Source organism: Mycobacterium sp. ZZG (genome assembly GCF_054786995.1).
This window is the reverse complement of the sequence record NZ_JBTBFV010000029.1, coordinates 1-57,533: the sequence shown is the minus strand read 5'-3', so window position 1 is coordinate 57,533 and position 57,533 is coordinate 1. Positions and strand designations below refer to the sequence as shown.

Here is a 57,533-nt window from a genome sequence, read left to right as displayed (position 1 = left end):
GCCCGCTGTGCAGCACGCCGAGCCGCTGCGTGGCGCGGGTCAGCGCGACGTAGAGGTCGGCAGCCCCGCGCGGCCCCTCGGCAAGGATCCGTTCCGGGTAGACGACCAGCACGGCGTCGAATTCCAGGCCCTTGGTCTGCGTGGGTGTCACGGTGCCGGGCACACCCGCAGGCCCGATCACCACACTCGTGCCTTCGCGGCCGGCTTCTACGGTGACGAAATCGGCGATGGCGCCGGCGAGTTCGTCGTCGGAGACGCGACGTGACCACGGCGCCACACCGGTGGAGCGCACCGACTCCGGTGGCGCGGCCGACGGGGCGAACTCGCCGAGAACCGAAGCGGCGACGGCCATGATCTCGGCCGGCGTGCGGTAGTTCACCGTCAAAGTCCGGTACACCCAGCGGTCCGGGACGTACCGGTTCAGCATCGCGTCCCACGACGTCGCGCCCGCCGGCGACCGGCGCTGCGCCAGATCACCGACCATCGTGAACGACCGGCTCGGGCACCTCCGCATCAGCACCCGCCAGTCCATCGCGGACAGCTCCTGGGCCTCGTCGACGACGACGTGCCCGTACGTCCAGTCCCGGTCGGCGGCCGCCCGTTCGGCGAGATCGCGGGTGTCGCGCTCGAGGAAGCGTTCGGCCAGGTCCTCGGCGCCGATGACATCGCGGGCCAGCAGCAGGTCCTCGTCGTCCATCAGGTCCTCGCGGTCGACCATCAGGTCCAGCACGCCGGCGGCGTAGGCGGCTTCTTCCCGGCGTTCCCGCTCGGCGGTCTCCTCGCCCGACCGGTCCCGTCCGAGCAGGTCGACGAGTTCGTCGAGCAGGGGCACATCCGACACCGTCCAGGCATGGCCGTCGGCGCGATGCAGCGCGGGGTCGGCACCGGCGGCACGCAGCCGCTCAGGAGACGAATACAGTTCTGCAAGAAGGGTTTCCGGAGTCAGTACCGGCCAGAGGCGATCGAGGGCGGCGCGGAACGCGGCGTTGTCCTCCAGCTCGTCGAGGAGGTCGGCGCGCAGATGCTCCCACGCCGCGCGGTCCTCCCGGGTCAACCACCCCCGGCCGATCTTGGCGATCGCCCGTTCGGTCAGCGCCCACGTGACGACGTCGACGAACACTGCCCGGGCGTCGTTGTGCGGCTGTTCACTCGCGCGGGCTTCCTGGATCGCCCATCCGGCGATGTCGGCGCCGATGCTGACCGAGACGTCGGACAGGTCGATCGGGATGGGGTCCGCCGGGACCTGCTGACGGTCGGCGACCGCGGCCCTGAGCACCTCCAGCATCGCCAGCGAGCCCTTCGCCGTGGCGGCCGCAGGGGTGTCTTCGGCGCTGACGTGCAGGCCGGGCACCAGATCGCCGACGGTCATGAACACCACGTTGGTCTCGCCCAGCGAGGGCAGTACGCGCCCGATGTGCCGCAGGAACGCCTCGTTCGGACCGACGACGAGCACGCCGTGGCTCTCCATGCGCTTGCGCTGGGTGTACAGCAGATAGGCCACCCGGTGCAGGGCCACCACCGTTTTTCCGGTGCCGGGGCCGCCCTCGATGACCAGCACTCCCGGGTGATCCAGTCGGATGATCGCGTCCTGCTCGGCCTGGATGGTGGCGACGATGTCGCGCATGCCCTCGCCTCGGGGCGCGTTCACCGCCGCCAGCAGCGCCACGTCGCTGGAACTTCCGGGCTGGTCGCCGGCCTCCTCGGCGGCGGGTCGGCCGAACACCTCGTCGGTGAAGTCGAGCAGGCGCCGCCCCAGGCTGTGGAACTGCCTGCGCCGGCGCATGTTCTCCGGGTGGGCGCCCGTCGCGACGTAGAACGGGCGGGCCGCCGGGGCGCGCCAGTCCAGCAGCAGTGGTTCGTGCTCGTCGTCGAGGATGCCGATGCGGCCGATGTAGAGCCGCTCACCGGAGACGCTGTCGAGCCTGCCGAAGCACAGGCCCTGGTCGGCCACGTTGAGCCGGTCCATCTGCGCTGCCGTCGCGCGCACCTCGGCGTCGCGGGCCACCAGGGTCGCGCCGCTCTGCTTGTCGACCGGGCTACGCAGCGCCGCCGCGTACCTGTCTTTGATCCGTGCGCGCTCGGCGTCCAGCCGGGCGTAGAGCCCGTCGACGTACCCGCGCTCCGACCGCAGTTCGTCCTCGTAGTGAGTTGACATGTGCCCCTTAGATTTCTGAGCTGAGTATGCGATTCTGCGCCATCACCCCGGCCTTGCCGCAAGCCCCCGTCCCGGCGGTATGGTGGACGGGCAGGCGCCGGTCACTTGACACCCCATCGAACATGTGTTCGCATGAGGTATGCGCTGGGCCGGTCAGGGAGTCGCCGTCGACGACGGCGCGTTGCCCGGCCTGCAGCGTATGGGCCTCATCCGCAGCGTGCGTACCCCGCAATTCGACGGAATCACCTTCCACGAGGTGCTGTGCAAGTCGGCGCTGAACAAGGTGCCCGACGGCAGCGCTCATCTTCCGTTCCGGTACACGGTCAACGGCTACCGGGGATGCTCGCACGCGTGTCGCTACTGCTTCGCCCGGCCCACGCATGAGTACCTGGACTTCGACAGCGGTCGGGATTTCGACACCCAGGTGGTGGTCAAGACCAACGTCGCCGAGGTGTTGCGCAGGGAACTGCGCCGCCCTTCGTGGACGCGGGAAACCGTGGCACTGGGCACGAACACCGATCCGTACCAGCGCGCCGAGGGGCGCTATGCGCTGATGCCCGGGATCATCGGCGCGCTCGCCGAATCCGGGACGCCGTTGTCCATCCTCACCAAGGGCACGCTGTTGCGCCGCGACCTCCCGATGCTCGCCGACGTCGCGGGCTCTGTGGACGTCAGCGTCGCGGTGTCACTGGCGGTAGGTGATCCCGAGCTGCACAGCCAGGTCGAGCCCGGTACGCCGACTCCCGAGGCCCGCCTCGATCTGATCTCGGCGATCCGGGCGGCGGGGCTGCGCTGCCACGTGATGGTGGCCCCCGTGCTGCCCGGGCTGACCGACTCGCGGGAGCACCTCGACGATCTCCTGCGCCGGATCGCCGCCGCGGGCGGCACCAGCGTGACGGTCTTCGGTCTGCACCTGCGGGGCAGCACCCGAGGCTGGTTCATGGACTGGTTGGCGCGCGCCCATCCCGGGTTGGTCGGGGAGTACCGGCGGCTGTACCGGCGCGGGGCGTACCTGCCCGCCGAGTACCGGGCGGAGCTGGCGCGCCGGTCCGCGCCGCTGATGGCCAAGCACGGACTGACCAATGGGTCGCGGATGAGCGCACCCGCCGCACCCGCCGCGGCGCCGGCCGCCGTCGCGCCGATTCAGCAGGCGCTGTTCTGAGGCGACGACTGACGCGCCGGCGCGGCGTCAGCTCTTGTTGCGCTTGACCTGATTGAACGGCAGGCCCTTGTCGGCGGCGAACTCACGGGGGAATCCGAGGATGCGCTCACCGATGACGTTGCGCGCCATCTCGGAGGAACCTCCGCCGAGCGATCCGGTTTGACGCGACAGGTAGCGCACCCCGACGTCGAGCAGCCCGGCCAGTTCCGGGGCATCCGCGGTGCCCTCGTCGACCACACCGGCCGTGCCTGTGATGGCGAGCGCGGTGTCGACCTCCAGCTCGGTGGTCTCGGCGTGGAACAGCCGGATCAGCGTGCCAGCGTTCGGCGGAAGCGAGCCGTCACCGATGCTGCGGAACACGTGGTCGATGAGCTGTTCTTTGACGATGCGGCGCACCAGGGCCCGGCCGGCGAGGTCCTGAACGCGGGGATCGTCACCCTGGCCGGTGGCCTCGGCCAACCCGACGTGGTCGGGCGGCATCTCGCTGGCGTTCTCCGCGGCGGTGCCGCTGGCGAACTCCGAGCCGCCGCCGACGGCGCGCCGCTCATGGTGCAGCTGGCGGGTCGCGACCTCCCAGCCCTTGTTCACCTCGCCCACCACGGCGTCGTCGCCGAGCTCGAGGCCGTCGAAGAACTCCTCGCAGAACTCCTCGTTACCGTTGACCTCCTTGATGCGGCGCATGGTGATGCCGGGTGCGTTCAGCGGCACCAGGAACATCGTCAGACCCTCGTGCTTGGGCACGGTCCAGTCGGTGCGAGCCAGTAGCAGCCCGTAGTCGGCGGCGAAGGCGCTGGTGCTCCAGGTTTTGGCGCCGTTGATGATCCACGAGTCGCCCTGCTTCTCGGCGCGGGTGATCACCCCGGCGAGGTCTGACCCGCCGCTGGGTTCGGACAGCAACTGGCACAGGATCTCGTCACCTCGAATCGCGGCCGAGATGCGGTCCCGCTTCTGGGCTTCGCTGCCCATGTCCAGAAGGGTCGCCGCGCAGATGGTGAACGTCGGCACGTTGAGGATCAGCGGCATCTCATAGCTGCGGCACTCGGCGTTGAACGCCTTCTGGTAGGCGTAGTCCAGTCCGAGGCCGCCGTACTCGCGCGGGAAACAAATCCCCGCGAAACCCCCCTCGTGCAGCCGCCTCTGCAGGTCCTTGGCCCGGTCCCAGGAGGACTGCTCGGCGCGGACCGAGAACGGCGGGTTGTCGGGATCGATGCGTGGCATGTTCTCGGCCAGCCACGCCCGTGCGCGGGCGGCGAACTCGTCGACCGTCTCAACGGTGCCGGTGGAGCCGGTCGATGCCATGGTCTCGGTCATGCCGTCGCCTCCGTCGTGCTGCTCAGCGCGTACACCGCGCGGTGGTGATCCTCCGGGGAGCCGAACATGGCCCGGTACAGCGCCACCCGACGCAGGTAGAGGTGCAGATCGTGTTCCCAGGTGACACCGATTCCGCCGTGCAGTTGCACACAGTCCTGCAGCATCACCGGGGCACGCTCAGCCACATAGGCTTTCGCGACGCTCACCAGCATCTCGGCGTCGGGGGTCCGCTGCGCGACCGCGCGGACGGCGCCCGCGGTGGTCGCGCGCGCCGCCTCGAACCACATCTTCATGTCGGCGGCCCGATGCTTGAGCGCCTGATAGGAGGCCAGCGGCCGGCCGAAGCTGTGCCGGTCGAACAGCCACTGGTTGGTCATCGTCAGCACCGCGTCGAGAACGCCGACGATCTCCGCGCACTGCAGAACCAGCGCGATCTGGCGCTGTCGCTCGATGATCGCCGCGGTCTGCTCGGCGGTGCCCACGACGGCGGAGTCGTCGACCTCGACCCCGTCGAACTGCACACGCGCATAACGCTTCACCAGATCCACCGAGTTCTGCGGGGTTACGGTGACGCCGACGGTGTCCGTCGGCACCAGGAACTGCCGGACAGCGCCGTCCAACTCGGCGACCGCCAGCACCGCACCGCTCTCGGCGCCGGCCTCCACCCGGTCCTTGACACCGTCGAGGCGGTAGCCGCTCGCGGTGCGGGTGGCTGTCGTCGCGGCCTGCAGCGGGGCGAAAGGACGACGCGGTTCGTACACCGCCCAGGACGCGACCAGCTCACCGGAGATCAGCGCCTCGATGGTCTGCTCGTGCCCGGTCGGTGCCTCCACGAGCCCTGCCAACACGACGCTGACCGGGTGCAGCGGACCGGGCGCGACGGTGTGGCCGATCTGCTCGGCGACCATGGCCAGATCGGCGACCCCGTCGCCGGAGACGCTGCCGCCCCCGAGTTCCTCGGGCACCAGCAGGCCGGCCCACCCCAGTTCGGCGGCACGCTGCCACCATTCGGGCTGAAACGACACCTCCGACGCATGCAGCCCGCGCACATGGGTCAGAGACGCCTGCTTCTCCAGAAAGGTCTGGGTGGTAGACGCGAACAGCAGCTGTTCCGGGTTGGCGGTTGTCATGAAACAGGCTCAGCCTCTTCGGTTTTCGGGGATGTCAGGTGAGGACGAGGGCCGGCACGTCGGGTTTGTAAACGACCTTGTTGTCGACTTTGAACAGATCGATCATGTTCTTGCCCATGACCTTTCGGACACCTTCAGCGTCCAGGCCGTGCGCTTCCAGGTCGGCGACGAGGTTCAGCGGATCGGCCAGACCTTCGGGGTGCGGCCAGTCGGACCCGAAGATCACCCGGTCGATGCCGCACAGGTCGGCCATCTTCTTGAAGTCGTCCTCCCAGAACGGCGCCACGTACACGCAGCGCTTGAAGGCCTCAACCGGGTCCTCCGGAAACTCCTGCGGCATCTTCGAGAAGACGTCCTTGAACTGGTAGAACAGGTACGGCACCCAGGAGGCGCCGTTCTCGATCGACAGGATCCGCAGATCGGGGTTTCGCGTGAACGCGCCGTGGCACACCAGCGCGGCCATGGTGTCCTCGATCGGGCGCTTGCCCATCGCCACCATCCGGAACGCCGTGGGGCGGAACGGCAGGAACTCGTCGGCAGGCTCCCAGTCGTTGAGGTATTGCGCGTAGCCGCTGTCCGAAGCGTGCATCGCCACCGGGATTCCGGCCTTGACGCACGCCTGCCAGAAGGGGTCGAACTCCTCGGTGCCGAACGATCGGGTGCCGCGGTATCCCGGGACCGGCGCGGGCCGCACCAGCACGGTCTTGGCGCCGCGCTCCAGACACCATTCGAGTTCCTCGAGCGCGCGGTCGACGATCGGAAGCGTGATCACCGGGGTCGAGAAGATCCGGTCCTGGTAGTTGAACTGCCAAGTCTCGTACATCCATTCGTTGAGCGCATGGATGATGTCGTGGATCAGTTCCGGATCGTCCTTGAGTCGTTCCTCGACCAGCGACGCCAGCGTCGGGAACATCAGGGTGTAGTCCAGGCCTAGACCGTCCATCACCTCGAGGCGGGCCTGCGGGTTGCGGAACGCGGGGATCGCCTTCATCGGCTTGCCCATGATCTCGCGGAAACTCTTGCCTCCGCTGCCGTGCCGGAAGTACTCCTCCTGGGCGCCGGGGCGCGCGACCACCTCGAAGGTCGGGTTCGGGATGTAGTCGCTGATGTGGTTGCGCACCATGATCTTGGTGCGGCCGTGCACGTCGATGTAGTCGATGACGCCCTTGCGCTTGTCCGGGAGGAACTTGGTGAGCGCCTCCTTGGGCTCGTAGAAGTGGTTGTCAGCGTCGAACACCGGATAGTCGAGGATGCGTGACGGCATGATGTGGGCTCCTCACATGACGTATTTGCACACAGTGGTAATCGCATTACCGTTCGATGGTAACGACATTACCACGCAGGTATGTAACGGCGCCAGAGCGCTCGTTGTCGGTGTTTGGGCAGTTCAGGGCGCTATCGGAGCAGGCTGCGGATGCAGAACGCGTGGACGTGAGCCCCGACTATCGGCACCCCGTTGAGCTCGGCGCCCAGGTCGCGCAGGCGGAGCGCGCCGAGGACCGTCTGCATCAGGATCGCGGCGTCGGTGTCGACGTCGAGGTCGGTGCGGAAGGACCCTTCCGCGATGCCGCGGTGCAGGATGTCGGCCACCAGTCGGTGCAGCGGGGCCAGCACCGTGGCGAATTCCTTGGGTCTGGTCTCCAGCAGGTGGTCGTTGTAGTACGTCAGGCCCCGGTTGATGCTGTCCTGGGTGCTGGACTCCGCCGGGGCGCTGATCCGATCGATGAGCCGGCGCAACGCCTCGCCGCCGTCGAGCGCGTCCGTCTCGGCGCGCCACCGTTCGGTCGCGTCGGCCATGATCTTCTCCACCAACGCCAGCAGCAGTTCGTCCTTGGTGGCGAAATGCTGATAGAAGGCGCGCAGCGAGGTCTTGGATCGCTCGACGACCTCAAGGACGGTGAAATCCGTCCTTCCCGTCTCGCCGAGGATCGCCAGCGCCGAGCGCATGAAGCGGCTCGCGCGGGATTCGGGCCCGTCCTGCTGCACGGTCGGATCCGGGTGCGCCTTCGCGGACATGGTAATGACGTTACCGCTTTCGGGAAACCTCGGTTACTGTTCCCTGCGACAGTCACCGAGTGGAAGCGATGGCACATGACAACCGATTCGGCGCAAACCCCGTGGACGGTCCAGGGTCTGCTCGACCTGTTCGACGCGCAGCCGTGCGGGCAGGACGTCTTCACCGCGGAGACCGGCCTGGCCGCGGCGGATGAGCGGCAGGTGGTGGAGGGCACGCAGGTGCTCGCCCAGTCGATCGTGGCAGCGGCCAAGCGCTTTCCGGACAAATCGGTGCGGTCGGTGTACTCGGTGTTCGCTCGTGCGGTGATGGTGAGCGCGGGGCCGGTCGAGTTGGAGATCGACGTGGTCAGCGAGGGGCGTTCGACCGCGACTGCGGTCATCACCGCAAAGCAGAACGGCAAGCGGTGCATCACCACCACGGTATTGGCCGACGTGCCGACCGATGACGTCATCCGGCACCACCTGCCCAAGCCCGACGTCACGCCGCCCGCCCAGGCGAACGTGTCTGCCATGCCGATGACGGGACGGGAACTGCGCCTGGTCGACGTCGTCGACGTCAACAGCCCCGACGAGGTCGGCCCGCCGGAGTTGTACGCTTGGCTGCACTACGACCCGATCCCGGCCCGCGACGATCTGGCAAAGGCGCTCGTCGCGTATTTCACCGGCCACCTTGGTATTTCGACGACGATGCGCGCCCACGAGGGCATCGGCACCAGCCAGGCCCACCTCACCGTCTCGACCGCCCCGATGACCGTGTCGGTGAGCTTTCATGAACCGGTGCGCTGGGACGGATGGCTGCTGTACACCCACGAGAGCACCCAGGTCGGAGCCGGGATGTCGTACGTGCGCGGGGCGGTGCACACCGAGGATGGCGAATTGATCGCGTCCTTCGCCCAGGACGCGCTGATCCGGCCGCTGCGCACCACCGACACCGCGATCAAGGAGCAGTCGCGCCTCTAGTCAGAGCGCGGCAAGCACAGCCGAGCGCAGCACCTCCAGCGGCAGACCGCCCAGGTCCAGCGCTCGGCTGTGGAACTCCTTGAGCGACACACCGCGCGCGACCGCGTCGTCGCGCAACTGCTGCCAGATACGCTGCCCGATCGCATAGGACGGCGCCTGTCCGGGCCAGCCGAGGTAGCGGTCGAGTTCGAACCGCAGATTCTCCTCGGCCATTGCGCTATGGCTCTGCAGGAACGTCCACGCGCGATTGGCGTCCCAGATACCGCCGTCCGGAGCCGTGAGGCCGCAGTGGACGCCGATGTCGATGACTACCCGTGCGGCCCGGAAGCGTTGCGCGTCAAGCATTCCCATCCGGTTTCCGGCATCCTCGAGCCAACCCAGTTCGGCCATCAGCCGTTCGGCGTACAGTGCCCACCCCTCGCCGTGGCCGGACACCCAGCACCCGAGCCGGCGCCACCGGTTGAGCTGATCGGCCAGCACCACCGCCCGGCCGATCTGCAGATGGTGTCCGGGCACCCCCTCATGAAAGACGGTCGTGGTCTCCTGCCAGGTGTGGAAGGTGTCGACGCCGGGCGGCACCGACCACCACATCCGGCCCGGGCGGGACAGGTCCTCCGACGGGCCGGTGTAGTAGATCCCCCCGGTCTGCGTCGGTGCGATCCGGCATTCCAGGTTGCGCAGCGCAGGGTCGACGTCGAAATGGTTGCCGCTCAACGCATCCACCACCCGGTCGGACAACTCCTGCATCCAGCGTTGCAGAGCGTCGGTGCCGTGCACGAGGTAGCGCGATTCGCCGTCGAGTCGGCGCAGTGCCTCGGCCGCGGACGCTCCGGGGTAGAGCCGGTCGGCGATCGTGTCCTGCTCGGCCACGATGCTCGTGAGCAGATCCAGACCCCACTCGTAGGCTTCGTCGAAATCGACTGCGGCGCCGAGGAAGAAGCGAGACATCACGGTGTACACATCCCGTCCGCAGCCGTCGCTGTCGCGGGCGTGCGGGCCGATGTCGTCCCTGAGCACCCTGGCCAGCGACGCGTAGGCGTTGGCCGCTTCCTCGGCATGGCCGCGTAGCTGGGGCGCCAGCGTGGGATGGTCCGCCTCGGCGACCATCGCGACGAACAGCTCGGCGTTCTGGGTCGCCTGCTGGATGCCCCGCCGCACCTGCCGGGCCGCCGGGGCCCGCCCGTCACGGGCCGACGCACGCAGCGCCTCGGCGTAGCCGTCGACGCGCACCGGGATCTGGGTCAGCCGCCGGTCGATGGTGGCCCAGTCGTCCTCGGTGTCGGTGGGCATCAGGTCGAACACGTCGCGCATCGTCTGCAGCGGTGAGGCGATGACGTTGGGTTCGCCGAGATCGAGTCCGGCGTCATGCATCTCGAGCAGTACGCCGAGGCGTTCGCGCATCGCGGCGACGGTGACGGCGTCGACGCCGTCGGACGGCTCGACGCTGTCCAGTTCGCGCAGAGCGGCGCGGGCGGCGTCGGCGCGGGCCGCCACCCCGGCAGGGGAGTAATCGGTGATCTGGTCGTCGTGTCCCGCGATGCCGGCCTCGGTGGCGGCACACGGGTCCAGGGCCGCGAGGGTGTCGAGATAGCGCTCGGCGACCGCGTCGACGGCCGTGGTGGGCCTAGCCAAGGTTGTTCGTCGCGAAGGTGTCGCACTGCGCCGGGTCACCGGTCCGGTAACCGGTGGTAAACCATTTCTGCCGCTGCTCCGAGGAGCCGTGCGTCCAGGATTCCGGGCTGACCCGGCCGGTGGCCGCCTCCTGGATGCGGTCGTCGCCGACGGCCGCCGCTGCCGACAGCGCGTCGGCGATGTCCTTGTCGGTCAACGGTTCCAGGAACGGAACGTCGGTGCCTTCCTGCTTGGTGATCGCCGCGTAGTGCGCCCACACGCCGGCGTAGCAGTCGGCCTGCAGCTCGGTGCGCACCCCTGCGCCCGTGGGGCCGGTGGGGTCCTGCTGGGCGCGGCCGAGCACGCCCTGCAGGTTCTGCACGTGGTGACCGAACTCGTGGGCCACCACGTACTCCTGGGCGAACGGGCCACCGCTGGCGCCGAACTGGTTCTGCAGGACGTCGAAGAAACCGACGTCGAAGTACGCAGTCTTGTCGACAGGGCAGTAGAAGGGTCCGACGTCGCTGCTGGCGAAACCGCATCCGTCGGTATCGACGCCGTTGGTGAACAGTTCGATCTGCGGCCGGGTGTAGCCGGGCATCAGCTGCGCCCATACGCCGTCGAGCGAGTTGCCGGTCGCCACCACCCGGCACTGGGGGATGTCGTTGGCGTCCCTGCCGGTCCGGCATTGGCTCAGATCGAAGCCCTGCGCCTGCGCGCCCTGGGTGTCCATCGGGGTCTGGTTCGGCAGCACCGTGCCCGGGTCCACGCCCAGGAACAGCGCCACCACCACGATCAGCAGACCGCCCAGACCGCCGCCCACCGCGATGCCGCGGCCGGGTCCGCGGCCGCCGCCACTGCTCGTCGAGGTGGTGCTGGTGTCGATCCGCATACCCTCGTTGAAGGTCATGTCGCTACCCCCAATCTGCCGTCCGCCGCTGGGCGGGGCTGCCTGACACCGCTGTCGGTCCAGCTTCGCACACTACGATTTGCCGCGTGTCTGTCGTGGCGGGAGTACCCAGCGTGCTGAGCACTCCGTCGGGCGACCTGCAGGGCGAGGTCGAGGGTGGGATCGGTGTGTGGCGCGGTGTGCCGTATGCCGAGCAGCCGGTCGGGCCGCGCCGGTTCCTGGCGCCCGAACCTCGCAAGCCCTGGACCGGGGTGCGCGACGCGCGTGAACACGGGCCGTTGCCCCCGCAGACGAAGTCGTTCGTCGGGGGCGGTCGCGACGACCCGAAGGCGCGCGACGAAGCGTGCCTGACGCTGACGGTGTGGTCGCCCGACACCACGGCCTCGCTGCCGGTGATGGTATGGATCCCGGGCGGGGCCTTCGTCTACGGCGCGGGCCAGTTCCAGCTGTACAACGGGTCGCGGCTGGCGGCCAACGGCAACGTCGTCGTCGTCAACGTCACCTACCGCATCGGGGTGTTCGGCGGCTTCGAGCTCGGCGATCTGGGGCACGGATTCGACGACAACCTCGCGCTGCGCGACCAGATCGCCGCGCTGCAGTGGGTGCGTGACAACATCGCCGCGTTCGGCGGGAACCCCGACCGGATCACGGTGTTCGGCGAGTCGGCGGGGGCGACGTCGGTGCTGGCGTTGATGGCCGCACCGCAGGCGGGCGGACTGTTCCAGCGGGCCATCGCGCAGAGCCCGGCGTTGCCGCTGATCGCCGACCGGGAGTTCCGCGCCGCCAACGCGCACGAGTTCCTGCGCCGCCTTGGGGTGAGCGCCGCTCAGGTGAAGGACCTGCCGCAGAGGCAACTGCGCCGCGCCGCCGGTGTGCTGCAGCTCAAGAGCGCCGCGACCACCCCGACGCTGGCCTACGGGCTGACCCACGGCACCGAGTTGTTGCCTCAGCACCCGGTGCAGGCCGCGCGGGAGGGCCGCATGTCGGCGGTGCCGCTGATCGTCGGCACCAACAGCCATGAGGCCTCGATGTTCGCGTGGACCAAGCCGCCGATGCTGCCCACCACCAAGGCGTCGGTCGACGCGTACTTCGCGCGGGTGGCGCCGGACGCCAAACAGACGGTGCTGCAAGCATATCCGTCATACCCGCGGCGCAGCGCCCTGGTCGCGCTGGGTGCCGACGCGATGTTCGGTGGACCGACCTGGGCGCTGGCCGATGCCTACAGCGCGCATGCGCCGACACGGGTGTACCGCTTCGACCACTTCGGGTGGAGCCTGCGCATGCTCGGTCTGGGTGCGACGCACGGCAGCGAGATCGTGCACATCCATCACAGTTACGAGTCGTTCGTCGGGCGAAAGCTGCACCCGTTGGGCCGGCGTATCCAGCCCGGTGTCGGACGGCGGATGCAGCGGGCCTGGCTGGACTTCGCCCGCACCACCGAGGACGGCGAGGACGAGCACTGGCCGTGCTACGAGACCGGGCAGCGGCTGACCCGGCTGATCACCTCCACCCGCGACGTCATGGCGCCCGACCCGGACCGGGACCGGCGACGAGCCTGGGCGGCGGTGTACTAGGGGACTGGTGCGGTCGACGGGATATCAGCGGCCGCGCCACCGCGGCGCACGCTTCTCCCGCCACGCCTGGATGCCCTCGGCCACGTCATCTGTCGCGGCGGCGACCTTGCGCATGGTCTCCCCGAACCGCACGGATTCGATCCAGCCCATCTTCGCCGTCCGCCACGCGACCTCCTTGGTGGCGCGCTGCGCCAGCGGCGCTGCCTCGGTGAGCGTTCGCGCCCACGACTGCGCTTCGGCGAGCAGACGATCCGGTTCGACAAGCCGCCACACCAGGCCGATCTCCTTGGCGCGCTGGGCCGTGACCGGTTTGCCCGTCAGCAGCAACTCCATGGCATCGGCCCACCGCACCCGCTCCGGCAGTCGGATCGCGCCGACGATGGTGGGCACTCCGAGGGACACCTCCGGAAACGCGAACGTGGCCTCGGTGCTCGCAATGACGAAGTCGCAGAACAGGATCCCGGTCAATCCGTAGCCGATGCACGGGCCGTGGACGGCGGCGATCGTCGGCTTGAACAGTTCCATCCCGGATTCGAACGAGTTGATCGTCGGCTTCTCCCAGAACGTGCCGCCGAAGGTGCCCACCGAGCCTTCGCCGTCCTTGAGGTCCCCGCCCGCGCAGAAGACGTCACCGTTGGCGGTCAGGATGCCAACCCACGCGTCCTCGTCGTCACGGAACCGGTCCCATGCCGCATTCAGGTCGCGGCGTAGTGCGCCGTTGATGGCATTACGTGCCCCCGGGCGGTTCAGGGTGATCGTGGCGATGTGATCGTCCACTTCGTAGGTGACGAGGCTCATGGCTGGACCCTAGCGCCGGTTCAGGCCATGGCCCGCGCCATCGCGATGTGACCGTCGAAACCGACCTCCTCGGCGCGGGCCCGGTAGCGGTCACGCAGCGCGGTGTAGGCGCGCAGATCGCCGTCGGCCTTCGCAAGCATCGCCCGCATGCGCATCAGCGGAAGTTCGTGATACAGGAAGGTGGGTTCCGTCGGGACGGCGGCCAGTTCAGCGACGACCTGCCCGGCGTGGTCGCGATCACCTTCGCGGTTGCGGGCGAGGAGGGCCTCGACGAGAACGGTGGTGGACCAGCCCCGGTTGATGCCCTCGCCGGCGCGGATCTCGCTCGCGAGCACACCCCGGCAGAGATCGACAGCGGTGTCGTAGTCCCCGCGGCGGATCGACTCGGCGGCCACTTCCAGGTCGACGCACCATGCCGCGATGATCGTGTAACGGTGTTCGAGCGCGACCTGCCGCGCTTTCGCCAACAACTCGAAGCCCAGCTGCCGGTCGGTGTCCCGACGGCGTACCAGGATGAATCCGTAGGTGAATTCGGCGTTGGTCAGCAGGAAGTTGTCGCCGAACCGGCGGGCGATGTCAAGGGCCTCAGCGGTATCGCGCAGCGCGTCATCGTCGGCGACGAGCGCCCAATTCATGATTGCGATGTACTTGAACATCACCACGGTCGAGAAGGTGAACTTGTCCACACTTCGGGCGATCGAGAGTGCGTCGTCGAAATCCTGACGCCAGCCGCTGATCCCCAGGCAGCACCGCGTCGACGCCCTCATCGCCAACGCCATGGCCAGTGGAGATCCGATGACGAGGTTGCCCATCGTCGGATCTCCGGCCGCGTCATCGATGGACCGTTGGGCCAGATCCAGCGATGCCGTCATCTCACCGGCGTCCCATTTGGCGATGGCGCTCACCATCGGGATCAGTGCGACCGTCAGTTCCGGGTCGTCGATGGCGTCGAGGAGCTGCACCTGCTCCGACGCAAGTCGAGACGCCTCGGTGTACCGGCCGTGGAAGTTCAGCATCTGGATCAGTCCGGCCATGCCGATCGCCAGGGACCGTTTGTCGCCGGCCTGCTGGGTCAGTGTGCGCAGCTCGTCGAACCCGACGTCGGCCAGCTCGCCGCCGACCCTCCAGATCGTGGCCACAAGCAATGTTCGCGCAGCGATGCGCATCGTCAAGCGATCCGGTTCGTCCTCAGGGAGGCCATCGGCGACGGCGGCCGCGCGCCGCCAGCTCATTCTGGCCGCGGCGATGTCGCGATGAGTCGCCCAGGTGCCGGCCTCCATATGCCGGCTGAATGCCGCACGGAGGTCACCAGCTGCTTCGAGGTGGGTGGCGATCAGTGCCGCGTTGGCCGCAGCGCCTTCGGGATCGGTGCGTTCGATCTCGGCCGCGATGCGACGGTGAAGGTCGGCCCGGCCGGCCTTCAGCTGAGTTTCATAGGCAACGGCGCGCATCAAGGGGTGCCGGAACGCGTACTGATCCGGGCGGGTGCTCACTTGTGCGATCAACTCGGCATCCTTCAGGTCGTCGATCGCCGAGGACCCGGATACAGCGTCCAAGAGCGTGCGAGAAAACGGGGAGCCGATTGCCGCAGCCGCGTAAAGGGTGCGCTTGGCTGCCGGCGCGAGCCGGTCGATCCGGGCGGCGATGGTGGTCTGCACGGACGCTGGGACGGGGATGTCGGCATCGCCGTGACAGGTGTAGGCGCCCCTCGTTCCACCGAGGACGCGGCGCTCGGCGAGATCCCGGATCATCTCCTCGATGAAGAACGGGTTCCCCGCGGCTCGATCAGTGATGCGTTGGGCGAGCGTGGCCACCGAGGTGTCCGGACCGACGAGTGAGACAGTGAGCTTCGATGAGCTCGAATAGTCCAGGGGTGCAAGTGCGATCGTCTTGTTGTCCGCTCTCGCGAGCGCGCCGTGGTACTCGGGTCGGTGCGTGATGAGCACCAAGGCCGCGGCCTCGGTGATCGTGCCGAGGAAATCCGCGATCATCGCCTCGCTGGCCGCATCGATCCAGTGGGCGTCCTCGACCACATACACCGTCGGTTGATGACGCGACAGCAGGGCTTTGTCCAAAAGTGCGGTGAGGCGCCGCTTTCGGGCATCAGGGGTGACGTCTTCTGGCGGGGGACGGCCGTCGCCGATTCCCAGCATGTCGTCGAGCATCAGCAGGTCCTGCGGGTCGGCGTCAGGCAGCGCCGAGCGCGTGGCCGCCCTGGCGCTTTCGGCCGACACGTGCGCGATGCCGAAGAAGGCTCGCAGTAATCCGGTGGCCGTACCGAAGGGCACATCGCGGGTATGGGACTGGCAGTAGGTCCAGAACACCTGCATGCCGCGATCGGTGGCGAGCGCGGCGAGTTCGCGGGTGAGCCGGCTCTTGCCGATACCGGGTGTTCCCACCACACGGACCACCGCGCCGCGGCCACGAGATGAGTTGTCCAGAGTGCCTACCAGCTCGGCGATTTCCGAGGTGCGCCCGACGAACGGGGTGTCTGCTGACCGTAGGTCGTGTCGCTCGGCGGTTCCCAGCAGCGTCCGCGCAGGTACCGGTTGATCTGCGCCCTTGATGTGCACCCACTCCACGTCACCCAGTTGAGCAACGTGTTCGACCAGGCGTGCGGTGGTCTCGCTGATCATCACCCCGCCCGGCGGCGCCACGGACTCCATTCGCTGGGCCAGCCCGACATGTTCGCCGATCACGGTGTAACCGGCCCGAGCGGAACCAATGTCACCGGCGATGACCTGGCCGGAGTTCAGACCGACACGAATCTTGAAATCCATACCGTCGCGTACGAGGACCCTCTCGGCCAGATCACGTGCTTCGTCCTGAATGGCCAATGCCGCCAGACATGCGCGAAAGGCATGGTCCTCCATCGCGACAGGTGCGCCGAACAGCGCCATGACCCCGTCCCCGATGAATTCGGCTGTGCCGCCGTAGCGTCGTACCACTCGTGTCGACCTGTCGAGCAGTTCGGACATGATCTCGCGCAGACGTTCTGGGCCTACTGCGCTGGCGATGTCCATCGACCGGGTCACATCGGCGAACAACACCGTCACATTCTTGTACTCGGGCACCGGAGGCACGGGGGACAGCACCGCGCCGCACTGGTCGCAGAAGCGCGCACCCTGACGGGCTTCGGTGCTACAGGTTCGGCACCGGGTCTGTTGTTCACCCATCCGCGATCCCGACGATCTGACGGCAGTTGGGCTCACCATAGTCCTGCGGGACCGGCCCGACGACTCATTCCTGCCAGGCGGAGCTCAATTTCTGCCAACTGAAATGAACCCGCTGAGCCGCCGGTTTAACCCGTCAGAACCACAGGGAAATGCCACCGGGAAGGGCAAGAACAATGAAGAACCTCACCATCGCCACCGCTTTCGCCGCCGGCTTGGGTGCCGCTGTCGTCGGGCTGGCCGCTCCTGCGGTTGCCGCCCCCACCGGCGGCAACGCCGACGCGACCATCAGCCACCTGGAGGCCCAGGGTCACCGGGTCGTGGTCAACCGCCTGTCGGATGCCCCGCTGAGCCAGGCCAACGTCGTCGGTGTGAACAAGGGAGGCGACGTCCGCTCCACGGTCCGCGACTTCCGCAACGATCGGACGTTCCAGAACAGCAAGACCGGCAGCATCTACTACGTCGACAACAGGTGACACCGGAGTTGCAACGGACCCCCGGCGATGTTCGGGTTCGCCTGCCGCGCAGACGACTTGCATGAACGTGCTTCAGAACGGTGGTGGGTCGTCGCCATAGCCGGGTCGCCGGAACGATTGGTCCGCGGCCGCTGCTTCGGTGGCTTGTCGGGCGGATTGTTCGAGTGCGCGTTGGGTGGCGTTGTAGGTGCGCTCGGCGGTGACGCGGGCGGCGCGGTTCTGGGCGCGGGTCCGTCGGCGGGTGGGCATCATCAGTTGCCGGCCGGGTCGGCTCGGTGAGGCTTGGTGGCTCGGCGGTGGTGGCGGTGGGGGTCCGGTGGTGGTGTTCCAGTGTGGAAACAGCAGAGCTGTCAGCGGTTTCGTGGTGTACCGAAGCCCGGCGGGGGTCACGACGGTGAGCGTGCCGTCGGGGTGTTGGTGGTCGCTCCAGCCGGGAAGGAAAGTTTTGATCAAATGGTGCGTGCGGCAGTAGCACTTGATGTTGGCCGGGTGGGTGGACCCGGCCGGCCAGGGCTGGGTGTGGTCGAGATCGGAGTAGACGGCCGGACGATCGCAGCCGGGGAAACGGCAGGTCATGTCCCGGGTGCGGACGAAGCGCGCAAGTGCGGTTGAGGGCTTGTAACGCGGTTCGGTCTTGAGGTTGAGCGTGTCGACGAGGCGGATCTTGGCGCCGTGCAGAACCAGCTCGGCCAGCAGTGGCGCGGGCAGGATCGCGCCGTTGAACCCAGGGATCAGCGCAGGCTTGCGTTCCGGCGGTACCGGGTGAGGCTCCGGGTCGGACGGCGACAGCTGCGGGGGCTCGGCGGTGGGCGTGGGCTGGGCCGGCGGACCAGGTGGGGCGGGCGCGGCCTCGATGGGAGCGTCTCCGTGCATCTGCGGATCGGGTTCGGCGTGCAGGGAGTCGGAGTCGGCGATGACGTGGATGGTGATGCTGCTGGCTCGTCCGTCGTCCACTTTGGCGGCGCAGTCAGGGTCGGGGCAGGTGCAGGCCAGGAAGAACACTCCCAAACCCATGGCGGCGCCCACGGCGTCGGCGCGGCGTTGATCGTTGGTACGCGGGTCATCAGGGCAGGGCGTGGCGATCATGATGGCCAGGCGTTGTTGCATCAATGCGGCGTCGGCGAGGCTGACGCGACCGTGCACAGTGACGGTGCCGGTGTTCTCGTCGGTGTAGTCGCCGACGTTGAAGTAGCGGCCGCGCATGGCGTTGCGGGCGCGGCGCACGGCGTCGGGATCGTGGCGATGGATCCACACGTCGATGGCTTGGGCGAGTTTGGCGTCGGACAGGTTGCCCCAGGTCGGGGCGTGCTCGGCCAGGGCGGTGTCGATGGCCGCAAGTGCGGCTTGGCCGACCAGGAAGGTTCGCCAGGCGATCGTGGCGATCATGCCCGCGCTGATTTCTCCGGCAAGGAAACGGGCACCGACCTTGGGAAGGCGGTCGCGCAGCGTCACGGCGAGGTCGATGAGCCCGACAGCTTTGCCGTGGCGCAGGGTCAGCGCGCAGCTGACGTGAGCGGCAGCGGCGTCGGTGTCGTCGATCGCGAGGCGTTCGCGGAATTCACCGCCGACCACGCGGCGGTGAAGTTCGGCGATGGCCGCGAGTTTTCGGGCCTCGGCGGCAGAGGCAGTAGCGGCCCACCCGGTGATGGACTCCACCCCCAGCTACCCACGAGAACCTGAGGAGCCGCACATATGTGCGATTCTACCCGTGGGCTGTGACACGGCCGGCACGTTTCTTCGCACTCAGCGAGGCCGCGCCACAGACCTCAGCGCACGGCGAACCGTTCATCGGTGTAGCGCCGCAGGTTGTGCAGGAAGCGTTGGAACATCCATGCCATCAACGGCTTCCCGGCAGCCAGGCCGAACCGCCCGGCGAGCCCATGGGGTTTGAGCGCCATGATCCAGGTCAGGTGGCACCCCTTGGCGGTCGGCACCACGTGGTAGTCCTCGGCGAACGCCGAGATGCTCGACGTGCTCGACTCGTTGAAGCGGAACGCCATGCGGGAGAATGGCTCCCACGCCAGGAATTCCTCGGCACCGGTGATCCCGGCGCGCATGTCCACGGTGCGCGTCGTCCCGATTCCACGGGGTTCCGGGCTGGTCCAGGTCACCTTGGTGATGACACTGGCCCAGTGTGGCCATGACGTCTCGTCGGCCAGTACCTCGAAGAGTTGCTCGGGGGTGATGGTCAGGTCGACGGTGCTGACGAACCGGTACGGGGCGGTGTCGACGAAGTCCAGGCCGACGCGCTCGCAGGGATGCATGACCATACACGTTAGGTCACCATGACTGGTCGACGGAAGATCGGACCTCGTCGAGCTGTCCACCGTGCCCCACTAGACTGAACTGTTGACTATCCCCCGCGAACAGGAGTACTTCGTGCTGCGCACCCGCACCGCCGGTTCATTGCGCCCCACCGATGCCGGTCAAACGGTGACGCTGGCCGGGTGGGTGGCGCGCCGTCGCGACCACGGCGGCGTCATCTTCATCGACCTGCGAGACGGCTTGTCCGGAGGGCAGGACGGTAGCGACGGGAAAATCGGGCCGAGCGTGGCTCAGGTGGTGTTCCGGGAGGGCGATGTGCTGGCGCAGGCGCACCGGTTGCGCTCGGAGTTCTGCGTCGCCGTCACCGGCGTCGTCGAGGTCCGTCCGGAAGGCAACGCCAATCCCGACATCGCCACCGGTGAGGTCGAGGTGAACGCGACGTCGCTGACGGTACTGGGGGAGAGTGCTCCGCTGCCGTTTCAGCTCGACGAGACCGCCGGCGAGGAAGCCCGGCTGAAGTACCGCTACCTGGATCTGCGCCGGGAGGGGCCGGGCAACGCGATCCGCTTGCGCTCCAAGGTGAATGCCGCCGCACGCAGTGTGCTGGCCGAGCAAGACTTCATCGAGATCGAAACCCCCACGCTGACGCGCTCCACACCGGAGGGCGCCCGTGACTTCCTGGTGCCCGCCCGGTTGCAGCCCGGCTCGTTCTACGCACTGCCGCAGAGCCCGCAGCTGTTCAAACAGTTGCTGATGGTCGCGGGTATGGAGCGGTACTACCAGATCGCCCGTTGCTACCGCGACGAGGACTTCCGCGCCGACCGCCAGCCCGAGTTCACCCAGCTGGACATGGAGATGAGCTTCGTCGACGCCGACGACGTCATCGCGGTGTCCGAGCAGGTCCTCAAGGCCGTGTGGTCGACGATCGGGTACGACCTGCCGCTGCCGCTGCCGCGGATCAGCTACGCCGACGCGATGCGTCGGTTCGGGTCGGACAAGCCCGACATGCGCTTCGGCCTGGAGCTCGTGGAGTGCACCGACTACTTCAAAGACACGCCGTTCCGGGTGTTCCAGGCACCCTATGTCGGCGCCGTGGTGATGCCGGGCGGAGCCTCGCAGCCGCGGCGCACGCTGGACGGCTGGCAGGAGTTCGCCAAGCAACGCGGGCACAAGGGGCTGGCGTACGTACTGATCGGCGAGGACGGCACGCTCGGTGGGCCGGTCGCCAAGAACCTGAGCGACGCCGAGCGGGACGGGCTGGCCGCGCACGTGGGCGCCAATCCCGGCGACTGTGTGTTCTTCGCGGCCGGCACCGCGAAGTCGGCACGGGCGCTGCTGGGCGCCACCCGCATCGAGATCGCCAAACGGCTCGACCTGATCGACCCGGACGCGTGGGCGTTCACGTGGGTGGTGGACTGGCCGATGTTCGAGTCCACCGCCGAGGCGACGGCCGCCGGTGATGTGGCGGTCGGATCCGGCGCCTGGACCGCGATGCACCACGCGTTCACCGCGCCGAAACCCGAGTCCGAGGCGACCTTCGACACCGATCCGGCCAGTGCCTTGTCGGACGCCTACGACATCGTCTGCAACGGCAACGAGATCGGCGGCGGATCCATCCGTATCCATCGCAGCGACGTCCAGGAACGGGTGTTCGCGATGATGGGCATCGATCACGACGAAGCGCGCGAGAAGTTCGGATTCTTGTTGGACGCGTTCACTTTCGGCGCTCCGCCGCACGGTGGTATCGCGTTCGGCTGGGACCGCATCACCGCGCTGCTGGCCGGCGTGGACTCGATCCGCGAGGTGATCGCGTTCCCGAAGTCCGGCGGCGGTGTCGACCCGCTGACCGAAGCACCCGCGCCGATCACCGATCAGCAGCGCAAGGAGTCCGGAATAGACGTCAAGCCGGAGAAGCTGGACAAGGCATGACACCACCGGACAGGCAACCGGACAAAGACAAGCTCGTCGCCGACACTGCGGCGCTGGACGCATTCAACGGCAACATCGTCGAAGAGTTCCGCGCCAACGGAGGCAAGGTCGGCGGGCCGTTCGACGGCGCCACGCTGCTTCTGCTGCACACCACGGGCGCGAAGTCGGGTAGGTCGCGGCTCTCACCGCTGGCTTACCTGACCATCGACGGCAAGATGCTCATCGTCGGGTCCTACGCCGGCGCACCCCGGCATCCCGCCTGGGTGCACAACCTGCGGGCGAACCCGAAGGCTTACATCGAGGTGGGCACCGACGCCTATGACGTCGACGTCCGTGAGCTGTCCGACGACGAGCGCGAGGCGCTGTATCCGAAGATCGTCGAGATCGCGCCCGTGTTCGCTGACTACCAGGCCAAGACCGACCGAGTCATCCCGCTGTTCGAGCTGACCCGGGCTTAAGCGCAGACGTTTACAGCCGTTCGATGATGGTGGCGTTGGCCATGCCGCCGCCCTCACACATCGTCTGCAGCGCGTAGCGCCCGTCGCGTTGCTGCAACGCGTTGACCAGCGTGGTCATGATGCGCGCACCACTGGCGCCCAGGGGATGGCCGATCGCGATCGCGCCGCCGTTGACGTTCGTCCTCTCGAGGTCGGCGCCCACGTCCGCGGCCCACGCCAGCACCACCGGCGCGAACGCCTCGTTCACCTCGAACAGGTCGATATCAGGAAGGCTCAAGCCGGCTTTCCGCAATACCTTCTCCGTCGCCGGGATCACGCCGGTCAGCATGTACAGCGGATCGGATCCGACCGCGACGGTGGTGTGGATGCGCGCCAGCGGGCGCAGACCGAGCCGGCGGGCCGCCGCGCCGCTGGTGATCATCACCGCGGCACTCCCGTCCGATAGCGGCGAGGAGTTGCCCGGCGTGATGTTCCAACCGATCTGCGGGAACCGCGCGCCGAGGGCCTCGTTGTAGAACGCCGGCTTGAGCCCGGCCAGCGTCTCGGCCGTGGTGTCGGGGCGGACGATCTCGTCGGCGGTCAGTCCGGCGATGGGGGCGAGCTCGGCGTCGAACAGTCCGTCCTTGGCAGCGCGCGCCGCCTTCTGATGGCTCGCGGCGGAGAACTCGTCGAGCTGGGTGCGCGACAGGTTCCACCGCGCAGCGATCAGTTCGGCGCTGATGCCTTGGGCGACAAGGCCATCCGGGTAGCGGGCGGTCATGTCGCGGCCGAACGGGTTGCTGCCGGGCAGCACCGACGATCCCATCGGCACCCGGCTCATGGATTCCACGCCCGCGGCGATCACCACGTCGTAGGCGCCGGCCAGCACTCCCTGTGCGGCGAAGCTGATCGCCTGCTGGCTGCTGCCGCACTGGCGGTCGACGGTGGTGCCGGGCACGCTCTCGGGGAACCCGGCGCCGAGCAGGGCGTTGCGGGCGATGTTGACGGCCTGGTCACCGACCTGGGTGACGGCGCCGGCGATGACGTCCTCGACCTCGACGGGATCCACGCCGGTACGCGTCACGAGCTCGCGCAGGCTGTGTGCCAGCAGGTCGGCGGGCAGCACGTCGTGGAGGGCGCCGGTGGCCTTGCCCTTGCCGACGGGGGTGCGGACGGCGCCGACGATGACGGCGTCGCGATCGGAATAGTCGGCCATGCGGATCCTCCTGGAACTCGTCGCTGAGTATGCTGCTGTGTACCTAGATGTAACACCTAGGTTCAGTCAAGACAACCCAGCGGTGGAGTGATGTGCATGACAGTCCTGCAGGGTCCGCTCGCCGACCGTGGCGCATGGTCGGCGGTCGGCCGGTGCCCGATCGAGAAGACGATGGCGCTCGTCGGCACCAAGTCCGCGATGCTGATCATGCGGGAGGCCTACTACGGCACCACGCGCTTCCACGATTTCGCCAAACGCGTCGGAATCACCAAGGCCGCGACGTCGGCGCGCTTGTCCGAACTCGTAGAAGCCGGGCTGCTGACCAAACGTCCGTACCGGGAGCCTGGACAGCGGGCGCGCGACGAATACGTGCTCACCGAGGCCGGGTCGGAGTTCATGCCGGTGGTGTGGGCGATGTTCGAATGGGGACGCAAGCACCTCGACGACACGTCGCTGCGACTCACCCACCTGGGTTGCGGTGCTCAGGCGGGCGTCGAGATCGTCTGTGCCGAAGGGCATTCGGTTCCGCCGGACGAGCTGGGGATGCGGCTCGTCCGGCGGACGAACGATCAGCCCAGCTGAGCGCGGAACTCCTTGGCCGCGCCCATGAGCTCTTCGACCCTGGACTTCTCGGCTGCGTTGGCGAACAGGCCGTCCTTCTTGAAGTAGGTGCCCACGACGGCGCCGTCGGCGACGCTGAGGTGGGCAGCGACGTTCTCGGCGCGCACACCGGTGTTGACGAACACCGGCACCTCACCTGCGGCCGATTTCACGACGCGCAGCGTCTCGGTGTCGGTGGGCGCGCCCGCGGTCGCGCCGGAGACGCAGATCGCATCGGGACGCGTCGCGAAGACGGTGGTGCGGGTGATGGCGGCCAGATCGCGGTCGGCGAGGTACTGGGCCGACTCGGGGACGATGTTGAACAGCAGCTTCACGTGTGACCCACCGATGCGTGCCCGGTGCCGCGCGACCTCGCCCACGTTGGTGTCCCACAGGCCGAAGTCGCTGGCGTACACCCCGGTGAAGATCTCGCGGACGAACTTCGCGCCGGTGGCCACCGCGAGGTCGATGGACGCCCGGCCGTCCCAGAGCACGTTGACCCCGTACGGCACCGAGATGTCGGGCAGCAGCTCGCCGATGATCCGGGCCATCGTGATCGCGGTGATGGGTTCGGTCTTGGTCAGGTAGGGCAGGCTGAATTCGTTGCTGATCATGACGGCGTCGACACCGCCGGCTTGCAGCGCGTCCAGTTCGGTGCGGGCGCGGTTGACGACGGCGGCGATGCCGCCCGCGGAGTCGAAGCCGGGATCGCCGGGCAGCGCGGACAGGTGCAGCATGGCGATGACGGGTTTCGAGACGCCGAAGACCTCGTCGAGCCAGGTGGTGGTCACGTGAAGTGCCTTTCTCTTTCGGGTGAAACGGATGAGTTGCGGCCGGCTCAGTCCATGTAGGCGCCGCCGTTGACGGCGAGCGCTTCGCCGGTGATGAAGCGGGCGTCGTCGGAGAGCAGGAAAGCCACCGAGCGGGCGACGTCGTCGGGCGCTTCGAGCCGGCCCAGCGGTGTGTCGGCGATCATCATCGCGCGCACGTCGTCGGCGGTGGTGCCGCGCAGTTCGGCCTCCCACTCCAGTTCCCTTGACTGCATGGGTGTTTCGACGAAACCGGGACAGACGCAGTTGACGGTGATGCCGTGCTCACCGAGTTCGTAGGCCATCGCCTGGGTCAGCCCCACCACACCGAATTTCGAGGCGACGTAGTCCGACAGGAACGGCACCCGGCCCTGCTTTCCGGCCATCGAGGCGGTGTTGACGATCGCCCCGCGCGTGCCTGACCGCACCATCTCGCGGGCGGCGGCCTGGCCGCAGACGAAGACGCCCTTGAGATTGACGTCCATGGTCTGCTGATAGCGCTCGACCGGTGCGTCGAGGAAGCGGTGCATGAACGAGATGCCGGCGTTGCTGACCCACGCGTGCAGGCCGAGGCGACCGGCGATGTCGGAGGCCACCGCGGCCGCGTTCTCGGCCGAGGTGACGTCGAGCTGGGCCGACTCGTGGCCGGCATCCGGATTGGGCAACGCGGCGGCGACCTCGCCCGCGGCGGCCGCGTCGAGGTCGGTCACCACCACCCGCCAATCCCGTTGCGCCAGCGTGTGGGCGATCGCGCGGCCGATACCGGATCCCGCTCCGGTCACCACGACAGTTCTCGTCATCTGCACTACTCGTTTCTTCTGTGTTGTTTCAGCCGGCCAGACGCCGGCCGGTGGTGGTGTCGAAGAGGTGGGTGGCGCCCGGACGGGCGGCCAGGTCGACCGGGCTGCCCTCGCTGATGCCCGACAGACGCGCGGTCTCGACCACGCTGGTCAGCTCGGTGCCGTGAGCGTCGATCGTGACGATGGCGCGTGGTCCGAGATGTTCGATCAGCACCACCCGTGCCTGCCCGTCACCCTCGGCGGCGGTGGGCAGCAGATCGTCGGGCCGGACCCCGAGGGTGACCGGACCGTGGGCGGGGGGCCGATCGACGGTGAGGGTGAAGCCGTTGCCCGCGGTGAACGCGGTGCCCGCGACGGCGCCGTCGATCAGGTTCATCTTCGGGCTGCCCACGAAGGTCGCGACGAACGTGTCGGCGGGCCGCGCGTACACCTCTTGCGGGGTGCCCTGCTGCGCGATGTGCCCGTCCCGCATGACGACCATGCGGTCCGACAGCGTCATGGCCTCTTCCTGGTCATGGGTGACGTACACCGACGTGATGCCGAGCCGCCGCTGGATCTGCAGCAGTTCGGTCCTGGTCTCCACCCGCAGCTTGGCGTCGAGGTTGCTCAGCGGCTCGTCGAACAGGAACACCGAAGGCTCGCGGATGATCGCCCGGCCGATCGCGACGCGCTGTTGCTGACCGCCGCTGAGGTCTTTGGGCTTGCGCTCCAACAGTTTTCCCAGACCCAGCGATTCGGCGATGCTCGCCGCGCGGGTGAGCGCCTCACGTCGCGGGGTCTTGGTGGCGCGCAGGGGGAATGCGATGTTCTCGGCGACCGACAGGTGCGGGTACAGCGCGTAGTTCTGGAACACCATCGCGATGTCGCGGTCCCGTGGCTGTAGGTGGGTCACGTCGCGGTCGCCGATGGTGATGCGCCCGGAGGTGACGGTCTCCAGACCGGCCAGCATGCGCAACGAGGTCGACTTGCCGCATCCGGACGGGCCGACGAGCACCGTGAAGGACCCGTCGGGCAGCTCGAGGTCGAGATCGCTGACGACTGAGGTGGTTCCGTACGCCTTCTGGACGCCGGAGAATCGGACCGTTGCCATGGTGTGCCAAAAACCTATCTGTGTCTAGAACTTCACCGCGCCGCCGCTGATGCCCTGCACCAGCTTGCGCTGGATGAAGAAGCTCGCGATGACGACGGGAACGACCGCGATGAGGATCGCCGCGCTCATCGAGCCGATCTGAACCCCGCGGAATGTGTTGAAACCTGCGATGGCCACCGGCAGGATCGCCGCCTTACCCGGAGCCAGGATGAGCCCGTAGAACAGATCGTTCCAGGACAGTGTGAAGCCGAAGATGGCTGCGGCCCCGATACCCGGATAAACCTGCGGCAGCACCACCAGCCGGAACGCCGCGAACCGGCTGAAGCCGTCCACCTGGGCCTGTTCCTCCAGCGAGCGGGGGACAGCCTCGAAGAACCCGATCAGGAACCAGGTGACCACGGGCAGAACGAAACTCAGGTGCGCGAAGATCACCGGCACCAGGGTGTCGGTCAGTCGCAGCGCGTACGCCATCGTCAGGAACGGGAACACCAGCACCGCCGGCGGCAGCACCTGCGCGGCGAGCATGCCGAAGCGGGTCAGCGTGCCGCCCGCCCGGTAGCGGGCGATCGCGTAGGCGCCCATGCTGCCGACCACCACACTGATGCCGACGGTGATCAGCGCGACCAGCGCGCTGCGCCCGGCGGCGCCGAGGATCCCCGAGGTGAGCACGTTCTGCCAGCTGGCGAAGTTCGGTGTGAAGGTGATCAGGAAGGGATCATTGAGCTGCTCGGGCGTTTTCACGCTCGCCAGGGCGATCCAGACGATGGGGAAGAGCACCGTGATGCCCGCCGCCCACAGCAGGGCCACCCGCAACACGGTGACCACCGAGGAACGGGTCATCGCGATTTGGTCCTCTCCATGCGGCGGAACGCGATGACGATCACTGCCAGAACGACGACCAGCACGATGAACGCCATCGAGGATGCGGATCCGAGCCGGAAGAACTGGATCCCGGTCTGGTAGATGAAGTACTGCAGCGTCTCGGTTTCGGTGCCGGGGCCGCCGCGGGTGGTGGCGAACACGTACTCGAACACCTTCATCGCGTCCAGGGAGCGCAGCAGGATCGCCACCACGAGCACCGGTGCCAGCAGCGGCAGGGTGACCCGGCGCAGGACGTACAGACCACTGGCCCCGTCCAGACGCGCGGCGTCGAGCGGTTCCTTCGGGATGGACTGCAGCCCGGCCAGCAGCAGCAGCACCATGAACGGCGTCCACTGCCACACGTCGATGAACGCCAGCGTGAACAGCGCACGGCCGGGGCCGAAGAAGTCGTAGTCCATTCCGAGGCCGTGCAGCATCGCCGGGATCGCGCCGAGTTGGTCATTGAGCAGGAACCGGAAGGTCAAGCCGACCGCGATCGGCGTGATGAACATGGGCGCCAGCAGCATCGAACGGGTCAGATCCCGCGCCCAGCGCTGCTTCTGCAGGGCGAGCGCGATGGCCAGCCCGAGCACCAGTTCCAGCCCGACGGCCACCAGGACGTACACAGCGGTGGTGCCGAAGGCGCCCCAGAAGGCGCTGTCGGCGAAGGTGGCGACGTAGTTGTCGGCGCCGACGATGTCCGGCGCGCCGCGGTCGGTCAGCTTGTAGTCGGTGACGCTGAGATATGCGGCGTAGAGCAGGGGGAAACCGACCACCCCGACGAAGAGGGCGGCGAGGGGGGCGACCATGCCGTGCTGAAACCTCAAGGGCGACTTCACGGCTGGTCTCGCTCCTTTCGTGGGGTGGTCGGTTTCCGGTCTGGGCACTCGAATCAGCCCTGGATCTTCTCTGCCTCGGCCTGCGCGGCGGCCAGTGCGTCGTCGACGCTCTTGGTTCCGGCGACCGCCTCGTTGAGTTCGGTGCCGACGGCCTGGATCATCTCCTCACCGCTGGGCCCCTGGCTCAGCGGTGCCGAGTCGGCCAGCAGCTGCTCGACCGTCCGGTAGTACTCCTCGCCGAATCCGCCGCTGAGCACGGCCGGATCCTGCAGGGTGCTCTTGCGGATCGCCGCGCCGCCCTTCTGGGTGCGGGTGACGTCGTTGGGCTTGGCGGTGATCCACGACACGAACGCCCATGCCGCGTCCGGGGTGGCCGAGTTCGCCGGGATCGCCCAGCTCCACGACCCCAGCACCTGCTTGCCGCCGGGGATGGTGGCGAGCTTGATCTTGCCGGCCGCGGGCCCGGAACCCGGCTCGTTGAGCGCGGGCAGTTGCCAGTTGTAATTGATCATCGATGCGGACTGATTGGCCGCCACCGAGCGCTGGGCCTCGTCCATGCTCCAGTTGAGGCTGTTGGCGGGCGCGGCGTTGCGGTAGGTGTCGATGTAGGCCTCGAGCGCGCGCTTGGCCTCGGGGGTGTTCAGCGTGACCTTGCCGTCGGCGTCGTAGATCGAGCCGCCGGCGGCGAACAGCCAGTTGCCCCATTCCTCGAAGATCTTGTAGCCGCGCTGCGGCTGCATCGCGATCCCGGCGCGGTCAGCGGTCTTCAGGGCCTTGCTGGTGCTGACCAGTTCGTCGAGCGTGGTCGGGACCTGCTGGTTGGCCGCCGCGAGATCGTCGGTGTTGTAGAGGTATCCGAGCGCGTAGTTGTAGAACGGCACGGCGTAGCGGGTTCCGTCGACGGTGGTGATGTCGGTGAGCGGGGCGAAGAAGTCGGCGGCGTCGTAGTCCGGGGTGCTGTCGATGCGGGCGTCGAGCGGCTGGAGGAACTTCGCGTTGGCGAAGTCGACCATCCACGGGTTGTCGACGACGATCAGGTCGTAGGTCGGCGTCGAGGACTGGAAGGACGACACCAGCTTGTCGCGCATCTGGTCGTAGGTCAGCGACTCGATGTTGACCTCGACGTCCGGGTACTCCTTGTTGAAGTCCGCGACCATGGACTTCACGATGTCGGTGTCCGGCACGTTCTCCATCAGGATCCGCACGGTGCCCGAGACGTCGGTGGGCACCTCGCCGGTGCCGGTGGCCTCCACCTCGTCTGGTCCGCCACTGCCCGCGCAACCCGTCAGCACGAGGGCCAGCACGGCGACGAGGGCGGTCACGGCGGAGAATGCGGTGCCTGGGCGCCTGCTCCTCCGCCCCGAAGTGGGCCATTGCGTGATTCTCATTGGCAGAGTGATCCTTTCGTGTGTTTCATCGGGTGGTGCGGGCGATCGCGTGGGAGATCGGTGTCATCGCCGAACTCAGGTCGCGCCACGTGGCGTAGGCGCTGGCGTAGATCTCGCGGCGGTGAGGGTCGGGAACGTAGGGCGGGTCGAGGGTGACGAACCGGGCGGCATCGGACCAGTCGTCGAGCGCGCCGATGCCGATCGCGGCGATCACCGCGGCCCCGAGTGAGGCGCCGGGGTGGCCGCTGACCGGATGCATCGGGTGTCCCAGCACATCGGCGTGAATCTGCTTCCACAACGTCGATTTCGAGCCGCCGTTGGTGATCATCACCCGGCGCAGCGGGATGCCGATCTCGCCGAAGACGTCGACGTGGTGGCGGAAGCCGAACGCGATGGCCTCCAGCACCGAGCGGTACATGTCCGCCCTGGTGTGTCCGAGGTGCAGGCCGGCGAAGACGCCGCGCAGGTCCGGATCGTGGATCGGGCTCTTCTCGCCGAGGAAGTACGGCAGGCAGAGCACCTCAGCGGGGGAGCGCGAGGCGGCCTCGTCGTCGAGCGCGGTCAGTTCCGGACCGCCGATGAGTGCCTGCAACCAGCGGATCAGGCTGCCGCTGGTGGCCATGCAACCGTTGGGCAGCCAGTGGCCTGGGACGGGGTGCGCATCGAGGTACAGTCGCCGGTCGACGACCTTCGTGTCGCTGGCGACCAGAATGTCGCCCGCCCCACCGAGTTTCACCAGTGCGTCACCGGGTTCGTTGACGCCTGCGGCGAACGCCGACAGGACGTGGTCGGCACCGCCGACCACCAGCGCGGTGCCGGCTCGCAGCCCGGTCGCGTCGGCGGCCTGACGGCTGAGTTCGCCGACCAGCGTGCCGGGGCGCCGGATCGGGGCCAGCGTGGCAGGGTCCAGGCCGGCGGCCCGCACGACGTCGGCAGCGAGGTCACCGTCGATCGCGAACAACCCGGACTCCAGCGCCCAGTTCTGTTCCACGTGAACGGGAGCGCCGAGGGCCGAGAGCACCCAGTCGTAGGAGCCGACCCAGTGGGCGGTGCGCGCATAGACGTCGGGTTCGTGCTCGCGCAGCCACACGGTCGTGGGCGCCACCGACTGCTGTGTCAGCGCCGACCCGGTGAGGCTGACCAGGTCGACGGTGGACAACTCGGCGGCCAGGTCGGTGACTTCCCGGTGTGCGCGGGCGTCGTTCTGGAGGATGGCGTGCCGCAGCGGGTTTCCGGAGGCGTCGACGGGGATGACGGCCGGGACCATGCCGGAGGTGGACACCGCGCCGATCTGCTCGGGGGCGACGCCGCCGGCGGAAAGCACCTCGCGGATCGAGTCGACCACGTTGCGGTACCACTGCGCCGGGTCGGCCTCGGCGAAACCGGGTCCCCGGGAGTGCAGCGTGTTCTCCCGGTTGGTGGTGGCCACCAGTCCGCCGAGGGTGTCGAGCAGCACCGTCTTGGTGCCGGTGGTGCCGACGTCGACGCCGACGGTGTACCGGCTCACCGGGCGCCGCCCGCCGCTGTGGCACAGGAATCATCTTGAGCGGCAACGCAGATCACCTCGACGCCGGCGCCGCGTGCGGCGACCAGAGCGGGGTGGTCCGGTGGGCCGTCACTGACGATGGTCTGGACCTGGGACAGCGCGGCGATGCTGACGAAGGTGACCCGGCCGAGCTTGCTCTTGTCCGCGGCGACGATCACCCGATCGGCCCGCCGGCTGGCGGCGCGCTTCACCCGGCTCTCCGCCTGGTGGTAGTCGGAGATTCCGCGGTCGCCGTCGATGCCGGCCACGCCCATCACATAGGTGTCGCAGTTGTAGTTGGCCAGGGTGTCCTCGGCGTTCGGCCCGATCAGGCTCAGCTCGCCCGCACGCAGCTGTCCACCGGTGAGCACCACGGTGGTGTCCGGTTCGTCGACCAGCGCCACGGCCGCCAGGACACTCGGCGTCACCACGGTCAGACCGAGGTTGCGTCCTTTCAACGAGTTCGCCACAGCCAGCGCGGTGCTGCCCGAGTCCAGGATCAGCGTCTCGTTGACCCCGATGAGGTCGGCCACCACGTCGGCGATGTGGATCTTCTCCTGTGCGGCGTCGGCCACCCGGGTCGCGAACGAGGGTTCGGAGTCCTTGCCCTGCACCGCGATCGCGCCGCCCACCACCCGGCGCAGCACACCGAGACCTTCCAGCACCTCGACGTCACGCCGGATGGTCATCTCCGAGACGTCGAATTCGGCGGCCAGGTCGGCGAAGTTGACCTCACGGGCGGAGCGGACGCGTTGTTCGATCCGTTGCCGGCGGGTCTTGACGTCCAGGGTCACCAAAACTTTTCCTGTTCAAAATTCACAGAAAACTCCATCTGCTACCAGGATTGGGCCGGTTATCGCCGTCGGGAGTGTGAATCTATAACAGGAATGTGTGGGGCCGCCACATTTCGCGCGCGATTGTTCAATTCCGGTGCGTCACCCGGTTACCGTGCGGCGGTGCTGCACTTGCAGGTGATCGTCCCCGAGGACATGCGCGACGAGGTGCTGGCCGTGCTGCGCCACGAGGTCGGCGTCGCGCACATCATGTTGCACCGGGGCGCGGCGGTGGAACCGGCCGGCGACGAGATCAGCGCCATCATCGCCCGCGAGTCCGCCAACGACCTGATCAAGCAACTCAAAGGCCTCGACGTGCAGCACCGCGGCGCGATCGCGCTGACCGTGCTCGACACCGTGCTGTCCACCCGGGCGCACGCGGCCGAGGACCAAGCCGAAGGCGATCCCGCCGACGCTCTGGTGTGGGACGAACTGATCACCCGCACCCGCGAGGAGTCGACGCTGTCGGTGACATTCACGACGTTCCTGACCCTGGCCTGCCTGTTGGCCGCGATCGGGGCCGTCACCGACTCGATGGTGACGGTGATGGGCGCGATGGTGCTCGGGCCGGAGTTCGGTCCGCTGGCCGCGCTGTCGGTGGCGGTGGTGCAGCGACGCGGGGACCTCGCACGGCGGGCGCTCATCGCGCTGCTCGTCGGGTTCCCGGTGGCAATGGGCATCACCGCGCTGGTGACGCTGGCCGGGCGGGCGGTGGGGTGGCTGAGCTTCGACACCATCAGCGACATTCACGACGTGGACTTCATCTTCCGGGTCGGTCCGATCTCGTTCGTGGTGGCGCTGCTGGCCGGCGCCGCGGGAATGCTGTCGCTGATGTCGTCGAAGTCCGCCGCGCTGGTCGGGGTGTTCATTTCCGTCACCACCGTGCCCGCCGCCGGCTTCGCCGCGGTCGCCGGCATCCTCGGACACTGGGACGTCGCCGCGATGTCGGCCGCGCAGCTCACGGTGAACCTGGTCGGCGTCGTACTGGCCGGCGTGCTGGTGCTGGTGCTGCGGCCGCGGGGCAGCCTCATCCCGCGCCGCGCGCAGACCTGACGCATCCTGCGTGGCACTGCCCGGTGTGGTGGGATCTAGCGCTATGGGGATCAAGGTGGCCCTGGAGCATCGGACCAGCTACACGTTCGACCGACTTGTCGCGGTCCATCCGCACGTGGTCCGGCTGCGCCCCGCGCCGCACTCCCGCACCCCGATCGAGGCCTATTCGCTGCAGGTCGAACCCGCCGATCACTTCGTCAACTGGCAGCAGGACGCCTTCGGCAATTTCGTCGCCCGGCTCGTGTTCCCGGCGCGCACTCGGAGCCTGACCATCACGGTGGGCCTGATCGCCGACCTGAAGGTGGTCAACCCGTTCGACTTCTTCATCGAGGACTACGCCGAACACATCGGCTTCTCCTATCCCCGTCCGCTGGCCGAAGACCTCAAGCCCTACCTGCGGCCCGTCGACGAGGACGGGGCGGGCTCCGGGCCCGGTGACCTCGCCCGGGCGTGGGTGGAGAACTTCACCGTCGCGCCGGGCACCCGCACCATCGACTTCCTCGTCGCGCTCAACCGCGCCGTGAACGCCGACGTCGGCTATTCGGTGCGGATGGAGCCCGGCGTGCAGACCCCGGACGTGACGCTGCGCACCGGCATCGGATCGTGCCGGGACTCCGCGTGGTTGCTGGTGTCGATCCTGCGCCAGCTCGGATTGGCCGCCCGGTTCGTCTCGGGTTACCTCGTCCAGCTGACCTCCGACGTCGAGGCCCTCGACGGCCCGTCCGGTCCCACCGCCGACTTCACCGACCTGCACGCCTGGACCGAGGTGTACGTCCCGGGCGCGGGATGGATAGGACTCGACCCGACCTCCGGGTTGTTCGCCGGCGAGGGGCACATCCCGCTGTCGGCGACACCGCATCCCGACTCGGCCGCGCCGATCACCGGCGCTGTCGAACCCTGCGAGACCACACTGGAATTCAGCAACGTCGTGACCCGCGTGCACGAGGATCCGCGCGTGACGCTGCCCTACAGCGAACAGTCGTGGGCGGCGATCACCGCGCTCGGCCGGCGCGTGGACGAGCGGCTCTGTGCAGGTGACGTCCGACTGACCGTGGGCGGTGAACCGACTTTCGTGTCGATCGACAACCAGGTCGATCCTGAATGGACCACCGATGCCGACGGGCCGCACAAACGGGACCGGGCCTCCGCGCTGGCGGCTCGTCTGAAGACGGTGTGGGCGCCGCATGGGCTGGTCCAGCGCAGCCAGGGCAAGTGGTATCCAGGAGAACCGTTGCCGCGCTGGCAGATCGGGATTTTCTGGCGCACCGACGGTGAACCGCTGTGGACTGACGGATCGCTGCTGGCCGACCCCTGGCAGCCGGAGCCGGACCGCCGTGCCCCTGCCCCCGACGCCGCGGCCCGGCTGCTCGGCGCCGTCGCCGACGGACTCGGCCTGCCGCGGTCCCAGGTCCGGCCGGCGTATGAAGATGCGCTGGCCCGCCTCGCCAAGGCGGTACGCCAACCCGATGGCGAGCCTGTCCCGACCCAGGACGACCTGGAGCGCGATACCCCGGACAGCCGCGCACAACTCCTGGCCCGACTCGACGCCTCGGTCGCCGAACCGGCCGCGTTCGTGTTGCCGCTGCATCGCCGTGACGACGACACAGGATGGGCGAGCGCGGACTGGACCTTGCGGCGCGGCCGGATCGTGCTGCTGGACGGGGACTCGCCCGCCGGACTGCGGCTGCCGCTGGATTCGATCAGCTGGCGGCCGCCGCGGCCCACGTTCGACGCCGATCCGACACGGCGCCGGCTGCCGCTGCCGGCCCGCGGCTCCACGGTGGCGACCGCGGCGACAGACCCGGAGACCGAGGACGTCGACCGGCTCCCGCCAACCGCTCTGGTCGCCCAGATCCGGGACGGGCTGCTGTACGTGTTCCTGCCGCCCACCGAGGAACTGGAACACTTCATCGACCTCGTCGAGCGGCTCGAAAGCGCGGCCGGCGCGATCGGATGTCCCGTCGTGATCGAAGGGTACGGTCCGCCCGCCGACGCCCGGCTCACGTCGATGACGATCACCCCGGACCCGGGGGTCATCGAGGTCAACGTCGCACCGACAGGCTCCTTCGCCGAGCAGTGCGCGCAATTGGAGACGCTCTACGAGCAGGCCCGGCAGGCACGGTTGTCCACCGAATCGTTCGGCGTGGACGGCTCCCACGGCGGCACCGGCGGCGGCAACCACATCACCCTCGGCGGAATCACCCCGGCCGACTCGCCGCTGCTGCGCCGCCCGGACCTACTGGTCTCGTTGCTCACCTACTGGCAGCGGCACCCGGCGCTGTCCTACCTGTTCGCCGGCCGGTTCATCGGCACCACATCGCAGGCGCCGCGGGTCGACGAGGGTCGCCCGGACGCGCTCTACGAGCTCGAGATCGCCTTCGCCGAAATCGCCCGGCTGACCCAGGAGTCGGGCGGTTCCTCCCCGTGGATCGTCGACCGTGCCCTGCGGCACCTGCTCACCGACATCACCGGTAACACCCACCGCGCGGAGTTCTGCATCGACAAGCTCTACAGCCCCGACAGCCCGCGCGGCCGCCTCGGTCTGCTGGAGCTGCGCGGTTTCGAGATGCCGCCACACCATCAGATGGCGATGGTGCAGTCGCTGCTGGTGCGCGCGCTGGTGGCGTGGTTCTGGCAGGAGCCGCTGCGGGCGCCGCTGATTCGGCACGGTGCCAACCTGCACGGTAGATACCTATTGCCGCACTTCATCATTCAGGACATCGCCGAGGTGGCCGCCGACCTGCGCGCCCACGGCATCGAATTCGACACCAGCTGGCTGGATCCGTTCACCGAGTTCCGCTTCCCGCGCATCGGGACCGCGGTGTTCGGCGGTGTCGAGGTCGAGCTGCGCGGCGCCATCGAGCCGTGGAACGTGCTGGGGGAGGAGGCCACCGACGGCGGGACCGCGCGCTACGTCGACTCCTCGGTGGAGCGACTGCAGGTGCGGCTGATCGGAGCGGACCGGCAGCGCTACCTGGTCACCGTCAACGGCCACCCGGTGCCGCTGCTGTCCACCGACAACCCCGACGTCCAGGTCGGCGGGGTGCGATACCGGGCCTGGCAGCCGCCGAGTGCGCTGCACCCGACGATCACCGTGGACGGGCCGCTGCGATTCGAGCTGATCGACGCCGCCACCGGGGTGTCCCGCGGCGGCTGCACCTATCACGTGTCCCATCCCGGGGGCCGCGCCTACGATGCGCCCCCGGTCAACGCGGTGGAGGCCGAGTCGCGCCGGGCCCGGCGATTCGAGGCCACCGGCTTCACCCCGGGCAAGGTCGATCTCGCCGAGTTGCGCGAGAAGCAGGCCAGACAATCCACCGATGTGGGCGCACCCGGCATCCTCGACCTGCGGCGAGTGCGTACCGTTCTGCAGTAATGGCCTACCCCGCACCGTCGCCGGCACCCCACCCGGGTGCCGGACCGACCGATCTCGACAACCCGCTGGCGCCCTACGGCACCATGCGGGCCCAGCAGGCGTTGTTCGACGTCGGGTCGCAGCTTGGCGGCCCGACCACCGGGTACGACGAATTCGTCGACGCGGCAGGGGAAGTGAGGCCGGCGTGGCAGGAGCTCGCCGACTGCGTCCGGGAGCGCGGCCGTGACGGTCTGGATCAGCTGCGCGCGATCGTGCGGGAGCTCGTCGACAACGACGGGATCACCTACATCCAGACCGACGGTGACGACGCGGTGCCCGGGCCGTGGCACCTCGACGCGCTGCCACTGGTCATCTCGGCCCCGGACTGGGACCGGCTGGAGGCGGGCCTGGTGCAAAGGTCGCGGCTACTCGACGCCGTGCTGTCCGACCTCTACGGAGAGCGGCGCGCGATCACCAGCGGGGCGCTGCCACCGCAGCTGCTGTTCGCCCATCCCGGGTACGTCCGCGCCGCCCACGGCATCGCGGTACCCGGTCGTCACCAGCTGTTCCTGCACGGCTGCGACATCAGTCGCGGCGCCACGGGTGACTTCGTCGTCAACGCGGACTGGACCCAGGCGCCGTCTGGTGCGGGATACGCGCTGGCCGACCGGCGGGTGGTGGCTCACGCGGTCCCGGAGCTCTACGAGCAGATCGGCCCGCAACCGGTGTCGCCCTGGGCGCAGGCACTGCGGCTGGCCCTGGTCGAGGCCGCCCCGGAGTCGGCCGAGGAGCCCGTGGTGGTGGTGCTCAGCCCGGGCATCCACTCCGAGACGGCGTTCGACCAGGCCTACCTGGCCGGCGTACTGGGTCTGCCGCTGGTCGAGAGCGCCGACCTTGTGGTCCGCGACGGCAAGCTGTGGATGCGGTCGATGGGCACCCTCAAGCGGGTCGATGTGGTGCTGCGCCGCGTCGACGCCGACTACGCCGATCCGCTCGACCTGCGGCCGGATTCCCGGCTCGGTGTGGTCGGACTCGTCGAGGTGCTGCGCCGCGGGGCGGTGACCGTGGTGAACACGCTCGGTAGCGGTGTGCTGGAAAGCCCTGGGCTGCTTCGCTTCCTGCCTGAGCTGGCCGAGAAGCTGCTCGGTGAGACGCCGCTGCTACCCACCGCCCCCTCGTACTGGGGCGGCATCAACACCGAACGTTCCCACCTGCTGGCAAACCTGTCGTCGCTGCTGTTCAAGCCCGTCACCGGAGGCGATACCGTCGTCGGTCCCCAGATGTCGGCGGCGCAGCGGGAGGCGTTGGCCGCACGCATCAGCGCCGCGCCGTGGCAGTGGGTCGGTCAGGAGCTGCCCGAGTTCTCCTCGGCGCCGGCCGACTTCCTCGGGGGCGGGCTGACCTCGGCTAGCGTCGGCATGCGGCTGTTCACCGTGTCCCAGCGCGGCGGGTATGCCCCGATGATCGGCGGCCTCGGCTACCTGGTGGCACCTGGCGCCGACGGATACCGTTTGAAATCAGTTGCCGCCAAAGATATCTGGGTCCGTACACCCAGCCGGGTCACCGCCGAGACGGTTCCGGCGCTGCCACAGCTGGCGACTGCGAGCCCCACCCAGGAGGTCAGCTCGCCGCGCGTGCTGTCCGACCTGTTCTGGATAGGCCGCTACGCCGAGCGTGCCGAGAACATGGCCCGATTGCTGACTGTGACCCGGGAGCGCTACCACAAGTACCGGTACCGCCGCACGCTCGACGGCAGCGAGTGCGTGCCCGTCCTGCTGACCGCACTGGGTGTGATCACAGGCACAGACACCGGAGCCGGCGGCGACTATGCGGAAATGGTGGCCATCGCACCGACGACGCTGTGGTCGCTGACCGCCGACCGGCACCGGCCGGGATCACTGGCCCATTCGGTGGAGCGGCTCGGGCTGGCGGCACGTGCGGTGCGTGATCAGATGTCCAACGACACCTGGATGGTGCTCTCGACGCTGGAACGCGCACTGCTCAACGCGCCGGACACCCCGCCCGAGTCCAAGGCCGAAGGCGACGCGTTCCTGTCGTCGACGAGCACGCTCACGCTGGCAGGGATGCTGACGTTGTCGGGGGTCGTCGCCGAATCGATGGTGCACGACGCCGGCTGGACGATGCTCGAGATCGGCAAACGCATCGAGCGGGCGCTCGCGATGACCGCACTGCTACGGGCGACCATGACCACGGTGCGGACGCCGGGCGCCGAGCAGACCGTCACCGAGTCGACGCTGGTGGTCTGCGAGTCGCTGGTGATCTACCGCCGCCGCAACCCGGGCACTTACAACGTCGCAGGTGTCGCGGAACTGGTGCTGTTCGACGCCGGTAATCCCCGCTCGCTGGTGTATCAGTTGGAGCGGCTGCGCACCCACCTGCGGTCGCTGCCCGGGGCGTCGGGGTCGTCGCGGCCCGAGCGCATGGTCGACGAGATCGCCGCGCGTTTGCGCCGCATCGAGCCGACAGAACTGGAGGAGGCCGGCGAGGACGGCCGACGCGACGAGTTCGACGCGCTGCTGGCCGCCATCCATCGCGACCTGCGCGAGCTCGCCAGCGTGATCACCGCGATCCACCTGTCCCTGCCCGGTGACATGCAGCCGTTGTGGGGCCCGCACGAACGGCGGCTGGTTCCGTGACGGCGTACCCGGACGGGCCCACCGCTTCGGCCCGCGGCCGCAGCTACGAGATCACCCACCGCACCCAGTACCGCTACTCCGATGTGGTCACCAGCTCCTACGGGCGCGGGTTCCTGACACCGCGTGACTCGGCGCGCCAGCGGTGCCTGTTCCACGAAGTCGTGCTGGAACCGCACGCGGCCGACAGCTCCACCAGTCGCGACGGATGGGGCAATGTCAGCTCGTATTTCCATGTCACGCAACGGCATCGGGTGCTGACGGTGACCAGTCGCTCGGTGGTCGAGGTGGATCCGCCGCCGCCGGACCTCTACAACGGCCCCTCGGCGCGGGCGCCGTGGGAGATCGCGCGTCCGGTCGGCCCGGACGGGGCCCTGGCGACCGAGTTCACTCTCGACCTGCAGCCGCCGGAGATCACCGAGGAGATCCGCGCCTACGCCGCACCCAGTTTCACCGCGGAGCGGCCGCTGATCGACGTGCTGCGCCACCTCACCGAACGGATCCACACCGACTTCACCTACCGGTCGGGGTCGACGACGGTGTCGACCAAGGTGAGCGAGGTTTTGGCGGCGCGGGAAGGGGTATGTCAGGACTTCGCGCGGCTGGCGATCGCCTGCCTGCGTGCCAATGGTCTGGCCGCCTGCTATGTGTCGGGGTATCTGGCCACCGATCCTCCGCCCGGGAAGGAACGCATGGTGGGAGTCGACGCGACACACGCGTGGGCCTCGGTGTGGACGCCCCAGAATGTCTGGCTCGGGCTGGACCCGACCAACAACCAGATGGTCGACGAACGCTACGTCACGGTCGGCTACGGACGTGACTACGCCGACATTCCGCCGCTGCGCGGCATCATCTACACCGATTCGGAGAACAGCGCGATCGACGTGTCCGTCGACGTCGCGCCGTATGGAGGGGGAGTTCTGCATGCGTGACTTCACGTGCCCGAACTGTGGCCAGCGGTTGGCGTTCGAAAACTCGGTGTGTCTGAATTGCGGTAGCGCGCTGGGCTTTTCGCTGGACGACATGGCGCTGCTGGTGATCGCGCCGACCGAGGAGAGCGAGCACGCCGGTGCGGTCGACGAGAGGCAGTTCCAACTGTGCGCCAATCTGCATCTCGCCGAATGCAACTGGCTGGTGGAAAAGGGTCCGATCGCCAAGCTGTGCGTGTCGTGCGCGTTGACCAGAACGCGGCCCAACGACGCCGACACCATGGCGCTCGTTGCGTTCGCGAACGCGGAGCGGGCCAAACGCCGGCTCATCGCCGAGCTGCACGAACTCAAACTGCCGATCGTCGGCCGCGACCTGGATCCCGAGTTCGGACTGGCGTTCGACCTGCTCTCCAGTCAGTTCGAGAAGGTGTTCACCGGGCACGAGAACGGGGTCATCACACTCGATCTCGCCGAGGGTGACGACGTTCACCGCGAGCAGTTACGCATCTCGATGGACGAGCCGTACCGCACGCTGCTCGGTCACTTCCGCCACGAGATCGGCCACTACTACCAGTACCGGCTGATCGGGACGTCGCAGGACTACCTGCAGCGCTATCACGAGTTGTTCGGTGACCCCAACGCCGACTACCAGGCTGCACTGGACCGGCATTACAGCGAGGGCGCCCCGGCCGGCTGGGAGGACGATTACGTATCCTCCTACGCCACCATGCATCCCGCCGAGGACTGGGCCGAGACGTTCGCGCATTACCTCCACATCCGCGACACCCTGGACACCGCGGCGGCGTTCGGGTTCGCGCCGGCGAACGCCACCTACGACCGCAGAATGCTGGGGCCCAGCGGATTCGACACGCTGATCGACCTGTGGCTGCCGCTTTCCTGGGCGCTGAACATGGTGAACCGGTCGATGGGCAAACAGGACCTCTACCCGTTCGTGCTGCCACCGCCGGTGCTGGAGAAGATGCGGTTCATCCACACCGTGATCGACGAGATCACCTCGAACCCGGCCAAACTGGCCGAGGTGGGAGCGCCCGTCGCGGATCAGAGCCAGCAGATGGGCTGACAGGTTGGCGCGAGCCGCCGCGCCGGAAGGTGAGCAACACACGGGGCCGCGTTGGCCCGAGTCCGGCCGCGCTGTCCCTACGATCAGCCGGTGGCTGATCGCTATGGCGCCGACATCCTGTCCAACAACCCGCACCAGGCCCGCAAGCCGCGCTCGCGGGAGCAGCCGATCGAGATCGGCATGGTCGTCGAGGACGCCCAGACCGGCTTCGTCGGTGCGGTGCTGCGCGTCGAATACGGCCGGATGGTGCTCGAAGACCGCAACGGCCGTACCAAACCGTTTCCGGTCGGTCCCGGTTATCTGATCGACGGTGAGCCCGTGATCCTGACCCCGCCGAAGAAAGCGGTGCCGGCCGCCCCGACGCGCACCGCGTCCGGCTCCGTCGCGGTCAAAGGGGCCCGCGCGAAGGTCGCGCTGGCCAGCCGTATCTACGTCGAGGGCCGCCATGACGCCGAGCTCGTCGAGCAGGTGTGGGGCGAAGATCTGCGGATCGAGGGGGTGGTCGTCGAGTACCTCGGCGGCGTGGACGACCTCGCCGCGATCGTCGCCGAATTCCGCCCGGGACCGGGACGCCGCCTCGGCGTGCTGGTCGACCACCTGGTGACCGGCACGAAGGAGGCCCGCATCGCCGAAGCGGTGCGGCGCGGCCCCGGCGGTGAGCACACCCTGGTGGTCGGGCACCCGTTCATCGACATCTGGCAGGCGGTCAAACCCGCCCGGCTCGGGATCGCCGAGTGGCCGGTGATCCCGAGAGGCCAGGACTGGAAACACGGCGTGTGCGCCGCGCTCGGCTGGAAGCACCGCGACCAGGCGGACATCGCCGCGGCCTGGCAGAAGATCCGGGCCCGGGTGCGGGACTGGACCGACCTCGAGCCCGAGCTGATCGGCCGTGTCGAGGAGCTCATCGACTTCGTCACCGCCCCCGTGTAAGCAGGGAGCGTGTCCGACAGCTTGTTCGACGACCCCGGCGAGGCGCCTGCCGCGCGCCCGGCGGCCGCGGGAGCCTCGACGCCCCTGGCCGTGCGGATGCGTCCGACCTCGCTCGACGAGGTCGTCGGGCAGGGGCATCTGCTCACACCGAACTCGCCGCTGCGCCGCCTGATCGAGGGCTCCGGCGCCGCGTCGGTGATCCTGTACGGGCCGCCGGGGACCGGGAAGACCACGCTGGCGTCGATGATCTCGCAGGCCACGGGCCGCCGGTTCGAGGCGTTGTCGGCGCTGGCCGCCGGTGTCAAAGAGGTGCGCGCGGTGATCGAGGAGGCCCGCGTCGCGCTTCTCCGGGGGCAGCCGACCGTGCTGTTCATCGACGAGGTGCATCGGTTCTCCAAGACCCAGCAGGACGCGCTGCTGGCCGCGGTCGAGAACCGGGTGGTGCTGCTCGTCGCGGCGACCACGGAGAACCCGTCGTTCTCCGTCGTCGCGCCGCTGCTGAGCCGTTCGCTGATCCTGCAGTTGCAGCCACTGACGCCGGCCGACATCGACACGGTGATCCGGCGGGCCATCGAGGATTCGCGCGGGCTGGACGGAAAGGTGAAGGTCACCGACGAGGCCGTCGAGCAGCTGGTCCGGCTCGCAGCCGGCGACGCCCGGCGGGCGCTGACCGCGCTGGAGGTGGCGGCCGAGACGTCCGCGGCCGGCCAGGGAACTGTGACGGTCGAGGTCATCGAGCAGTCCCTGGACAAGGCGGCCGTGCGCTACGACCGGGACGGCGATCAGCACTACGACGTCGTCAGCGCGTTCATCAAGTCCGTCCGCGGCTCCGACGTCGACGCCGCCCTGCACTACCTGGCCCGGATGCTGGTGGCCGGCGAGGACCCGCGTTTCGTCGCACGCCGGCTGATGATCCTTGCCAGCGAGGACATCGGAATGGCCGATCCGACCGCGTTGCAGATCGCGGTCGCGGCGGCGCAGACCGTCCAGCTGATCGGTATGCCGGAGGCGCAGCTGACGCTGGCCCACGCGACGGTGTATTTGGCGACCGCACCCAAATCCAACGCCGTCACCACCGCGCTCGGCGCCGCGATGGCCGACATCCGCGCGGGTAAGGCCGGACTGGTTCCGGCGCACCTGCGCGACGGTCACTACTCGGGCGCTCAGAAGCTGGGTAACGCGGTCGGCTACAAGTACGCCCATGACAGTCCCGACGGGGTTGTGCCGCAGCAGTATCCGCCTGACGAGCTGATCGGGGTCGACTATTACCGGCCCACGAACCGTGGAGTGGAAAGGGAGATCTCGACCCGGGTGGAGAAGCTGCGGGCGATCATCCGCCGTCGACACTGACCGCCCCCCCAGATGAGGTGATCCCGGCTGGTCGGGGGCCCAGCCGGGATCACCAAGGGGGGTGTTGGGGTCCGTCTACCGCATCATCCCCGAGCGGCGGCCACCGGTGATGCCGGTGCGACGGCGGCCCATGAGCGCGGCGACCAGCGCCACACCCAGAGCTGCGACGACGACCTGGACGAGCAGTTCGAGCCAGTCGACACCGCTGGTGGCCGTCGGAATCCCGATGGCGCGGGCGACCGCGGTGCCGATGAGGGCCGATACGATGCCGACCAGGATGGTGACAAGCATGCCGATGGGCTGCTTGCCGGGCAGTACGAGCCGACCGAGCACGCCGACGACGATGCCGATGAGGATGGCGCTGATGATGCCGGTGATGGTCATGTCTTCCTCCAGAAGCGAATGTCAGGCTGGCGCAGGCATACCCCACCGGCCGGTCAATAAACGCGCACGTCAATCGGGTGCCCGGCCCGTACCCTCGACAGGTGGACACCGAACTGCTCGACGTCGACACCTCTCGCCGCCGCATCGTCGACCTCACCTCGGAGGTGCGGACCTTCTGTGCGGGCCGCCAGGACGGGCTGTGCAACGTGTTCGTCCCGCACGCGACGGCCGGCCTTGCGCTCATCGAGACCGGCTCCGGATCGGATGCGGACCTGCTCGACGCGCTGGAACGCCTGCTGCCGCGCGACGACCGGTACCGGCACGCGCACGGGTCACCCGGCCATGGCGCCGACCACGTGTTGCCGGGGCTGGTGTCGCCGTCTGTGACGGTGCCGGTGGCCGGTGGCCGGCCGTTGCTGGGCACCTGGCAGAGCATCGTGCTGGTGGACCTGAACAGGGACAATCCGAGCCGCTCGGTCCGGCTGAGCTTCGTGTCGGGCTGACGGCCCGCACCTGTGGGCGACCGGTACTGTGGTGCGGTCGAGTATTCGCAGGTTAAACGAAGGACAACAGGACGTGCAGACACACGAGATCAGGAAGCGGTTCCTTGATCATTTCGTGAAGGCGGGCCATACCGAGGTGCCCAGCGCTTCGGTGATCCTCGACGATCCGAACCTGTTGTTCGTCAACGCCGGCATGGTGCAGTTCGTGCCGTACTTCCTCGGTCAGCGCACTCCGCCGTGGGACCGCGCCACCAGCATCCAGAAGTGCATCAGAACGCCGGACATCGACGAGGTGGGTGTCACCACTCGGCACAACACCTTCTTCCAGATGGCCGGGAATTTCAGCTTCGGCGACTACTTCAAGAAGGGCGCCATCGAGTTCGCCTGGACTCTGCTGACCAACCCGGTCGAGCAGGGTGGGTACGGCTTCGACCCCGAACGGCTCTGGGCCACCGTGTATCTGGATGACGACGAGGCGGTCGGGTATTGGCAGGAGGTGGCCGGCCTGCCTGCCGAACGCATCCAGCGCCGCGGCATGGCCGACAACTACTGGTCGATGGGCATACCCGGACCGTGCGGACCGTCATCGGAGATCTACTACGACCGTGGCCCCGAGTACGGCATCGAAGGCGGACCCGAGGCCAACGAGGACCGCTACATCGAGATCTGGAATCTCGTGTTCATGCAGAACGAGCGCGGTGAGGGCACCTCGAAGGAGGACTTCGAGATCCTCGGGCCGCTGCCGCGGCAGAACATCGACACCGGCATGGGCATCGAGCGGGTGGCGTGCCTGCTCCAAGGCGTGGACAACGTCTACGAGACCGACCTGCTGCGCCCGGTCATCGACCTGGTCGCCGGTCTGGCGCCGCGCGGATACGGCCAGGGCGTCCATGACGACGACGTCCGCTACCGGATCATCGCCGACCACAGCCGCACCGCCGCGATCATCATCGGCGACGGCGTCAGCCCGGGCAACGAGGGTCGCGGCTACGTGCTGCGCCGGTTGTTGCGCCGCATCATCCGTGCCGCCAAGCTGCTCGGCGTCGAGCAGCCGGTCATGGCCGAGCTGATGGCCACCGTCCGCGACGCGATGAGCCCCTCGTACCCGGAACTGGCCACGGACTTCGAGCGCATCCAGCGCATCGCGGTCGCCGAAGAGACGGCCTTCAACCGCACGCTGGCGTCCGGGTCGAGGCTGTTCGACGAGGCGGCCCGCGCCACGAAGGCATCGGGGGCCCGGAAGCTGTCCGGGCGCGACGCGTTCACCCTGCACGACACCTACGGCTTCCCGATCGAACTCACCTTGGAGATGGCCGCCGAGGCCGACCTGAGTGTCGACGAAGAGGGTTTCCGCGGCCTGATGGCCGAGCAACGGGCCCGGGCCAAAGCCGATGCGGCGGCGCGCAAGCAGGCGCACACCGACCTGTCGGCCTACCGCGAACTCGTCGACGCCGGCCCCACCGAGTTCACCGGCTTCGACGAATTGACTAGCGAGGCAAGGGTTCTCGGGATCTTCGTGGACGGCAAACGGGTGCCCGTGGTGACGCACACCGGCCGCGAGGGCGCGCAGGAGCGAGTCGAGCTGATCCTCGACCGCACCCCGTTCTACGCCGAATCCGGCGGACAGATCGCCGACGAGGGCGCCATCGCCGGCACCGGCGCCTCGCAGACGGCGAAGGCCGCCGTCACCGATGTCCAGAAGATCGCCAAAACGCTGTGGGCGCACCGCGTGAACGTGGAGTCCGGCGAGTTCGTCGAGGGCGACACGATCGTCGCGGCGGTCGACCCGCGCTGGCGGCATGGCGCCACACAGGGCCATTCGGGTACCCATATGGTGCACGCCGCACTGCGACAGGTGTTGGGGCCCAACGCCGTTCAGGCCGGTTCGCTGAACCGGCCGGGATACCTGCGGTTCGACTTCAACTGGCAGGGCGCATTGACGGACGCGCAAAGCGCACAAATCGAAGAAGTCACCAACGAGGCGGTCGAGGCCGACTTCGAGGTGCACAGCTTCACCACCGAACTGGAGAAGGCCAAGTCGATGGGTGCCATGGCGCTCTTCGGCGAGAACTATCCCGACGAGGTGCGTGTGGTCGAGATCGGCGGGCCGTTCTCGCTGGAACTCTGCGGCGGCACCCACGTGCGCAGCTCGGCGCAGATCGGCCCGGTGACGATCCTCGGTGAGTCCTCGGTCGGTTCCGGGGTGCGCCGGGTGGAGGCCTATGTGGGGCTGGACTCGTTCCGTCACCTCGCCAAGGAGCGCGCGTTGATGGCCGGCCTGGCGTCGTCACTGAAGGTGCCCTCCGAGGAGGTGCCCGACCGCGTCGCCACGCTGGTGGAGCGGCTGCGCGCCGCCGAGAAGGAGCTCGACCGGCTGCGGTTGGCCAACGCGCGCTCGGCCGCGGTCAACGCCGCTGCCGGGGCCGAGCAGATCGGCGGCGTGAAACTGGTGGCGCAGCGGATGGCCGGCGGGATCTCCGGCGGCGACCTCCGCTCCCTGGTCGGCGACATCCGCGGCAAGCTGGGCGGCGACGCCGCGGTGATCACGCTGATCGCCGAGGGGGAGAACGAAACGGTGCCGTTCGTGGTGGCGGTCAACCCCGCGGCCCAGGACAAGGGGCTGCGCGCCGACGAGCTGGTCAAGGTCATCGCGGGCGTGGTCGACGGCCGCGGCGGCGGCAAGGCCGAACTGGCCCAGGGCTCCGGTAAGGGGGCGGCGGGCATCGACGCGGCGCTGGCGGCGATTCGCGCGGAGATCGGCCGGAGCTGACCCCGTGCCCGACACCGACTCGACCAGCCGCACGCCCGACCGGCCGGGGGATCCGAGCACTGCTGCGGATCCGGGGCGGGGGCGTCGGCTCGGGATCGACGTCGGCACGGTCCGGATCGGGGTCGCGGTCAGCGACCCGGACGCGATCCTGGCCACACCCGTCGAGACCGTTCCCCGCGACAAGCGCGGCACCCGGCATCTGCGCCGGTTGGCGGCGCTGGTCGACGAGTATCAGATCGTCGAGGTCGTTGTCGGTCTGCCGCGCACGCTGGCCGACCGGGCCGGTTCCTCGGCGCAGGACGCCGTGGCGGTCGCCGACGCGCTGGCCGGGCGTGTCGTGCCGGTCCCGGTGCGGCTGAGCGACGAGCGTTTCACAACGGTGACGGCGCAGCGTGCCCTGCGGGAGGCAGGTGTTCGTGCCCGCGGCCAGCGATCGGTGATCGATCAGGCCGCGGCGGTGGGGATCCTTCAGAACTGGCTGGACCAGCGGCGGGCAGCGTTGCCTGCACACGGAGAGGTCTCGGATGACTGACGACTGGCGGAGTGATCGAGCCGAGCCGCTGGCGGTGGGACCGCCCCGGCAGCGGATGACGCGGCGAGAACGGGCCCGTCAGGAGCGCCTCAAGCGCAGGCGGCGGGTGGCCGTCGTCTCCGCGCTGACGATGCTCGTGCTCATCGTGGTCGCCGCAGTGTTCCTCGGCTCGCGGATGTGGCACTCGATGTTCGGCGGCGCCGGCGACGACTTCGCCGGGGGCGGCGTCAACGACGTCGTCATCGAGGTGCACGACGGAGACTCCACCACCGCGATCGGGCAGACGCTGCATGACAACAACGTCGTGGCCAACGTGAAGGTCTTCGTCGAGGCCGCCGACGGGAACGCGGCGATCTCGGCGATCCAGCCCGGGTTCTACAAGGTGCGCACCGAGATACCGGCCGCCGACGCCGTGGCGCGGCTGGCCGACCCGGGCAACCGCGTCGGCAAGCTGGTGATCCCGGAGGGCCGTCAGCTCGACGACGTGCGCGACGTGAAGACCAACGCGGTCACCGAAGGCATCCTCACGCTGATCGCCAAGGCGTCCTGCGTGAACCTCGACGGCGACCGCCGCTGCGTGTCCGCCGACGAACTGAAGAACGTCGCCGGCGGCGCCGGCCCCACCGAACTCGGGGTGCCGCAGTGGGCGACCCGTGTCGTCGACGCGCTCGGCTCGGATCACCGCAGGCTGGAAGGCCTGATCGCGCCCGGTTCCTGGAACATCGATCCGTCGGCGCAGCCGCAGGACATCCTGGCGACGCTGATCACGGCGAGCACCGCCCAGTACGAGGCGGGCGGTCTTCTCGACGCCGCCGCCGCGGCGAACCTGTCGCCCTATGAGGTGCTGACGGTCGGTTCGCTGGTGCAGCGGGAGGCCACCCCGGAGGACTTCTCCAAGGTGGCGCGGGTGATCTACAACCGGCTCGACGTGAACCGCACACTGGAGTTCGACTCCACGGTGAACTATCCGCTGGACCGCATCGAGGTCGCCACCACCGACGCCGACCGTGCCCAGGCCACCGACTGGAACACCTATGTGCGGCCCGGTCTGCCGGCCACCCCGATCTGCTCGCCCGGTCTACCTGCGCTGCAGGCCGCCGAGCGGCCCGAGCCGGGGGACTGGCTGTACTTCGTAACCGTCGACATGCGCGGCACCACGCTGTTCACCCGTGAGTACGAGCAGCACCTGGCCAACATCGAGATCGCGCAGCGCAACGGCGTCCTCGACTCGGCAAGGTGACGTTGTGAGCGGTGCCCGACGTGCGGCCGTGCTCGGGTCGCCCATCGCGCATTCGCGTTCCCCGCAGCTGCATCTGGCGGCCTACCGTGCGCTGGGCCTGACAGACTGGACCTACGACCGCATCGAGTGCACGGGCGAGCAACTGCCCGCTCTGGTGGCCGGGTTCGGCCCCGACTGGGTCGGGGTGTCGGTGACGATGCCCGGCAAGTTCGCGGCGCTGCGCTTCGCCGATCACGCTTCCGACCGGGCCAGGCTCGTCGGCTCGGCGAACACGCTGGTGCGCACCGCGGACGGCTGGCGTGCCGACAACACCGACGTGGACGGGGTGGTCGGCGCGCTGACCGGTGTCGACGTCCCGGATCGCGCGATGGTGATCGGCTCGGGCGGCACCGCCCCCGCGGCGGTCGTCGGGCTCGTGACGCTGGGCGCCCGGTCGGTGTCGGTGGTGGCGCGCAACGCCGAGAAGGCCGCCGCGCTGGTCGAACTCGCGCAGCGCTGCGGTGCGAGCGCCGAGTGGGTCGACCTGGACCGCCACCTGCTCAGCGGCGCGGTGCCCGGAGTCGAGGTGGTGGTGAACACGGTGCCGGCCGACGCGGTCGCGCCGTACGCCGAAGCGTTCGCGACCGCACCCGTGCTGCTGGACGCGATCTATGACCCGTGGCCCACCCCGCTGGCGGCGGCCGTGCAGGCCGCGGGCGGGCAGATCATCGGCGGACTGGAGATGCTGCTGAACCAGGCCTTCACCCAGGTGGAGCAGTTCACGGGTCTGCCGGCTCCTAAAGAGGCGATGAGAGCGGCGCTTTCCCGGCCCTAGCCTGAGGTGATGGGGGAGTTGTGGTCGACGGCCGCCGCGGTGGCGGTATCGGTCTGGCTGATTGCGCTGAGCGCGTTCGACTTTCGATATCACCGCTTGCCGAACCTGCTGACCGTTCCGGGGGCCGCGGTGATCCTGGTGGCGGCGGTGGTGACCGGACACGGTGCGGCCGCGACGCTCGGTGCGGCCGCGCTGTTCAGCGTCTACGCGGGCGTGCACCTGGTCGCGCCTGCGGCCATGGGCGCCGGGGACGTCAAGCTCGCGGCCGGCCTGGGCGCACTGACCGGCGCGTTCGGCGCCGACGTGTGGGTGCTGGCCGCCGTCGGCGCGTCACTGCTGACCGCGATGGCGGCGATGTGTCTGCGGCTGGCGGGTAGTGCGCCCACGGTGCCGCACGGGCCATCGATGTGCCTGGCCACCGGGGCAGTGCTGACCGTCGCTTTACATACCCCGGGTATATGACGCCGGCGCGGGCCGAGGATGAGATCGACCGCTTCCTCGCCGGTTTTCGGGACTGAGGGTCCGTCATGCGAAAATGGGCCGCGTGTTGCGATGGACGACTGCAGGTGAATCCCACGGCCGCGCGCTGGTGGCCATGGTCGAAGGTATGGTCGCCGGCGTCCAGGTGACTTCCGGGGACATCTCGGGCCAGCTCGCCCGCCGCCGCCTCGGCTACGGCCGCGGGGCCCGGATGAAGTTCGAACAGGATCAGGTCACCATGCTGGCCGGGCTGCGTCACGGTGTCACGCTGGGCGGTCCGATCGCCATCGAGATCGGCAACACGGAGTGGCCGAAGTGGGAGGCCGTCATGGCCGCCGACCCGGTCGACCCCGAGGTGCTGGCCGACAGCGCTGCGCGGAACGCTCCGCTGACCCGGCCGCGTCCGGGCCATGCCGACTACGCGGGCATGCTCAAATACGGCTTCGACGACGCCCGCCCGGTGCTCGAACGCGCCAGCGCACGTGAGACCGCGGCCCGGGTGGCCGCGGGTACCGTCGCCCGCGCGTTCCTGCAGCAGGCGCTCGGTGTCGAGATCGTTTCGCACGTCATCTCGATCGGGGCGTCGAAGCCCTACGACGGCCCGCCCCCGCAGGCCGCCGATCTGGCCGCGGTGGACGCCAGCCCGGTGCGTGCGTTCGATCCGGCCAGCGAGGCGCTGATGATCGAGGAGATCGAGGCCGCCAAACGCGACGGCGACACCCTGGGCGGGGTGGTCGAGGTGGTGGCGCACGGACTGCCGGTCGGCCTGGGCTCGTTCACCAGCGGCGAGAATCGTCTCGACAGCCAGCTCGCCGGTGCGGTGATGGGCATCCAGGCGATCAAGGGCGTCGAGATCGGTGACGGCTTCGAGACCGCCCGTCGCCGCGGCAGCGTCGCCCACGACGAGATCTATCCCGGTCCCGACGGCGTGATGCGGTCCACCAACCGGGCCGGCGGACTCGAGGGCGGGATGACGAACGGGCTGCCGGTGCGGGTCAGGGCGGCGATGAAGCCGATCTCCACCGTGCCGCGGGCGCTGGCCACCGTCGACATGACGACCGGAGACGAGGCCGTCGCGATCCACCAGCGCTCCGATGTGTGCGCGGTGCCGGCCGCAGGTGTCGTCGTCGAGACGATGGTCGCGCTGGTGCTCGCCCGCGCCGCGCTGGAGAAGTTCGGCGGTGACTCGCTGGCCGAGACCAGGGCCAACATCGACAGTTACCTTCGCACCGTCGCGGCCCGCGAACCGTCGACCGGCGGGGCAAGGGCCTCGGGCTGATGACCCCGAAGGCGGTGCTCGTCGGTTTGCCCGGTTCGGGCAAGTCCACGATCGGGCGGCGGCTGGCCAAGGCGTTGGACGTGCCGCTGCTCGACACCGACGCCGCGATCGAGAAGAGCACCGGCCGCACCATCGCCGACATCTTCGCCACCGACGGCGAGGCGGAGTTCCGCCGTATCGAGGAGAAGGTGATCCGCGACGCACTGGCCGATCACGACGGGGTGCTGTCGCTGGGCGGCGGGGCTGTGACCACCGCGGGCGTCCGTGAGGCGCTGCGCGGTCACACCGTGGTCTACCTGGAGATCAGCGCCGCCGAGGGCGTGCGCCGTACCGGGGGCTCGAACGTCCGTCCGCTGCTGGCCGGCCCCGATCGCGCCGAGAAGTTCAAAGCGCTCATGGCGCAACGGGTTCCGCTGTACCGACAGGTCGCGACCATGCGGGTCAACACCAACCACCGCAACCCGGGCGCCGTGGTGCGCCACATCGTCACCCGGCTGGAGAACCCGAACGCCAAACCGGAGCGGCGCCGCAGGCGGTCGGTGTGGCGCCGGGCCCCGCTGTCGTTGACGGCGTCCCCGTCGACGCAGGCGCCGCCCAGTCCCGCCGCGGTCGCGGCCAAGAAGAGCACGGGTTCGCCGTGCGCGCGAAAGGACGATCAGTGACAGAGCCGGTAACGGTCGAGGTACGGACCGACCCGCCCTACCCGGTGATCATCGGGACCGGGCTGCTCGGCGACCTGGAGCGGATCCTCGACGGCCGGCACAAGGTGGCGATCCTGAATCAGCCCACCCTCACCCAGACCGCCGAGGTGGTCCGGGCACACCTGGCCGACAAGGGGATCGACGCGCACCGCATCGAGCTCCCGGATGCCGAGGGCGGCAAGGAACTGCCCGTCGTCGGGTTCATCTGGGAGGTGCTCGGCAGGATCGGCGTCGGCCGCAAGGACGCGATCGTGAGCCTGGGCGGGGGAGCGGCCACCGACGTGGCCGGCTTCGCCGCGGCCACCTGGTTGCGCGGCATCGACATCGTGCACATCCCGACCACGTTGCTCGGCATGGTCGATGCCGCCGTGGGTGGCAAGGCCGGTATCAACACCGACGCGGGCAAGAACCTCGTCGGCGCGTTCCACCAGCCGGCGGCTGTGCTGATCGACCTGGCCACCCTGGAATCGTTGCCCCGCAACGAGATCGTGGCCGGCATGGCCGAGATCGTGAAGGCGGGATTCATCGCCGATCCGGTGATCCTCGACCTGATCGAGGCGGATCCGCAGGCGGCGCTCGACCCGACCGGACCGGTGCTGCCGGAGCTGATCCGTCGGGCAGTCGTGGTCAAGGCCGAGGTGGTGGCCGCCGACGAGAAGGAATCGCAATTGCGCGAGATCCTGAACTACGGCCACACGCTCGCGCACGCGATCGAGCGTCGCGAGCGCTTCCAGTGGCGCCACGGCGCCGCCGTGTCGGTTGGGCTGGTGTTCGCCGCCGAATTGGGTCGGCTGGCCGGGCGGCTCGACGACGCCACGGCCGAACGGCACCGCGCGATACTGACCTCGCTGGGTCTGCCGGTCACCTACGACGCCGACGCGTTGCCGCAGTTGATGGAGTCGATGCTGGGCGACAAGAAGACCCGCGCCGGTGTGCTGCGGTTCGTGGTGCTCGACGGACTGGGCAAGCCGGGACGGCTGGAAGGTCCCGACCCGGCCCTGCTGGCCGCGGCGTACGCCGAGGTGGCGCGCAGCTAGTTCTGCTCGCGGCGGGTGGAGTCGTCCTCGGCGAGCGCCACCGGCGAGGTCTGCTGCTCGGTTTCGGTGCCCGCCGTCTGGGTCTCGTAGTCGCGGTCGTCGCGTACCGCCGCGAAGACGTCGGTGTCGGCGCGGTCGTCATCGGCACCTTCGCGGCGCCGGGGCTGGTCGGGTGTCTTGCGGTCGACGAGCCAGCGACCGAGCGACACCCCGATGATCGCCGACAGGAACACCAGCAGCGCTGTGAACGCGGCGAATGTGGTCAGCTCGTTGATCAGGCCCTCGACGTACAGGGTCTTGTAGAACAGCCCGATGAACCAGGCCACCGCGCCGCTGACCACACCGGCGAACAGACCGGCCAGCAGCCACGTCATCGCCAGATCAGCACGCCGGTCCGGGTCCGGATTCCTGCGGGCGTCGTTACGGCCATCGGCGTATCCCCACACCAGCACCACGATCGCGTACGCCGCGACCAGGACGGCGCTGATGAGACCGGCCTTGGTCTCCCACGCGTTGATCAACGCACCCTGCAGCAGTCGGACGATGACCATCAGGGCCGCGAACACCAGTCCGCGCAGCAACCACTTACTCATGGGGCCTCACCTTAGCGAGTAGCGTCACCGGCTGTGACGATTTCTCAGCGCCGCGACCGCCTGCGTCGACGCCTGGCCGAGGACGGACTGGACGCCATGCTGGTATCCGACCTGGTCAACGTGCGCTACCTGTCGGGTTTCACCGGTTCCAATGCAGCCCTGCTGGTGCTCGCCGAGGACGAAACGCCGGTGTTGGCCACCGACGGGCGGTATCGAACCCAGGCGGCGCACCAGGCGCCCGACGCCGAGGTCGCCATCGAGCGGGCCTGCGGACCTCATCTGGCGGCGCGGGCAGCCGCGGCGGGAGTGCGCAGGCTCGGGTTCGAGAGTCACGTCGTGACCGTCGACGCGTTCTCGGCACTGACCAAGGCGGCCGCGGAGGGCTGCGAGTTCGTCCGCGCGGCGGGCACCGTCGAGAGTCTGCGGGAGGTCAAGGACGCCGGCGAGATCGCGCTGCTGCGGCTGGCATGCGAGGCGGCCGACGCCGCGCTGCACGACCTGCTGGCCCGCGGCGGGTTGCGCGCCGGCCGCACCGAGAAGGAGGTCCGTAACGAGTTGGAGGCGCTGATGCTCTCGCACGGCGCCGACGGCGCGTCGTTCGAGACCATCGTCGCGACCGGGGCGAACTCAGCTGTCCCGCATCACCGGCCCACCGACGCGGTGCTGGCCGCGGGGGATTTCGTCAAGATCGACTTCGGTGCGCTGGTGGCCGGTTATCACTCCGACATGACCCGCACCTTCGTGCTGGCACCGGTCGCGGACTGGCAACGCGACGTCTACGACCTCGTCGCGGCCGCGCAGCGGGCCGGCACGGACGCGTTGGAACCTGGGGTGGCCCTCAAGGACGTCGACGCGGCATCGCGGCAGGTCATCGTCGACGCCGGGTATGGCGAGAACTTCGGTCACGGCCTCGGCCACGGGGTGGGCCTGCAGATCCATGAAGCGCCGGGAATCAATGCCGCCGCCGCCGGTACACTGCTTGCTGGCTCTGCGGTGACCGTGGAGCCCGGCGTCTACCTGCCCGACCGCGGCGGTGTCCGCATCGAGGACACGCTCGTGGTCAACAAGCGCCCCGAACTACTCACCACGTTCCCCAAGGAACTGGTGATCATCTAGAAAGCTAGGAGTACAACCGCGTGGCATCGACCGCCGACTTCAAGAACGGGCTCGTCCTTCAGATCGACGGCCAGCTGTGGCAGATCGTCGAATTTCAGCATGTCAAGCCGGGTAAGGGCCCGGCCTTCGTGCGCACCAAGCTGAAGAACGTGGTGTCCGGCAAGGTCGTCGACAAGACCTACAACGCCGGGGTCAAGGTGGAGACCGCGACAGTGGACCGCCGCGACGCCACCTACCTGTACCGCGACGGTTCGGACTTCGTGTTCATGGACTCCGAGGACTACGAGCAGCACCCGCTGCCCGAGGCTCTGGTCGGACGTGCTGCCGGATTCCTGCTGGAGAGCATGCCGGTGCAGATCGCGTTTCATGACGGGACGCCGCTGTATTTGGAGCTGCCGGTGACGGTCGAGCTCGTGGTCGCCCACACCGAGCCCGGTCTGCAGGGCGACCGGTCCAGCGCCGGCACCAAGCCGGCGACGCTGGAGACCGGCGCCGAGATCCAGGTGCCGTTGTTCATCAACACCGGCGACAAGCTCAAGGTGGATTCGCGCGACGGTAGCTATCTGGGAAGGGTCAATGCCTGACACCTGGGCGAGCGAAGCGGAGCGACGGGATGCCTGACCGAAGGGGCGACCGGGGGCGGCACCAGGCCCGTAAACGCGCCGTCGATCTCCTCTTCGAGGCCGAGGCCCGTGGCATCTCCGCAGCGGAGGTTGCTGAGGCCCGAAATGCGTTGGCCGAGAAGCAGACCGACGACGTCGCACCGCTCAACCCGTACACCGTCACGGTGGCCCGGGGGGTCACCGAGCACGCCGCACACATCGACGACCTGATCTCGTCGCACCTGCAGGGCTGGACGCTGGACCGGTTGCCGGCCGTTGACCGGGCCATCCTGCGGGTGGCGGTGTGGGAACTGCTGCATGCCGAGGACGTACCGGAGCCGGTGGCCGTCGACGAGGCGGTGGAACTGGCCAAGCAGCTCTCCACCGACGACTCGCCCGGCTTTGTCAACGGTGTGCTCGGGCAGGTGATGCTGGTGACACCGCAGATCCGCGCCGCGGCGGCCGCGGTGCAGGGCGGGCACGACGGCGGTAGCGGTACGTAGATGGGCGCGCCCCAGGACTGGGCCCCGTACACCAGCGTGCAGGATGCGGCCCGGGTGTATCTGCGCGACCCCGATTTGGCGCTGGATCAAATCCGGTCCGTCGTCGAGCCGACGTCGATCAGGTCTTTCGTGATGTCGCGAGGCTTCACCGAGGAGAGGTGGGGTGAGGCGCTCTGGCAGGAGGTGCTGGCCACCGACGGCCGCCGCCTCATCATGTGGCGCGCCGACGACGATGCCGCCGCGCACGACAGCGGCGACGAACCGCGCCGCATCCTGCTGTCCTCGGTCCGCACGATCCTGCTGTCCACGCTGACCGACCAGGTGCTGTCCACCGAGTACGAGGTGCTCGGCGACGGCACGCGACGGTTGGCAGAGGTGAAGCTGCGGCTGTACACGCAGCTGATTACCAGGTCGCGGCAGAAGTCGGCCACCGAGACCGACATCTACTGCGAATCGTTCCGTTTCGTGAAGTCCGTCGACAATGGCGGGCTCGCGCAGATGCAGCGGCTGCTGCAGTTCGGCCGGGTGCTGTCCCAGTCGCTGTGATCGGCCCGCGCCTGAACAAAATGTGCGCAACCTTTCCCGGCGGCGGCCGCGGGCAGACAGTGATCGGATGACGGTTTCCTCCGCTTTGGGCGTCCGCCGACCGCACTGGTCTCTGGCCAGGACGTGGCTGCTGCAACCGGGCGGGCCGGATGTCGCACATCAGACGACCGGCGCGGCAGACGTCGTGGTGCTCGACCTTGAGGACGGATTGCCGGCGGCCGAGAAGCGCTCCGGGCGGCAGGCCGTTGCGGTCGGATCGGCGCCCGGATTGGACGGCGTGATGCTCGCCAAGACTGAATCGGCCGACGAACTCTCGGCCACCGCTGCCCGGTTGACCGCCGGGGTGCCGCTGGTCGCTCTGATCGAATCCGCGCTCGGCATCGAGTCGGCGCTCGGGATCGCACGCCGCAGTTCACGAATCGCGTTCGGAATCGGCGACTTTCGGCGCGACACCGGGATGTCCGGCGACCCGCTGGTGCTCGCTTATCCGCGTGTCCGGTTGGTTGTCGCCAGTCGGGCGGCAGGGCTGCCCGCCCCGATCGACGGACCCACCCTGCGTGACCAGGCACGGCACCTCGCCCGCGACACCGACGTTGCGAAGGCTGCCGGGATGACCGGTCGGCTCTGTCTGGACGCCGGTCATGCCAAGACCATCAATGCACTGCTCAGTCCGTCCGCATTGGAGATCGACGAAGCCCGTTCGACCATGAAACGCCTCGATGCGCCGACCGCTCCGTATGACGGCAGCGTGGGACCCACCCGCGCCCGAGCGGAGGCCGTGCTGGACCTCGCGGCGAAACTCGGTGTCGCCTAGGGATTTACACGATCAGGCGGCGTCGAAGGTGATGAGGTCGATGGTGAGTTTGCCTTCGAGGAGGCTGAGGCGGCGGCGGACCGGTGGGCCGGGTAGTTGGGGTGCGCTGGTGCGATAGATCGCCCCGGTGGGGGTGGTGAATTCGGCGGTGTGCTCCCCGTCGGTGTCGGTGGTGTTGACCTGCCAGCCGGGGGCTTCTTTGGCGTAATTGCAGGCCTCGCACATGCCGAGGCCGTTGCGTGCGCTGGTCGGCCCGCCGGCTCGATCGGGTGTGGCGTGGTCGTGGTGGCGGATCACGGCGTTGCAGTACGGGGTCCGGCAGGTGCGGTCGCGGCGCTCGAGCAGCTGCGCCAGTCCTTTCGGGAAGATCCGGGCGGCCGATTCCATCGCCACCAACTG

50 protein-coding genes and 1 pseudogene (1 of these 51 running past the window's edge) are annotated in these 57,533 nt (G+C 68.7%); 28 read left to right on the top strand and 23 right to left on the bottom strand.

Features of this window, described 5'->3' with window-relative positions; translation table 11 throughout:
* Positions 1-2,155: the 5' portion of an RNA polymerase recycling motor ATPase HelR gene (gene helR, locus ACXMYJ_RS17035; protein WP_460357825.1), read on the bottom strand. The gene continues 38 nt to the left of window position 1, outside the view; 2,155 of the gene's 2,193 nt are visible here — the first part of the coding sequence; its start codon is at positions 2,153-2,155; its stop codon lies beyond the left edge, outside the window.
* A 139-nt stretch (positions 2,156-2,294) separates the two neighbouring features.
* Here helR and ACXMYJ_RS17030 point away from each other — a divergent pair, with 139 nt between their 5' ends.
* Positions 2,295-3,317 carry an Rv2578c family radical SAM protein gene (locus tag ACXMYJ_RS17030; RefSeq protein ID WP_443186514.1) on the top strand — a complete coding sequence of 341 codons (1,023 nt, stop codon included), beginning with the start codon at positions 2,295-2,297 and terminating at the stop codon, positions 3,315-3,317.
* A 27-nt stretch (positions 3,318-3,344) separates the two neighbouring features.
* Here the strand turns inward: ACXMYJ_RS17030 and ACXMYJ_RS17025 are convergent, their stop codons facing one another.
* The 4 genes from ACXMYJ_RS17025 to ACXMYJ_RS17010 all read right to left on the bottom strand — a co-directional run bounded on the left by ACXMYJ_RS17025 (position 3,345) and on the right by ACXMYJ_RS17010 (position 7,774).
* Positions 3,345-4,628, bottom strand: a complete 1,284-nt coding sequence (locus ACXMYJ_RS17025; RefSeq protein ID WP_260752024.1) for an acyl-CoA dehydrogenase family protein — start codon at positions 4,626-4,628, stop codon at positions 3,345-3,347.
* A complete protein-coding gene (locus ACXMYJ_RS17020) occupies positions 4,625-5,758 on the bottom strand; it encodes an acyl-CoA dehydrogenase family protein (RefSeq protein WP_260752026.1) in 1,134 nt (377 codons plus the stop codon). The genes ACXMYJ_RS17025 and ACXMYJ_RS17020 overlap by 4 nt, the downstream gene beginning before the upstream one ends.
* Before the next feature lie 34 nt (positions 5,759-5,792).
* Complete coding sequence (locus ACXMYJ_RS17015; RefSeq protein ID WP_260752027.1) at positions 5,793-7,022, bottom strand: amidohydrolase family protein; 1,230 nt, start codon at positions 7,020-7,022, stop codon at positions 5,793-5,795.
* A gap of 131 nt (positions 7,023-7,153) precedes the next feature.
* Positions 7,154-7,774, bottom strand: coding sequence for a TetR/AcrR family transcriptional regulator (locus tag ACXMYJ_RS17010; protein ID WP_260752028.1), 621 nt, complete (start codon positions 7,772-7,774; stop codon positions 7,154-7,156).
* 75 nt (positions 7,775-7,849) lie between these two features.
* Between ACXMYJ_RS17010 and ACXMYJ_RS17005 the strand changes: the two genes are divergently transcribed.
* Positions 7,850-8,734 carry an acyl-CoA thioesterase gene (locus tag ACXMYJ_RS17005; RefSeq protein ID WP_460357819.1) on the top strand — a complete coding sequence of 295 codons (885 nt, stop codon included), beginning with the start codon at positions 7,850-7,852 and terminating at the stop codon, positions 8,732-8,734.
* On the opposite strand, the gene ACXMYJ_RS17000 is transcribed toward ACXMYJ_RS17005, so the two are convergent.
* Both ACXMYJ_RS17000 and ypfJ read right to left on the bottom strand, forming a co-directional pair.
* Entirely contained in the window at positions 8,735-10,366 is a 1,632-nt protein-coding gene (locus tag ACXMYJ_RS17000) for a DUF885 domain-containing protein (protein WP_260752033.1), read from the bottom strand.
* Positions 10,359-11,255, bottom strand: coding sequence for a KPN_02809 family neutral zinc metallopeptidase (gene ypfJ, locus ACXMYJ_RS16995; RefSeq protein ID WP_260752034.1), 897 nt, complete (start codon positions 11,253-11,255; stop codon positions 10,359-10,361). The genes ACXMYJ_RS17000 and ypfJ overlap by 8 nt, the downstream gene beginning before the upstream one ends.
* An 86-nt stretch (positions 11,256-11,341) precedes the next feature.
* Here ypfJ and ACXMYJ_RS16990 point away from each other — a divergent pair, with 86 nt between their 5' ends.
* Entirely contained in the window at positions 11,342-12,829 is a 1,488-nt protein-coding gene (locus ACXMYJ_RS16990) for a carboxylesterase/lipase family protein (RefSeq protein WP_260752037.1), read from the top strand.
* A 24-nt stretch (positions 12,830-12,853) separates the two neighbouring features.
* Here ACXMYJ_RS16990 and ACXMYJ_RS16985 read toward each other — a convergent pair whose 3' ends face one another.
* Both ACXMYJ_RS16985 and ACXMYJ_RS16980 read right to left on the bottom strand, forming a co-directional pair.
* Complete coding sequence (locus ACXMYJ_RS16985) at positions 12,854-13,627, bottom strand: enoyl-CoA hydratase/isomerase family protein (RefSeq protein WP_260752039.1); 774 nt, start codon at positions 13,625-13,627, stop codon at positions 12,854-12,856.
* Between the two features lie 20 nt (positions 13,628-13,647).
* Complete coding sequence (locus ACXMYJ_RS16980) at positions 13,648-16,803, bottom strand: ATP-binding protein (RefSeq protein ID WP_443186517.1); 3,156 nt, start codon at positions 16,801-16,803, stop codon at positions 13,648-13,650.
* A 173-nt stretch (positions 16,804-16,976) separates the two neighbouring features.
* On the opposite strand from ACXMYJ_RS16980, the gene ACXMYJ_RS16975 reads away from it, so the two are divergent.
* Positions 16,977-17,276 carry a hypothetical protein gene (locus ACXMYJ_RS16975; RefSeq protein ID WP_460357815.1) on the top strand — a complete coding sequence of 100 codons (300 nt, stop codon included), beginning with the start codon at positions 16,977-16,979 and terminating at the stop codon, positions 17,274-17,276.
* A gap of 72 nt (positions 17,277-17,348) precedes the next feature.
* Here ACXMYJ_RS16975 and ACXMYJ_RS16970 read toward each other — a convergent pair whose 3' ends face one another.
* Both ACXMYJ_RS16970 and ACXMYJ_RS16965 read right to left on the bottom strand, forming a co-directional pair.
* Complete coding sequence (locus ACXMYJ_RS16970; protein WP_460357812.1) at positions 17,349-18,932, bottom strand: HNH endonuclease signature motif containing protein; 1,584 nt, start codon at positions 18,930-18,932, stop codon at positions 17,349-17,351.
* Positions 18,933-19,042: 110 nt separating this feature from the next.
* Positions 19,043-19,546, bottom strand: a complete 504-nt coding sequence (locus ACXMYJ_RS16965) for an SRPBCC family protein (RefSeq protein ID WP_260752045.1) — start codon at positions 19,544-19,546, stop codon at positions 19,043-19,045.
* A gap of 109 nt (positions 19,547-19,655) precedes the next feature.
* Here ACXMYJ_RS16965 and aspS point away from each other — a divergent pair, with 109 nt between their 5' ends.
* Positions 19,656-21,470, top strand: a complete 1,815-nt coding sequence (gene aspS / locus ACXMYJ_RS16960; RefSeq protein ID WP_260758083.1) for an aspartate--tRNA ligase — start codon at positions 19,656-19,658, stop codon at positions 21,468-21,470.
* On the top strand, positions 21,467-21,928 hold the full coding sequence (locus ACXMYJ_RS16955; protein WP_260752048.1) for a nitroreductase family deazaflavin-dependent oxidoreductase: 462 nt from the start codon (positions 21,467-21,469) through the stop codon (positions 21,926-21,928). Before aspS ends, ACXMYJ_RS16955 begins: the two co-directional genes overlap by 4 nt.
* Positions 21,929-21,938: 10 nt before the next feature.
* Here the strand turns inward: ACXMYJ_RS16955 and ACXMYJ_RS16950 are convergent, their stop codons facing one another.
* A complete protein-coding gene (locus ACXMYJ_RS16950) occupies positions 21,939-23,123 on the bottom strand; it encodes a thiolase family protein (RefSeq protein WP_260752051.1) in 1,185 nt (394 codons plus the stop codon).
* Positions 23,124-23,219: 96 nt separating this feature from the next.
* On the opposite strand from ACXMYJ_RS16950, the gene ACXMYJ_RS16945 reads away from it, so the two are divergent.
* Positions 23,220-23,705: a winged helix-turn-helix transcriptional regulator gene (locus ACXMYJ_RS16945; protein ID WP_460357806.1), complete on the top strand. Its 486-nt coding sequence runs from the start codon at positions 23,220-23,222 to the stop codon at positions 23,703-23,705.
* On the opposite strand, the gene ACXMYJ_RS16940 is transcribed toward ACXMYJ_RS16945, so the two are convergent.
* The 8 genes from ACXMYJ_RS16940 to ACXMYJ_RS16905 form a co-directional block, all read right to left on the bottom strand.
* Positions 23,693-24,514, bottom strand: a complete 822-nt coding sequence (locus ACXMYJ_RS16940) for a BtpA/SgcQ family protein (protein WP_313901319.1) — start codon at positions 24,512-24,514, stop codon at positions 23,693-23,695. The two genes, ACXMYJ_RS16945 and ACXMYJ_RS16940, sit on opposite strands and share 13 nt — an antisense overlap.
* Before the next feature lie 47 nt (positions 24,515-24,561).
* Positions 24,562-25,332 (bottom strand): SDR family NAD(P)-dependent oxidoreductase, encoded by a 771-nt coding sequence (locus ACXMYJ_RS16935; RefSeq protein WP_260752053.1) that lies wholly within the window; start codon positions 25,330-25,332, stop codon positions 24,562-24,564.
* Between the two features lie 28 nt (positions 25,333-25,360).
* Positions 25,361-26,422 (bottom strand): ABC transporter ATP-binding protein, encoded by a 1,062-nt coding sequence (locus tag ACXMYJ_RS16930; protein WP_260752054.1) that lies wholly within the window; start codon positions 26,420-26,422, stop codon positions 25,361-25,363.
* A 24-nt stretch (positions 26,423-26,446) separates the two neighbouring features.
* Positions 26,447-27,262, bottom strand: a complete 816-nt coding sequence (locus tag ACXMYJ_RS16925; RefSeq protein WP_260752055.1) for a carbohydrate ABC transporter permease — start codon at positions 27,260-27,262, stop codon at positions 26,447-26,449.
* The gene (locus ACXMYJ_RS16920; protein ID WP_260758086.1) at positions 27,259-28,110 is read right to left on the bottom strand and encodes a carbohydrate ABC transporter permease; all 852 of its coding nucleotides are present in this window, start codon (positions 28,108-28,110) and stop codon (positions 27,259-27,261) included. Before ACXMYJ_RS16920 ends, ACXMYJ_RS16925 begins: the two co-directional genes overlap by 4 nt.
* Positions 28,111-28,175: 65 nt before the next feature.
* Positions 28,176-29,510: an ABC transporter substrate-binding protein gene (locus ACXMYJ_RS16915; RefSeq protein WP_260752056.1), complete on the bottom strand. Its 1,335-nt coding sequence runs from the start codon at positions 29,508-29,510 to the stop codon at positions 28,176-28,178.
* Positions 29,511-29,535: 25 nt separating this feature from the next.
* The gene (locus tag ACXMYJ_RS16910; protein WP_260752057.1) at positions 29,536-31,017 is read right to left on the bottom strand and encodes an FGGY-family carbohydrate kinase; all 1,482 of its coding nucleotides are present in this window, start codon (positions 31,015-31,017) and stop codon (positions 29,536-29,538) included.
* Positions 31,014-31,832: a DeoR/GlpR family DNA-binding transcription regulator gene (locus ACXMYJ_RS16905; RefSeq protein WP_396884534.1), complete on the bottom strand. Its 819-nt coding sequence runs from the start codon at positions 31,830-31,832 to the stop codon at positions 31,014-31,016. The genes ACXMYJ_RS16910 and ACXMYJ_RS16905 overlap by 4 nt, the downstream gene beginning before the upstream one ends.
* A 159-nt stretch (positions 31,833-31,991) precedes the next feature.
* On the opposite strand from ACXMYJ_RS16905, the gene ACXMYJ_RS16900 reads away from it, so the two are divergent.
* The 7 genes from ACXMYJ_RS16900 to ACXMYJ_RS16870 all read left to right on the top strand — a co-directional run bounded on the left by ACXMYJ_RS16900 (position 31,992) and on the right by ACXMYJ_RS16870 (position 43,220).
* Complete coding sequence (locus tag ACXMYJ_RS16900; RefSeq protein ID WP_260752060.1) at positions 31,992-32,921, top strand: DUF389 domain-containing protein; 930 nt, start codon at positions 31,992-31,994, stop codon at positions 32,919-32,921.
* Between the two features lie 43 nt (positions 32,922-32,964).
* The gene (locus ACXMYJ_RS16895) at positions 32,965-36,297 is read left to right on the top strand and encodes a transglutaminase family protein (protein WP_460357799.1); all 3,333 of its coding nucleotides are present in this window, start codon (positions 32,965-32,967) and stop codon (positions 36,295-36,297) included.
* Positions 36,297-38,933, top strand: a complete 2,637-nt coding sequence (locus ACXMYJ_RS16890; protein WP_260752062.1) for a circularly permuted type 2 ATP-grasp protein — start codon at positions 36,297-36,299, stop codon at positions 38,931-38,933. Before ACXMYJ_RS16895 ends, ACXMYJ_RS16890 begins: the two co-directional genes overlap by 1 nt.
* On the top strand, positions 38,930-39,862 hold the full coding sequence (locus ACXMYJ_RS16885; RefSeq protein WP_260752064.1) for a transglutaminase family protein: 933 nt from the start codon (positions 38,930-38,932) through the stop codon (positions 39,860-39,862). Before ACXMYJ_RS16890 ends, ACXMYJ_RS16885 begins: the two co-directional genes overlap by 4 nt.
* Positions 39,855-40,940 (top strand): zinc-binding metallopeptidase family protein, encoded by a 1,086-nt coding sequence (locus ACXMYJ_RS16880; protein ID WP_260752065.1) that lies wholly within the window; start codon positions 39,855-39,857, stop codon positions 40,938-40,940. The genes ACXMYJ_RS16885 and ACXMYJ_RS16880 overlap by 8 nt, the downstream gene beginning before the upstream one ends.
* Before the next feature lie 90 nt (positions 40,941-41,030).
* Positions 41,031-41,870, top strand: a complete 840-nt coding sequence (locus ACXMYJ_RS16875; RefSeq protein ID WP_460357795.1) for a DUF3097 domain-containing protein — start codon at positions 41,031-41,033, stop codon at positions 41,868-41,870.
* A 9-nt stretch (positions 41,871-41,879) separates the two neighbouring features.
* Positions 41,880-43,220 carry a replication-associated recombination protein A gene (locus ACXMYJ_RS16870; RefSeq protein ID WP_396884536.1) on the top strand — a complete coding sequence of 447 codons (1,341 nt, stop codon included), beginning with the start codon at positions 41,880-41,882 and terminating at the stop codon, positions 43,218-43,220.
* Between the two features lie 75 nt (positions 43,221-43,295).
* Here the strand turns inward: ACXMYJ_RS16870 and ACXMYJ_RS16865 are convergent, their stop codons facing one another.
* Positions 43,296-43,604 (bottom strand): GlsB/YeaQ/YmgE family stress response membrane protein, encoded by a 309-nt coding sequence (locus ACXMYJ_RS16865; protein ID WP_260752067.1) that lies wholly within the window; start codon positions 43,602-43,604, stop codon positions 43,296-43,298.
* Positions 43,605-43,717: 113 nt separating this feature from the next.
* Here ACXMYJ_RS16865 and ACXMYJ_RS16860 point away from each other — a divergent pair, with 113 nt between their 5' ends.
* The 9 genes and pseudogenes from ACXMYJ_RS16860 to aroB all read left to right on the top strand — a co-directional run bounded on the left by ACXMYJ_RS16860 (position 43,718) and on the right by aroB (position 52,960).
* Complete coding sequence (locus ACXMYJ_RS16860; protein WP_260758088.1) at positions 43,718-44,107, top strand: secondary thiamine-phosphate synthase enzyme YjbQ; 390 nt, start codon at positions 43,718-43,720, stop codon at positions 44,105-44,107.
* A gap of 73 nt (positions 44,108-44,180) precedes the next feature.
* On the top strand, positions 44,181-46,877 hold the full coding sequence (alaS, locus tag ACXMYJ_RS16855; protein ID WP_260752068.1) for an alanine--tRNA ligase: 2,697 nt from the start codon (positions 44,181-44,183) through the stop codon (positions 46,875-46,877).
* A gap of 4 nt (positions 46,878-46,881) precedes the next feature.
* Positions 46,882-47,409 (top strand): Holliday junction resolvase RuvX, encoded by a 528-nt coding sequence (gene ruvX / locus ACXMYJ_RS16850; protein ID WP_260752069.1) that lies wholly within the window; start codon positions 46,882-46,884, stop codon positions 47,407-47,409.
* Positions 47,402-48,649, top strand: coding sequence for an endolytic transglycosylase MltG (locus ACXMYJ_RS16845; protein ID WP_260752070.1), 1,248 nt, complete (start codon positions 47,402-47,404; stop codon positions 48,647-48,649). Before ruvX ends, ACXMYJ_RS16845 begins: the two co-directional genes overlap by 8 nt.
* A gap of 4 nt (positions 48,650-48,653) precedes the next feature.
* Complete coding sequence (locus ACXMYJ_RS16840; RefSeq protein WP_260752072.1) at positions 48,654-49,463, top strand: shikimate dehydrogenase; 810 nt, start codon at positions 48,654-48,656, stop codon at positions 49,461-49,463.
* A 9-nt stretch (positions 49,464-49,472) separates the two neighbouring features.
* Positions 49,473-49,925 (top strand): prepilin peptidase, encoded by a 453-nt coding sequence (locus tag ACXMYJ_RS16835; protein WP_260752073.1) that lies wholly within the window; start codon positions 49,473-49,475, stop codon positions 49,923-49,925.
* 82 nt (positions 49,926-50,007) lie between these two features.
* Positions 50,008-51,222 (top strand): chorismate synthase, encoded by a 1,215-nt coding sequence (gene aroC, locus ACXMYJ_RS16830; RefSeq protein WP_260752074.1) that lies wholly within the window; start codon positions 50,008-50,010, stop codon positions 51,220-51,222.
* Positions 51,222-51,731 (top strand): annotated as a pseudogene (locus ACXMYJ_RS16825) (shikimate kinase); the annotation flags it as partial. The gene aroC and the pseudogene ACXMYJ_RS16825, both read left to right, overlap by 1 nt.
* A 149-nt stretch (positions 51,732-51,880) precedes the next feature.
* Positions 51,881-52,960 (top strand): 3-dehydroquinate synthase, encoded by a 1,080-nt coding sequence (gene aroB / locus ACXMYJ_RS16820; RefSeq protein ID WP_260752075.1) that lies wholly within the window; start codon positions 51,881-51,883, stop codon positions 52,958-52,960.
* On the opposite strand, the gene ACXMYJ_RS16815 is transcribed toward aroB, so the two are convergent.
* Positions 52,957-53,553 (bottom strand): B-4DMT family transporter, encoded by a 597-nt coding sequence (locus ACXMYJ_RS16815; RefSeq protein ID WP_260752076.1) that lies wholly within the window; start codon positions 53,551-53,553, stop codon positions 52,957-52,959. The genes aroB and ACXMYJ_RS16815 overlap by 4 nt on opposite strands.
* Before the next feature lie 33 nt (positions 53,554-53,586).
* Here ACXMYJ_RS16815 and ACXMYJ_RS16810 point away from each other — a divergent pair, with 33 nt between their 5' ends.
* The 5 genes from ACXMYJ_RS16810 to ACXMYJ_RS16790 all read left to right on the top strand — a co-directional run bounded on the left by ACXMYJ_RS16810 (position 53,587) and on the right by ACXMYJ_RS16790 (position 57,134).
* Positions 53,587-54,669: a M24 family metallopeptidase gene (locus ACXMYJ_RS16810; RefSeq protein ID WP_260752077.1), complete on the top strand. Its 1,083-nt coding sequence runs from the start codon at positions 53,587-53,589 to the stop codon at positions 54,667-54,669.
* Positions 54,670-54,689: 20 nt separating this feature from the next.
* Positions 54,690-55,253: an elongation factor P gene (gene efp, locus ACXMYJ_RS16805; protein WP_260752079.1), complete on the top strand. Its 564-nt coding sequence runs from the start codon at positions 54,690-54,692 to the stop codon at positions 55,251-55,253.
* Between the two features lie 29 nt (positions 55,254-55,282).
* Positions 55,283-55,774 carry a transcription antitermination factor NusB gene (nusB, locus tag ACXMYJ_RS16800; RefSeq protein ID WP_260752080.1) on the top strand — a complete coding sequence of 164 codons (492 nt, stop codon included), beginning with the start codon at positions 55,283-55,285 and terminating at the stop codon, positions 55,772-55,774.
* Positions 55,775-56,320: a hypothetical protein gene (locus ACXMYJ_RS16795; RefSeq protein WP_260752081.1), complete on the top strand. Its 546-nt coding sequence runs from the start codon at positions 55,775-55,777 to the stop codon at positions 56,318-56,320.
* 67 nt (positions 56,321-56,387) lie between these two features.
* On the top strand, positions 56,388-57,134 hold the full coding sequence (locus ACXMYJ_RS16790; protein ID WP_260752082.1) for an HpcH/HpaI aldolase/citrate lyase family protein: 747 nt from the start codon (positions 56,388-56,390) through the stop codon (positions 57,132-57,134).
* A 12-nt stretch (positions 57,135-57,146) separates the two neighbouring features.
* Here ACXMYJ_RS16790 and ACXMYJ_RS16785 read toward each other — a convergent pair.
* A partial coding sequence (locus ACXMYJ_RS16785; RefSeq protein ID WP_460357786.1) for an HNH endonuclease signature motif containing protein occupies positions 57,147-57,533 on the bottom strand: 387 nt, incomplete at its 5' end.

What these genes read in the sequence shown, in the direction of transcription:
- ACXMYJ_RS17030 (WP_443186514.1), top strand. Translation starts at nt 2,295, where the DNA reads ATGCGCTGGGCCGGTCAGGGAGTCGCCGTCGACGACGGCGCGTTGCCC.
- ACXMYJ_RS17025 (WP_260752024.1), bottom strand. Translation starts at nt 4,628, where the DNA reads ATGACCGAGACCATGGCATCGACCGGCTCCACCGGCACCGTTGAGACG.
- ACXMYJ_RS17020 (WP_260752026.1), bottom strand. Translation starts at nt 5,758, where the DNA reads ATGACAACCGCCAACCCGGAACAGCTGCTGTTCGCGTCTACCACCCAG.
- ACXMYJ_RS17015 (WP_260752027.1), bottom strand. Translation starts at nt 7,022, where the DNA reads ATGCCGTCACGCATCCTCGACTATCCGGTGTTCGACGCTGACAACCAC.
- ACXMYJ_RS17010 (WP_260752028.1), bottom strand. Translation starts at nt 7,774, where the DNA reads ATGTCCGCGAAGGCGCACCCGGATCCGACCGTGCAGCAGGACGGGCCC.
- ACXMYJ_RS17005 (WP_460357819.1), top strand. Translation starts at nt 7,850, where the DNA reads ATGACAACCGATTCGGCGCAAACCCCGTGGACGGTCCAGGGTCTGCTC.
- ypfJ (WP_260752034.1), bottom strand. Translation starts at nt 11,255, where the DNA reads ATGACCTTCAACGAGGGTATGCGGATCGACACCAGCACCACCTCGACG.
- ACXMYJ_RS16985 (WP_260752039.1), bottom strand. Translation starts at nt 13,627, where the DNA reads ATGAGCCTCGTCACCTACGAAGTGGACGATCACATCGCCACGATCACC.
- ACXMYJ_RS16980 (WP_443186517.1), bottom strand. Translation starts at nt 16,803, where the DNA reads ATGGGTGAACAACAGACCCGGTGCCGAACCTGTAGCACCGAAGCCCGT.
- ACXMYJ_RS16975 (WP_460357815.1), top strand. Translation starts at nt 16,977, where the DNA reads ATGAAGAACCTCACCATCGCCACCGCTTTCGCCGCCGGCTTGGGTGCC.
- ACXMYJ_RS16965 (WP_260752045.1), bottom strand. Translation starts at nt 19,546, where the DNA reads ATGGTCATGCATCCCTGCGAGCGCGTCGGCCTGGACTTCGTCGACACC.
- ACXMYJ_RS16955 (WP_260752048.1), top strand. Translation starts at nt 21,467, where the DNA reads ATGACACCACCGGACAGGCAACCGGACAAAGACAAGCTCGTCGCCGAC.
- ACXMYJ_RS16950 (WP_260752051.1), bottom strand. Translation starts at nt 23,123, where the DNA reads ATGGCCGACTATTCCGATCGCGACGCCGTCATCGTCGGCGCCGTCCGC.
- ACXMYJ_RS16945 (WP_460357806.1), top strand. Translation starts at nt 23,220, where the DNA reads ATGACAGTCCTGCAGGGTCCGCTCGCCGACCGTGGCGCATGGTCGGCG.
- ACXMYJ_RS16935 (WP_260752053.1), bottom strand. Translation starts at nt 25,332, where the DNA reads ATGACGAGAACTGTCGTGGTGACCGGAGCGGGATCCGGTATCGGCCGC.
- ACXMYJ_RS16930 (WP_260752054.1), bottom strand. Translation starts at nt 26,422, where the DNA reads ATGGCAACGGTCCGATTCTCCGGCGTCCAGAAGGCGTACGGAACCACC.
- ACXMYJ_RS16925 (WP_260752055.1), bottom strand. Translation starts at nt 27,262, where the DNA reads ATGACCCGTTCCTCGGTGGTCACCGTGTTGCGGGTGGCCCTGCTGTGG.
- ACXMYJ_RS16915 (WP_260752056.1), bottom strand. Translation starts at nt 29,510, where the DNA reads ATGAGAATCACGCAATGGCCCACTTCGGGGCGGAGGAGCAGGCGCCCA.
- ACXMYJ_RS16895 (WP_460357799.1), top strand. Translation starts at nt 32,965, where the DNA reads ATGGGGATCAAGGTGGCCCTGGAGCATCGGACCAGCTACACGTTCGAC.
- ACXMYJ_RS16890 (WP_260752062.1), top strand. Translation starts at nt 36,297, where the DNA reads ATGGCCTACCCCGCACCGTCGCCGGCACCCCACCCGGGTGCCGGACCG.
- ACXMYJ_RS16880 (WP_260752065.1), top strand. Translation starts at nt 39,855, where the DNA reads ATGCGTGACTTCACGTGCCCGAACTGTGGCCAGCGGTTGGCGTTCGAA.
- ACXMYJ_RS16865 (WP_260752067.1), bottom strand. Translation starts at nt 43,604, where the DNA reads ATGACCATCACCGGCATCATCAGCGCCATCCTCATCGGCATCGTCGTC.
- ACXMYJ_RS16845 (WP_260752070.1), top strand. Translation starts at nt 47,402, where the DNA reads ATGACTGACGACTGGCGGAGTGATCGAGCCGAGCCGCTGGCGGTGGGA.
- ACXMYJ_RS16835 (WP_260752073.1), top strand. Translation starts at nt 49,473, where the DNA reads ATGGGGGAGTTGTGGTCGACGGCCGCCGCGGTGGCGGTATCGGTCTGG.
- ACXMYJ_RS16815 (WP_260752076.1), bottom strand. Translation starts at nt 53,553, where the DNA reads ATGAGTAAGTGGTTGCTGCGCGGACTGGTGTTCGCGGCCCTGATGGTC.
- nusB (WP_260752080.1), top strand. Translation starts at nt 55,283, where the DNA reads ATGCCTGACCGAAGGGGCGACCGGGGGCGGCACCAGGCCCGTAAACGC.
- ACXMYJ_RS16795 (WP_260752081.1), top strand. Translation starts at nt 55,775, where the DNA reads ATGGGCGCGCCCCAGGACTGGGCCCCGTACACCAGCGTGCAGGATGCG.
- ACXMYJ_RS16790 (WP_260752082.1), top strand. Translation starts at nt 56,388, where the DNA reads ATGACGGTTTCCTCCGCTTTGGGCGTCCGCCGACCGCACTGGTCTCTG.